This is a genomic window from Micromonospora sp. NBC_01412, from assembly GCF_045040215.1.
GTDB lineage: Bacteria > Actinomycetota > Actinomycetes > Mycobacteriales > Micromonosporaceae > Micromonospora > Micromonospora rubida.
This window is the reverse complement of record NZ_CP109528.1, coordinates 3,425,039-3,482,709: the sequence shown is the minus strand read 5'-3', so window position 1 is coordinate 3,482,709 and position 57,671 is coordinate 3,425,039. Positions and strand designations below refer to the sequence as shown.

The 57,671-nt window shown below is 71.8% G+C and carries 48 protein-coding genes (1 of these 48 cut by a window edge); 21 read left to right on the top strand and 27 right to left on the bottom strand.

Annotation, left to right across the window (positions count from 1 at the left end):
- A protein-coding gene (locus OG617_RS16025) for a YciI family protein (RefSeq protein ID WP_405102603.1) crosses the window boundary here: on the bottom strand, positions 1–270 show its 5' portion. 102 nt of this gene lie to the left of the window's left edge; the window shows 270 of its 372 coding nt (coding positions 1–270); the start codon lies at positions 268–270; its stop codon lies off the left edge, out of view.
- Positions 271–457: 187 nt separating this feature from the next.
- Here OG617_RS16025 and OG617_RS16020 point away from each other — a divergent pair, with 187 nt between their 5' ends.
- The 3 genes from OG617_RS16020 to OG617_RS16010 all read left to right on the top strand — a co-directional run bounded on the left by OG617_RS16020 (position 458) and on the right by OG617_RS16010 (position 2,940).
- Positions 458–826, top strand: coding sequence for a PadR family transcriptional regulator (locus OG617_RS16020; protein WP_405102601.1), 369 nt, complete (start codon positions 458–460; stop codon positions 824–826).
- Positions 823–1,824 carry a hypothetical protein gene (locus tag OG617_RS16015; RefSeq protein ID WP_405102599.1) on the top strand — a complete coding sequence of 334 codons (1,002 nt, stop codon included), beginning with the start codon at positions 823–825 and terminating at the stop codon, positions 1,822–1,824. Before OG617_RS16020 ends, OG617_RS16015 begins: the two co-directional genes overlap by 4 nt.
- Before the next feature lie 363 nt (positions 1,825–2,187).
- On the top strand, positions 2,188–2,940 hold the full coding sequence (locus OG617_RS16010) for an SDR family NAD(P)-dependent oxidoreductase (protein ID WP_405103741.1): 753 nt from the start codon (positions 2,188–2,190) through the stop codon (positions 2,938–2,940).
- A gap of 541 nt (positions 2,941–3,481) precedes the next feature.
- Here OG617_RS16010 and OG617_RS16005 read toward each other — a convergent pair.
- Together OG617_RS16005 and OG617_RS16000 are read right to left on the bottom strand one after the other, a co-directional pair.
- Positions 3,482–3,820 carry a hypothetical protein gene (locus tag OG617_RS16005; RefSeq protein WP_405102597.1) on the bottom strand — a complete coding sequence of 113 codons (339 nt, stop codon included), beginning with the start codon at positions 3,818–3,820 and terminating at the stop codon, positions 3,482–3,484.
- 222 nt (positions 3,821–4,042) lie between these two features.
- Positions 4,043–4,264 (bottom strand): hypothetical protein, encoded by a 222-nt coding sequence (locus tag OG617_RS16000; RefSeq protein ID WP_405102595.1) that lies wholly within the window; start codon positions 4,262–4,264, stop codon positions 4,043–4,045.
- A 918-nt stretch (positions 4,265–5,182) separates the two neighbouring features.
- On the opposite strand from OG617_RS16000, the gene OG617_RS15995 reads away from it, so the two are divergent.
- Positions 5,183–5,806, top strand: coding sequence for an SLATT domain-containing protein (locus tag OG617_RS15995; RefSeq protein WP_405102593.1), 624 nt, complete (start codon positions 5,183–5,185; stop codon positions 5,804–5,806).
- Positions 5,807–5,828: 22 nt separating this feature from the next.
- Here the strand turns inward: OG617_RS15995 and OG617_RS15990 are convergent, their stop codons facing one another.
- Entirely contained in the window at positions 5,829–6,056 is a 228-nt protein-coding gene (locus OG617_RS15990; protein WP_405102591.1) for a hypothetical protein, read from the bottom strand.
- Positions 6,057–6,141: 85 nt separating this feature from the next.
- Between OG617_RS15990 and OG617_RS15985 the strand changes: the two genes are divergently transcribed.
- The 5 genes from OG617_RS15985 to OG617_RS15965 all read left to right on the top strand — a co-directional run bounded on the left by OG617_RS15985 (position 6,142) and on the right by OG617_RS15965 (position 11,596).
- Positions 6,142–7,392 carry a tyrosine-type recombinase/integrase gene (locus tag OG617_RS15985; RefSeq protein ID WP_405102589.1) on the top strand — a complete coding sequence of 417 codons (1,251 nt, stop codon included), beginning with the start codon at positions 6,142–6,144 and terminating at the stop codon, positions 7,390–7,392.
- Positions 7,393–7,593: 201 nt separating this feature from the next.
- Positions 7,594–8,397 (top strand): HAD family hydrolase, encoded by an 804-nt coding sequence (locus OG617_RS15980; protein ID WP_396676312.1) that lies wholly within the window; start codon positions 7,594–7,596, stop codon positions 8,395–8,397.
- A 399-nt stretch (positions 8,398–8,796) separates the two neighbouring features.
- Entirely contained in the window at positions 8,797–9,693 is an 897-nt protein-coding gene (locus OG617_RS15975) for a hypothetical protein (RefSeq protein WP_405102587.1), read from the top strand.
- Positions 9,690–11,069, top strand: coding sequence for a methyltransferase (locus tag OG617_RS15970; RefSeq protein ID WP_405102585.1), 1,380 nt, complete (start codon positions 9,690–9,692; stop codon positions 11,067–11,069). The genes OG617_RS15975 and OG617_RS15970 overlap by 4 nt, the downstream gene beginning before the upstream one ends.
- Positions 10,964–11,596, top strand: a complete 633-nt coding sequence (locus OG617_RS15965) for a TetR/AcrR family transcriptional regulator (RefSeq protein ID WP_405102583.1) — start codon at positions 10,964–10,966, stop codon at positions 11,594–11,596. The genes OG617_RS15970 and OG617_RS15965 overlap by 106 nt, the downstream gene beginning before the upstream one ends.
- Positions 11,597–11,635: 39 nt before the next feature.
- Here OG617_RS15965 and OG617_RS15960 read toward each other — a convergent pair whose 3' ends face one another.
- Complete coding sequence (locus OG617_RS15960; RefSeq protein WP_405102581.1) at positions 11,636–12,382, bottom strand: oxidoreductase; 747 nt, start codon at positions 12,380–12,382, stop codon at positions 11,636–11,638.
- Positions 12,383–12,617: 235 nt separating this feature from the next.
- On the opposite strand from OG617_RS15960, the gene acs reads away from it, so the two are divergent.
- The 5 genes from acs (at position 12,618) to OG617_RS15935 (ending at position 24,067) form a co-directional block, all read left to right on the top strand.
- Positions 12,618–14,582 carry an acetate--CoA ligase gene (gene acs / locus OG617_RS15955; protein ID WP_405102579.1) on the top strand — a complete coding sequence of 655 codons (1,965 nt, stop codon included), beginning with the start codon at positions 12,618–12,620 and terminating at the stop codon, positions 14,580–14,582.
- A gap of 266 nt (positions 14,583–14,848) precedes the next feature.
- On the top strand, positions 14,849–17,641 hold the full coding sequence (locus OG617_RS15950) for an immune inhibitor A domain-containing protein (RefSeq protein WP_405102577.1): 2,793 nt from the start codon (positions 14,849–14,851) through the stop codon (positions 17,639–17,641).
- 319 nt (positions 17,642–17,960) lie between these two features.
- Complete coding sequence (locus tag OG617_RS15945) at positions 17,961–20,264, top strand: immune inhibitor A domain-containing protein (RefSeq protein WP_405102575.1); 2,304 nt, start codon at positions 17,961–17,963, stop codon at positions 20,262–20,264.
- A 316-nt stretch (positions 20,265–20,580) separates the two neighbouring features.
- Positions 20,581–23,001 (top strand): immune inhibitor A domain-containing protein, encoded by a 2,421-nt coding sequence (locus OG617_RS15940; protein WP_405103739.1) that lies wholly within the window; start codon positions 20,581–20,583, stop codon positions 22,999–23,001.
- A 133-nt stretch (positions 23,002–23,134) separates the two neighbouring features.
- A complete protein-coding gene (locus tag OG617_RS15935) occupies positions 23,135–24,067 on the top strand; it encodes an alpha/beta fold hydrolase (RefSeq protein ID WP_396676320.1) in 933 nt (310 codons plus the stop codon).
- A gap of 64 nt (positions 24,068–24,131) precedes the next feature.
- Here OG617_RS15935 and OG617_RS15930 read toward each other — a convergent pair whose 3' ends face one another.
- Both OG617_RS15930 and OG617_RS15925 read right to left on the bottom strand, forming a co-directional pair.
- The gene (locus OG617_RS15930) at positions 24,132–24,497 is read right to left on the bottom strand and encodes a hypothetical protein (RefSeq protein WP_396676824.1); all 366 of its coding nucleotides are present in this window, start codon (positions 24,495–24,497) and stop codon (positions 24,132–24,134) included.
- Complete coding sequence (locus OG617_RS15925; protein WP_405102572.1) at positions 24,494–28,012, bottom strand: SseB family protein; 3,519 nt, start codon at positions 28,010–28,012, stop codon at positions 24,494–24,496. Before OG617_RS15925 ends, OG617_RS15930 begins: the two co-directional genes overlap by 4 nt.
- A 152-nt stretch (positions 28,013–28,164) precedes the next feature.
- On the opposite strand from OG617_RS15925, the gene mycP reads away from it, so the two are divergent.
- On the top strand, positions 28,165–29,493 hold the full coding sequence (gene mycP / locus OG617_RS15920) for a type VII secretion-associated serine protease mycosin (RefSeq protein ID WP_405102570.1): 1,329 nt from the start codon (positions 28,165–28,167) through the stop codon (positions 29,491–29,493).
- A gap of 65 nt (positions 29,494–29,558) precedes the next feature.
- Here the strand turns inward: mycP and OG617_RS15915 are convergent, their stop codons facing one another.
- Positions 29,559–29,852 carry a WXG100 family type VII secretion target gene (locus tag OG617_RS15915; RefSeq protein ID WP_405102568.1) on the bottom strand — a complete coding sequence of 98 codons (294 nt, stop codon included), beginning with the start codon at positions 29,850–29,852 and terminating at the stop codon, positions 29,559–29,561.
- Between the two features lie 26 nt (positions 29,853–29,878).
- Positions 29,879–30,196 (bottom strand): WXG100 family type VII secretion target, encoded by a 318-nt coding sequence (locus OG617_RS15910; RefSeq protein WP_396676825.1) that lies wholly within the window; start codon positions 30,194–30,196, stop codon positions 29,879–29,881.
- Between the two features lie 284 nt (positions 30,197–30,480).
- On the opposite strand from OG617_RS15910, the gene eccE reads away from it, so the two are divergent.
- The 4 genes from eccE (at position 30,481) to rarD (ending at position 34,273) form a co-directional block, all read left to right on the top strand.
- Positions 30,481–32,313 (top strand): type VII secretion protein EccE, encoded by a 1,833-nt coding sequence (gene eccE / locus OG617_RS15905; protein ID WP_405102566.1) that lies wholly within the window; start codon positions 30,481–30,483, stop codon positions 32,311–32,313.
- 75 nt (positions 32,314–32,388) lie between these two features.
- Positions 32,389–32,775: a phage holin family protein gene (locus OG617_RS15900; RefSeq protein WP_396676325.1), complete on the top strand. Its 387-nt coding sequence runs from the start codon at positions 32,389–32,391 to the stop codon at positions 32,773–32,775.
- A gap of 71 nt (positions 32,776–32,846) precedes the next feature.
- On the top strand, positions 32,847–33,335 hold the full coding sequence (locus OG617_RS15895; RefSeq protein WP_405102564.1) for a GNAT family N-acetyltransferase: 489 nt from the start codon (positions 32,847–32,849) through the stop codon (positions 33,333–33,335).
- Positions 33,332–34,273 (top strand): EamA family transporter RarD, encoded by a 942-nt coding sequence (gene rarD, locus OG617_RS15890; protein WP_405102562.1) that lies wholly within the window; start codon positions 33,332–33,334, stop codon positions 34,271–34,273. Before OG617_RS15895 ends, rarD begins: the two co-directional genes overlap by 4 nt.
- 70 nt (positions 34,274–34,343) lie before the next feature.
- Here rarD and OG617_RS15885 read toward each other — a convergent pair whose 3' ends face one another.
- A complete protein-coding gene (locus tag OG617_RS15885; RefSeq protein WP_405102560.1) occupies positions 34,344–35,039 on the bottom strand; it encodes an anti-sigma factor family protein in 696 nt (231 codons plus the stop codon).
- Positions 35,036–35,530 carry a sigma-70 family RNA polymerase sigma factor gene (locus OG617_RS15880; protein WP_405103736.1) on the bottom strand — a complete coding sequence of 165 codons (495 nt, stop codon included), beginning with the start codon at positions 35,528–35,530 and terminating at the stop codon, positions 35,036–35,038. Before OG617_RS15880 ends, OG617_RS15885 begins: the two co-directional genes overlap by 4 nt.
- A 278-nt stretch (positions 35,531–35,808) precedes the next feature.
- Here OG617_RS15880 and OG617_RS15875 point away from each other — a divergent pair, with 278 nt between their 5' ends.
- Positions 35,809–37,935 carry a PhoX family protein gene (locus OG617_RS15875; protein ID WP_405102558.1) on the top strand — a complete coding sequence of 709 codons (2,127 nt, stop codon included), beginning with the start codon at positions 35,809–35,811 and terminating at the stop codon, positions 37,933–37,935.
- 54 nt (positions 37,936–37,989) lie between these two features.
- Here the strand turns inward: OG617_RS15875 and OG617_RS15870 are convergent, their stop codons facing one another.
- Positions 37,990–38,772, bottom strand: coding sequence for an IclR family transcriptional regulator (locus OG617_RS15870; protein WP_405102556.1), 783 nt, complete (start codon positions 38,770–38,772; stop codon positions 37,990–37,992).
- A 154-nt stretch (positions 38,773–38,926) separates the two neighbouring features.
- On the opposite strand from OG617_RS15870, the gene OG617_RS15865 reads away from it, so the two are divergent.
- On the top strand, positions 38,927–40,108 hold the full coding sequence (locus OG617_RS15865; protein WP_405102554.1) for an MFS transporter: 1,182 nt from the start codon (positions 38,927–38,929) through the stop codon (positions 40,106–40,108).
- A 6-nt stretch (positions 40,109–40,114) separates the two neighbouring features.
- Here OG617_RS15865 and OG617_RS15860 read toward each other — a convergent pair whose 3' ends face one another.
- The 15 genes from OG617_RS15860 to OG617_RS15790 form a co-directional block, all read right to left on the bottom strand.
- On the bottom strand, positions 40,115–41,197 hold the full coding sequence (locus OG617_RS15860; protein WP_405102552.1) for a polyprenyl synthetase family protein: 1,083 nt from the start codon (positions 41,195–41,197) through the stop codon (positions 40,115–40,117).
- A 90-nt stretch (positions 41,198–41,287) separates the two neighbouring features.
- The gene (gene nuoN / locus OG617_RS15855) at positions 41,288–42,841 is read right to left on the bottom strand and encodes an NADH-quinone oxidoreductase subunit NuoN (RefSeq protein WP_405102550.1); all 1,554 of its coding nucleotides are present in this window, start codon (positions 42,839–42,841) and stop codon (positions 41,288–41,290) included.
- A gap of 121 nt (positions 42,842–42,962) precedes the next feature.
- A complete protein-coding gene (locus OG617_RS15850; protein WP_405102548.1) occupies positions 42,963–44,495 on the bottom strand; it encodes an NADH-quinone oxidoreductase subunit M in 1,533 nt (510 codons plus the stop codon).
- Between the two features lie 64 nt (positions 44,496–44,559).
- Positions 44,560–46,503 (bottom strand): NADH-quinone oxidoreductase subunit L, encoded by a 1,944-nt coding sequence (nuoL, locus tag OG617_RS15845; protein WP_405103734.1) that lies wholly within the window; start codon positions 46,501–46,503, stop codon positions 44,560–44,562.
- Between the two features lie 26 nt (positions 46,504–46,529).
- Entirely contained in the window at positions 46,530–46,829 is a 300-nt protein-coding gene (gene nuoK, locus OG617_RS15840) for an NADH-quinone oxidoreductase subunit NuoK (protein ID WP_117668432.1), read from the bottom strand.
- On the bottom strand, positions 46,826–47,596 hold the full coding sequence (locus OG617_RS15835) for an NADH-quinone oxidoreductase subunit J (protein ID WP_396676335.1): 771 nt from the start codon (positions 47,594–47,596) through the stop codon (positions 46,826–46,828). Before OG617_RS15835 ends, nuoK begins: the two co-directional genes overlap by 4 nt.
- A complete protein-coding gene (nuoI, locus tag OG617_RS15830; RefSeq protein WP_396676336.1) occupies positions 47,593–48,234 on the bottom strand; it encodes an NADH-quinone oxidoreductase subunit NuoI in 642 nt (213 codons plus the stop codon). Before nuoI ends, OG617_RS15835 begins: the two co-directional genes overlap by 4 nt.
- Position 48,235: 1 nt before the next feature.
- On the bottom strand, positions 48,236–49,588 hold the full coding sequence (gene nuoH / locus OG617_RS15825) for an NADH-quinone oxidoreductase subunit NuoH (protein WP_405102545.1): 1,353 nt from the start codon (positions 49,586–49,588) through the stop codon (positions 48,236–48,238).
- Entirely contained in the window at positions 49,585–52,095 is a 2,511-nt protein-coding gene (locus tag OG617_RS15820; protein WP_405102543.1) for an NADH-quinone oxidoreductase subunit G, read from the bottom strand. The genes nuoH and OG617_RS15820 overlap by 4 nt, the downstream gene beginning before the upstream one ends.
- Positions 52,095–53,411, bottom strand: coding sequence for an NADH-quinone oxidoreductase subunit NuoF (nuoF, locus tag OG617_RS15815; RefSeq protein WP_405102541.1), 1,317 nt, complete (start codon positions 53,409–53,411; stop codon positions 52,095–52,097). The genes OG617_RS15820 and nuoF overlap by 1 nt, the downstream gene beginning before the upstream one ends.
- Positions 53,408–54,538 carry an NADH-quinone oxidoreductase subunit NuoE gene (gene nuoE / locus OG617_RS15810; protein WP_405102539.1) on the bottom strand — a complete coding sequence of 377 codons (1,131 nt, stop codon included), beginning with the start codon at positions 54,536–54,538 and terminating at the stop codon, positions 53,408–53,410. The genes nuoF and nuoE overlap by 4 nt, the downstream gene beginning before the upstream one ends.
- Positions 54,535–55,860: an NADH-quinone oxidoreductase subunit D gene (locus OG617_RS15805; protein WP_396676341.1), complete on the bottom strand. Its 1,326-nt coding sequence runs from the start codon at positions 55,858–55,860 to the stop codon at positions 54,535–54,537. The genes nuoE and OG617_RS15805 overlap by 4 nt, the downstream gene beginning before the upstream one ends.
- Positions 55,857–56,594: an NADH-quinone oxidoreductase subunit C gene (locus OG617_RS15800; RefSeq protein ID WP_405102537.1), complete on the bottom strand. Its 738-nt coding sequence runs from the start codon at positions 56,592–56,594 to the stop codon at positions 55,857–55,859. The genes OG617_RS15805 and OG617_RS15800 overlap by 4 nt, the downstream gene beginning before the upstream one ends.
- The gene (locus OG617_RS15795) at positions 56,591–57,268 is read right to left on the bottom strand and encodes a NuoB/complex I 20 kDa subunit family protein (RefSeq protein WP_396676343.1); all 678 of its coding nucleotides are present in this window, start codon (positions 57,266–57,268) and stop codon (positions 56,591–56,593) included. Before OG617_RS15795 ends, OG617_RS15800 begins: the two co-directional genes overlap by 4 nt.
- Before the next feature lie 13 nt (positions 57,269–57,281).
- Positions 57,282–57,647: an NADH-quinone oxidoreductase subunit A gene (locus tag OG617_RS15790; protein ID WP_396676344.1), complete on the bottom strand. Its 366-nt coding sequence runs from the start codon at positions 57,645–57,647 to the stop codon at positions 57,282–57,284.
- Positions 57,648–57,671 lie beyond the last annotated feature (24 nt).

Here is a 57,671-nt window from a genome sequence, read left to right as displayed (position 1 = left end):
ATCCAGATCCTCGACGTCGATGACGAACACGCCCGCCAGGGCTTCCTTCGTGTCGGCGAACGGTCCGTCCTGCACCTGCAGGTTCCCGGCGCGCAGCGTGACGGTCGTGCTCGCCGTACTCGGCTGCAAGACATCCGCGGACCGCAGCACCCCGGCTACCTCCAGGTCCCTGGCGTACGCCTGGAACGCCTGTTGGGCCGTGGCGATTGTTTCCTCGGGGACCTCCCCCGCAGTCGGCTCCAGATTGTGCAACAGCAGGCAGTAACGCATCGCAATACCTTCTCTCCCACCAACCGGCCGCTCCTTGCGGCTCCTGCCAGTGATGACGAACGGCGGCCCCGCATAACGACACTGCCCGCACATGATGCCGGCGCCTCCGGCTCCCTCTGGTGGCTCCGGGAATGCCCGTATCGGCGATTTGCACCTGCTATACCTTTGCGCCCGATATATTGTCTAGGTGGACACACCGCTGCGAGAACCAACCTTCTGGATTCTCACCGCTCTCGCCGGCCCGCCACTGCACGGCTACGGCATCATCGGCGAGGTAGCCTCCCTGTCCGAGGGTCGGCTGTCGATGCGGCCCGGCACCCTCTACGGCGCGCTCGACCGGTTGGTGGACGCCGGCCTCATCGAGGTCGACCGGGAGGAAGTCGTCGACGGCCGCCTGCGCCGCTATTACCGCCTCTCGCCCAGCGGCAACGCGACCCTCGCGGGCGAAGCCGAGCGCCTGCGGCACAACGTGGAAGCAGCGACCGCCCGCCTGGGCAACCTGGCGCCCACCGCCGCCCGACCCATCGCCCCGCGTGCCCTGGGGGGACTGACATGAGGGACTTGGAGCGCCGCTACCGGCAACTGCTACGGGCCTATCCCGCCGGCTACCGCCAGGCACGGGGCGCTGAGATCGTCGGCACGTATCTCGACCTGGCCGGGCCCGACCGCCGCCGGCCGTCAATCCTCGACGCGGCGGACGTGCTGGCTGGGGGTGGCCGTGAGCGCCTCCGCGCTGCCGGCGCTGCCGACCTGCTCCCCGGCGTACGTCTCGCCGCCATCCTCAGCCACGTCACCGCGACCGCTCTCGCCGGCTTCTGGGCCGCCGCTGAGGTGGTCACCACTTCAGGTGCATGGGGCGCGCCGGCCTTCGGGCCTTTCGCCACCACCGGCGTCGTCGTGTGGGCCGGTTGGCTGCTGGCCGCCATCGTCCATGCCCTTGCCCCGGCCTCGTGGGGACGCATGGCCATCGGGCTGGCGCTGTTGCTCACTGTCGCCGTGATGCCCGTCGCCGCCCTGTTCGAGCTGCCCCGCCCGTTCCTGTTCGTTCTGCTACCCCAGGCAACGCTGGGCCTGTTGGCCCTGGCAGTTCCCTCCGAGGCGACGCGACCACTTCGCCTCATGCCGTTGGCGGTCGCACCGGCGGCAGCCCTCATCGCAGTCGGGGTCCTGTCAGGAAGGAGCGCCTGGTTCTACCGGTTCGGCAACGGGGGCGCATTCCTCCCGGAAGCCGGCGCGGTTCTCCTGCTGACCGCCATGCTCGCCGCGGCCGCACTGTCTCTGCGCGGTGATGCCCGAGGGCTGTGGGCTCTCCTCGTCCTGCTCACCCCGGTCGGGCTACTCGCCCTGTATCCGCTGACCGAGATCATCGTGCCCCTGGTCGGCGCCGGTCATGCCGACTTCCGCGTGATCACCGGGACCGCCGCCGCCATTTTCGTAGCGGGCGGGATGACCCTGGCTGCCGCGCTCGCCATCTCCCGCCGATCACATCCCAGTGCGACGCCCACCATCGCCGCGATCGGCCTGCACGACCGGTGCCCTACCTGCGGTAGATAGGAGTTTACCGTCGCCCGCCACGTGGTGTTGCCGCCCAGCAGTTGAGCAGGGCTACGAGGAGTGCCGGGGTTCGGGGGTACCGCTTCGGCGTAGACAAGGATGCCCGGAGTCGGGGCAACCTCCTCACCGTCCATGCACTCCTCGTAGAGCTGTTCGTAGACAGAGCCACCCTCCCCATCGTGCGCAGGCTGCACACCCCCCACACCGTCAGGTCGTAACTCATGGCCGGAGCCTGTCAGACCATCGGCAGGAGGCGCTGGAGACCACCTGAGCCTGGTCCTCTCCCCGATGCGGACCGGCCAGCAGGCGCGGGCCGTATGGAACGATCCGGCCATGAACCCCTTCGCTGCACCACTGGACGGCATGAGCACCTTGGTGATCGGAGGTGGAGGCGAAGGCATCGGGCGTGCGATCTCACGTGCCTTCGCTGCGGCCGGCGCAGCCGTCGCCGTCGCCGACGTCAATCCGGACCGGGCGCATGATGCAGTTCATGAGTTGACAGAGTCTGGCGCCCGCGCGGTTCCGCTCGTCGGTGACGTGCGCTCGCGCTCGGATCTGGACGGGTTCGTCACCCGCACCGTCGGCGAGTTCGGTCGGCTCGACACGCTGGTGACCGTCGTTGGAGGGCAGGTCGCGTTCGTACCCGCGGTGCGCCTGCACGAGATGGGCGACGACGACTGGGACCTGGCGTACGAGATGAACCTTCGTTATGTGGCGCGCGCGGCCCAGGCTGCCATCCGTGCCTTCCTGTCCCAGGGCAGCGGCGGGTCCATCGTCAGCGTCGGGTCCGTCGCGGGCGTCATGGCCGCCCCCATGCAGGCTGGCTACGGTGCTGCCAAGGCCGGGCTCGCCAGCCTCGCCAAGACCGTCGCTGCGGAGTACGCCGGTGACGGCATCCGCATGAACGTGGTGGCCTGCGGTGCCATCGCAACGGCGACGGCGAATTCCGCCCAGCGCGCCGCGAAGGTCCCTGAGATTCCGATGGGTCGAATCGGCATCCCTGATGATGCCGCTGCGGCAGCCGTTTACCTGGCCTCTCCGCTTGCCTCCTACGTGACCGGGCAGAGTCTTGTCGTCGATGGAGGAGTCACCGTGCGCGGCCCGTTCCCGACCTAGCCGTGGAGTCGCGGGCGCCGGCCACGGGAAGGCGTCGGCGGTGCCGGGCCGTAAGAAGATCGGAAAAGGGACGACCCCCGTCAGGGGGAAAGTGCCCACCCGTAGTGCTGAGTGTGATCAACTGCCGTACCGCGTGGTCCGACGCATCGGTCCTGCCGTCGAGCATGATCGAGTCGGGTCACGCGGTACGGCCTTCGCTGACGATCCGCTGACTATCGGCAGAGCGTTGCTACTGCCCCCGATCCCCTCGCTCGACCCCTGCCTTGCAAAGCTCAAGAATTATGTCGGCGAGCGTCGGCCTCTGCCGCTGACCTGCTCGTGTCGTCGGCTCTCGTCTGCTCATGACCGGGCCAGTCGGTCGGCTTGGCTGTACGGATGGCTGTACAGCCACCTCCTGATCCGCAGCCTCGCCGGACTACCCGGCTCGGCGCGAAGGAGTCTGCAACTACTGGTCGCAGCGCTCTACTCGTCCGCTGCGGCGTCGGTCTGTCCAGCGCCGCTGCTGTCATCCGTTGTTGTCACCACCGGTCGCGTCCCGCCGTCACGGCAGTTCTAGCTCCCAAGCCTCGAAGGGCGGCTCGACTGTGTACTCGCGGTCGCAGTAGCGGCGGATGTACTGCGCGGCGCGCCACTCGGCATCGCCTGCGTTTGTCACCCGGCCGCGCTCGTCGACGTCGAGCACGTTGGAGAAGACCGCCATGACCTGTTCGAGCGTCGAGGCGAACCGCATGAGGGCAGGCCGGTAGTCGATCCCGTCCAGGAGGTCCAGGCACAGCGTGCCGTTGGCGAGGTAGAACGCGAAGAACCGGTAGCACGACCTGACATCTTCCGGCAGCTGACCCACGCGCTGATAGTGCAGCACTGGAACCGTCTCTGCCATCACTGGCAGCTTGGAAATCGCACAAGATTGGTCCGTGGCACAGCGTGTCGCCAGGTCGGCACGGTCCCTGATGGCCTCAGTTGGCCTGCGTTGATCCCGGCTTGTGGCCCGTAGATGGCCTGGCCTACCCGTCCTCGAACGGCTCGTCATGCCACCGGAAGCCGGCCTCCTCGTCCTCGATCCTCAGCAGGAACTCGGCGACTTGACGGCCGTCAGGGTGGTTCATCGTGACGGCGGCTCGTATGGCGTCGGAGACCCGTTCCAGCCCTCGTCGTCCCCTGCGTTGATGGCGGCTTTGTGCGCGACGAAGAACGGCCGTAGCGGCCCGAACCCGGGTAGCGGGCGGAATCGGCCGTACGTCCAGGGGAAGTCGTGAGTCTGCTCGTCGATCTCGCCGACCAGCTCGGCCCGGTGATACAGCCGCCACACCCTGCCCGTGTCCACCGCGACAGCGTAGGGGTGCTGGGGCGGTCAGCTCCGGTGCGGTGTGGGTGACTCGGGAAGGCCGAGGGCAAGCCGGCGTAGCCGGTGCGGCAGCCGATCGCCAGAAGCTCGACGGCGGTCAGCCACCCTGGCGATCGTCACGGCCTGGTCCCGATCGTTGAATCTGCCTTTGAGGGCGCGGCAGCCCGTCGGCTGTCGGCGGCTTCCCGCCCCGGCGTTGCAGACAGCCGGGGCGGCTTGCCGCCGGACGGGCCCACCGCGCCCGCACCGCGCGCAGCGCGGTGCCTTGATCCTAAAGAGAGCGTCTCGGCAGTTGTTGTATTGAAGCGGGTGTTGAAGCGAAGCTGAAAGCCCTGGGCGTACCTAGCAGGCGGCACCCGCGATCGACGCTTGCCAGCACGCAGTCTTGGGCTGCCACGGTTGACAATGGTTGGTGGTATCTCGTGTGTCTCCTGCGCCCACGACCGCCAGAATGTCTACACCGGTCGTCACTCAGTTTGTCACTCAGCATCCATCGCCTCAGGGTCACGCAGGCTGAAGACGTTTCTCAGAGGTCAACGCCAGGCGCTGACCTGCCAACCGTTGGTGCAAAAATGCGGGGGCGACACACTGAAGGATATTTGCCATCAAAAGTCCGTGCGAGCATATGGCGAAAACCTACTACCTAGTGGGTCTCGCCTGGCCTCCCCCTTGGGTTTCGCGCGGAGTTTCTGTGACTAGGCAAGGAACGTCAGGGTAGCGCTTGGATGATAAGATGCCAGGCGACTCGGCCACTTGCTCAGGTCCATCGCTTGAGTGGCAGTAGTAATATGCCGTGTTGGTACGCCCATGCGGTTTGCTTCGGATTAACTGCCGAGGCAATGCTCGCATCCACAGCGCTGCGGGTGACCCTTATTTTAAGGTCAGGCAAGGAGACTAGTGGCCGAGTCACTACCTGACGCTCTCTCTCCAATGTTGGAGCGTCTAGAAAAAAGAAGTTACACGACCTATCTGTGCCGACTAAATGCCTCTCGTCGCCTCAGCCACGCAAACACTGCATGGAATCTCGCTCTAGTTTCTTTGTCGACATCGACGGCAATTGCCTCTGTCGGACTGCTAGCAAAGCGGGATATGTACGGTGTTGGCGGAGATGCCCTCATGGTTTCTTTATCCATACTTTCGCTGGTCGCTTCGCTTGTTGTTTCGGGTGCCGGCTATGGAACTAGGGCACGGGCAATGGAAGAAAACTACAAGAGGATTCAGCAAATCTCTGTTGCGGCTGAAAACCTCAAGGGATATGCAGGGCCGGATCGGCAAGATAAAGGTGAGAAGTTGCAGTGGGAGTATGAGGTTGCAGTCGCCTCAACGGAGAACCACACCAGTCGCGACTTTCATAAAGTGCAATCGTCAAGCCAGGATGGAACCAGAAGCAAGACGAAGCGACTTCATGATCTCGCGGTTTCTGCGGCGTATTCGTCGGTGACCTTGCTCCCATACGCCAGCTTAGTGGTACCTATTCTGATACTGATACCATTTAGCACCTGGTTCTTCAATGGTATCTAGGCCGGCTCTAGATGGGCTGGGTTCAGTCGAGCACCTTGAGCCGGCGTGCCAGTCCAACCAGTTCCGCCGAGGGCTTGCCGCGCTGCCGGCGGACCCAGGTCAGGGCGAGTTGGCGGCTGAGGAAGTGGTGTCGGACCTGTTCGGGTGCCATCTGTTCGGCGTCGAGTAGGACGGCCTGGGCGTCGTCGACCCGGTTCCATGAGCTGTAGGCGCGGGCGACTTCGAGGGCGTGCCGTACCCGGCGTTCCATCGGTAGGCCGGTGGTGTCGACGCGCGGGCCGAGGTCGATGGCGACTTGCAGGTCTCCCAGCTCGGCGGCGGTGACGACGCGGTGGATGGCGACGTTGGACGCCGGGCGGCTGCGGTTCGGGGAGTTCGTGACGCGCTGGCTGGCCGGGCGGTCGGTGGAGGCTCGGACGGCCGAGCGGACGGAGTCGATGCTGCAGGCGCAACAGCTGCCACAGTGGGCGGACTGGACGTTGACGCGGATCGACCACCTGGCGGTACAGGAGTGGGTGAGCAAGCTCGGCCGAACGTTGGCGCCCTCGACGACGGCGAAGCACCTCGGAATGCTGTCGATGATCATGCAGACGGCGATCCGGGCGCGGCTGATCAGAGTGAACCCGTGCGAGGGGGTGCGGGTGCCGCGCAACCGGACGGGTGAGGCTCGGCCAGCCACGATCAGCCGGGCAGCGTTCTTCGGCCGGCTGCTGCCCGCCGTCCCGGCTGAACACCGGGGGATCGTCTGCGCCGCCGCCGGGGCGGGGCTGCGCTGGGGTGAGTGCGCGGGCCTGCCGTGGGACGCGGTCGACCTCGGCCGGGGACTGCTGCACGTCGCCCAGGTGGCGGTGGAGACCCACGGCGGGATCGTGCTGCGGGCGTACCCGGAGAGTCGGGCCGGCGTGCGGGCGGTGCCGATGCCGCCGTTCCTCGTCGACGAGCTGCGCCACCGGCGCGGGGCCGGATCGCCGGACTGCCGGGCGCTGGTCTTCGCCGACCGAGACGGCGGGCCGCAGCGACGGTCGAACTTCCGGCGGCGGGTGTGGCTGCCGTCGCTGGTACGGGCTGGGCTGCTCGGCCGGGTCGCCGAGGTGGCGCCGGGCCGGTGGCTGGCGACGTGGCCGGACCGGGACGGTCGGGAGCGGCCAGCGGAGTTCACGATGGAGGCGGAGGCGGTGGCGCACGCGGCGGCCTCGGCGGTCGGCGGGCTGCGGTTCCACGACCTGCGGCACTCGTACATCACGTGGCTGGTCACGGACGGGGTGCCGGTCAACGTGGTGCGGCGGGTGGCGGGCCACGAGGAGGCGTCGACGACGCTCGACCGGTACACGCACACGCCCGAGGACTACGCCGACCGGGTCCGGCTGACGTTCGCTGACGATTCGCTGACTTTCCGCCCGTCGCCTCGCCCGGTGGACCCGGGGTACATGGCTTCACCTGGGCCGGAAGAAGATCGGGAAAGGGACGACCCCCGTCGGGGGGAGACGGGGGTCGTCGGGCGGTTCGGCTCCGGGGGGGTTGAGCCGAACCGACTCAGCGGTTACGGGGGGTGCAACCGCCGAGGGTCTGCTTCGCACGACACGTGAGTCCTCGTCGCAACCACAAGCATGCCTGAGCAGACCCGTATACGTCGAGTGGTGTTGACTCCACTCAGTGCGAAATTGTGTTCGGAGAGTGTGACCGCCGTCACTGACGGGCAGCGGTCGTAGGGGTCGCCCCCAGGTCGGACCGAAGTCCGTACCCCAGGGACCCGCCGACGATAGTCCATCGGGCTAGACTTTCGCGCCGTGGGCCGAAGTGCCGCTTTTTTCGATCTGGACAAGACCGTCATCGCCAAGTCGAGCGCCTTGGCGTTCGGTCGGCCGTTCTACCGGGATGGGTTGATCACCCGGCGGGACGTGGTCAAGTCGGCGTACGCGCAGCTGATGTTCCGGCTGGGCGGCACCGACGAGCAGACCATGGCCAAGACCCGGGACTACCTCGCCGCGCTCTGCAAGGGCTGGCAGGTGGAACAGGTCCGCCAGATCGTCGCGGAGACACTGCACGAGCTGATCAACCCCTACGTGTACGCCGAGGCGGCGGCCCTCATCGAGGAGCACCAGGCTGCCGGCCGGGACGTCGTGCTGGTCTCCGCCTCCGGCGAGGAGATGGTCCGGCCGATCGGCGAGTTGCTCGGGGTGACCGACGTGATCGCCACCCGGATGACCGTGGCGGACGGCCGCTACAGCGGTGAGGTGGAGTTCTACGCCGCCGGGCCGAGCAAGGTCGAGGCGGTCAGCGAGCTGGCCCGGCAGCGTGACTACGACCTCGCCGACTCGTACGCGTACTCCGACTCGATGAGCGACCGGCCGCTGCTGGAGTGCGTGGGCCACCCGAGCGTGGTCAATCCGGACCGGGCGCTGCGCAAGCTGGCCAGCGAGAACGCCTGGCCGGTGCTGGAGTTCCGGCACCCGATCCCGCTGGGCCGCCGGCTGCGGGAACGTCCCGCCGTCCCGGTCGCCGCGGCGGCCCTCGGCGTCGGCGTCGGGGTGGCCATCGGCATCGCCTGGTACGGCCGGCACCGCCGCACCCGCACCGCCCCGGTCGCCTGACCGACGCCCGGGGTCACCCCACCGGCCGGCGTCCGCCGCGCCCGATCATCTCTCCGAGCGCCCCCGCCGCCTGACTCCGGCAGGACGCGACGCCTCGCCCCGGACCGGCCCCACCAGGGGACGGCCCCGTCCCAGAGTGACTTCACCAGGGGCGGCCCCGTCCCGAGGCGGCCCCACCAAGGGGTAGCCCTGTCAAGGAACGGCCCAACCCGGAACGGCCCGAAAAGCCGGCACGGTCCGGCACGGGCCAGCCCGCCCGAGCGCGGCTGCGCGCCCCAGCGACACCCCAGCTCCCGGCGACCGCCCCTTCGGCCGCCATTGGACGAAACCCCTATTGAGCGATCGCTCAAGTCCGCCTATGCTCCACTTGAGCGGTCGCTCAAAACCGGGGAGGATGTCATGTCGGAGCAGGGCGAACGGCCACCGCGGCGGACCACCGCCAACTGGGTGCTGGCCGGGCTGATCGCGGCCTTCGGGCTGGTGGTCTACATCGTCACGGTCCGCGCGGGGCGGGCCGACAGCGCCCTGCTGTTCGTGGCCCTCCCGGTGATCCTCGCGGCGGCCCTGGCCCTCACCCCCGGCCGGACGGCGCACGGCCGGGTCTTCGTGGTCACCACGATCGCCCTGCTGCTGGCGGCGGTGGCGCTGCACGAGGGGGCGGTCTGCGTCATCCTGGCCGCCCCGCTGGTGTACGCGGTGGCGCACGGCACCACCGCGCTGATCCGCGCGCTGCGGGACGCCTCGCGGACGTACGCGGTCCTCGCCGTGCCGCTGCTGCTCCTGCCCGGCCTGGAGGGCAGCGGGATCGGGCCACGGCTGGCCCCGGAGCAGTCGGTCGAGGTGGTCCGGGTGGTGGCGCTGCCCGTCGACCAGGTCGCCGAGCGGCTCGCGGCCGGCCCCCGGCCCGTCCCGGTCCGGTCCATTCCGTTGCGGCTGCTGGGGGCGCCCACACCCACCGAGGTCAGCGGCGACGGCCTGGCCGTGGGCGACCGCTGGATGTTCGGCTACCACGGCAGCGCGCACGGGCCGGGCGGGCACCTGCTCGCCGAGGTCGAGACCGCCCAGCCGCAGCAGGTCACCTTCCGCTTCGTCGAGGACACCTCGATCACCGCCCGCTGGTTCACCTGGCGGCGTGCGGACCTGCGCTGGCGGGCCGTCGACGCCGGGCACACCGAGGTCCGGATCAGTGTGGACTACCGACGCGGCCTCGACCCGTCCTGGTACTTCGGCCCGGTGCAGCACGTCCTGCTCGGCGAGGGAGTCGGGCACCTGCTGGACATGACGATCCCGCGATGACGGTCGCCCGCCACCTGAGCCTGGCGGTGCCCCTGCTGGCCGTGCTCGCCGCCGCCGGGTTGGAGCGGGACCGGGACGCCCGGGCAGCGGCACTGCTGGCCTTCGTTGCCGGCGCCGTCGGCATCGCGGCGCTCGACGAGGCGGCCCGGCGCACCGGCTGGTACGCCTTCGCCCCGGTGCGGGGCGCGTACCGGGGGCTGCCGGTGGACCTGTGGATCGGTTGGGCCGCCCTGTGGGGCCCGTTGCCGGTGCTGCTGCGCAGGGTCCTCCCGCTGCCGCTGGCGCTGGGCCTGCTGCTCTGGTTCGACGCCGTGGCGATGCCCGCCCTGCACCCGCTGGTCCGCCTCGGTCCGCACTGGCTCGTCGGGGAGGCTGTCGGGCTGCTCGCCGTGGCCCTGCCCGCCCAACTGCTCGGCCGGTGGTGCGCGGACCGCCGGCACCTGGCCGCCCGGGCGCTGCTCCAGGTCGGCCTCTTCGCCGCCCTGCTGCTGTGGTTCGTGCCGACGTTGGCCTTCGAACTGGGCGACGGCTCCTGGGCCGGGCTCACCGGGCTGCCCGCGTCCCGGCTGTTGCTCGTCGGGCAGGTCGCCCTGCTGGTGGCGACGCCGGCGCTCGCCGCCGTGCGGGAGTTCGCGGTCCGGGGCGGCGGCACCCCGTACCCGTGGGATCCGCCCCGGCGGCTGGTCACCACCGGTCCGTACGCCTATCTCGCCAACCCGATGCAGCTCGGCGCGGTGGCCCTGGTGCTGCTGACCGCCGCAGTGACCGGGAGCCTGGCGCTGGCCGGCGCGGGCGCGGTGGCGGTCGCCTTCGCGGCGGCGGTGGCCGGGCCGCACGAGGAGCACGACCTCGCCGGCCGGTACCCGGAGGGCTCGCGGGCCTACCGGCGGCTGGTCCGGAACTGGTGGCCGCGCTGGCGGCCGTACACGTCGGGGCCGCCTGCGGTCCTCTGGCTCGACGACGGCTGTGGGCCGTGCGGGGCGGTGTGGCGCTTCGTCGCCCGCCGTCGCCCGGTGGGCCTCGTCCTCCGGCCCGCCTCGGCGCACGGCGGGGTGCTGCGGCGGGCGGAGTACGCGGGCGGGGACGGCCACCGGGAACGGGGGGTGGCCGCCGTCGCCCGCGCGCTCGAACACGTCCACCTCGGCTGGGCGCTGGTCGGCTGGACGCTGCGGCTACCCGGGGTCGCCTGGCTCGCGCAGTTGGTGACCGATGCGATGATCGCACCGCCGCGTCCGGCCAGCGACCGGCGAGCCGGCACACGAGGAGAGGGATGTCCGACACCAAGCAGCGCCTCCTGGACGGTGCCATCGCGGCGATCCGCCAGCACGGCATCGCCGGGGTCTCGGCCCGTACCATCGCCGCCGCCGCCGGGGTGAACCAGGCACTGGTGTTCTACCACTACGGCAGCGTGGACGAACTGCTCGCGGCGGCCTGCCGGGCCAGCACGGCCGAGCGGGTCGGGCACTGGTCGGCGCGGCTGGCCGAGGTTGGCTCGCTGCGTGAACTGCTCGCTGTCGGCCGTGCCCTGCACGAGCAGGAGCGGGAACTGGGCAACGTCTCCTTCCTCGCCCAGATGCTCGCCGGGGCGCAGGCCGACGAGCGGCTGGCCGCCCCGACGGCCGGCGCGCTCCAGCTCTGGGTGGACGAGATCGAGGGCGTCCTGGGTCGCCTGCTCGCCGGCTCCCCGTTCGCGGAGATCGCGGACGTGGCCGGCCTGGCCCGGGCCGTGTCGGCCGCGTTCATCGGGCTGGAGCTCTACGACGGGGTGGACCGGGCGGCGGCCGAGCAGGCGATGTCCGCGCTCGACCAGCTCGCGATGCTCATCGAGATCGTGGACGACCTGGGGCCGATCGCCCGGCGGGCCCTCCAGGCCAAGGTCAACCGGGCGGTCCGGCGCGACTGAGCCACGGCCCGGAAGACGGGACCCGACACAGCGGCGGGGTCAGGCGGCGGCGAGGATCTCGTCGCCGACGGCGGTGAGCTGGTCGGCGCCGACCTCGACCGCCGTCAGGTAGTGCCGCAGCCAGGAGCGCAGCCCGTCCGGGGTGCCGGTGGCGAAGGCGCCGGCCGCGCCGACGTACTCCGGCTCGCGCTCGCGGTGGCCGACGTCGGTGCCGACCAGCCCGCGCGGGTCCAAGCCGGTGGACATCAGCACGAGCCGGGCGGCGCCCCGGGCCACGACCCCGGACGGCCCGGCGAACGGGCGCAGGTTGAGCAGCTCGCCGTGCACCACGGCGGCGAGCACCAGCGGGGGCACGGCGGTGCCGCCGGCGACCAGCCCGGCCAGGGCGTCCAGCCGGGCGCCGACCACCGGGTCGGCCACCGGCCGCCCCAGCTCGTCGGTGGGTACGACGTCCCGGGCGGCGAGCACGTGCAGCCGGGCGAGGACCTGTCGGGGTGCCCTCGGCCAGTTCTCGGTCAGCCCGGGCAGCGCCCCGGCCACCCGCAGCGCGCCCTGGAGCACCGGGTCGGTGACCGTACCGGCGCGGACCGCCTCGCGGTCGTGGGCGGCCCCCTCCAGGGCGGCGCTGGCCACGGCGCAGCGGAGGCTCACCTCGGCCGCGGCCTGGCCGCCGTGCCGGCGCAGCGCGCGGTGCCGCAGCGCCTGGTCGACCCGGTCGCGGGCCCGCTCGACGGCGGGGGCGATGTCGGCGAGCGCGAGCAGCGGGGCGAGCGGGTCGGTGGTCACCCCGTCACGCTAGCGACCCGCCCGGGCGCCTCGCCCGCAGCCGCCCGACAACGCGACACCCGACACCCCGCCCCCACGCCCCGCGCCGCTGTCCGTCCCGCTCCTACAGTTCGGCGCGCGGCGGGGGCCGCTCGGCGCGGGTGTGCTCCGGGAGCTGTCGCGGGCGTCGACCTCCCCGGCTAACCTCTGCGGGGGTACCGGACGCGGGTCACGGATGCGACGAGGGAGTCACGGCATGAGCGAGGCACTGGCCAATCTGCTGAATGAGACCCGGCAGTTCCCGCCCCCGGCTGAACTCGCCGCGAACGCCAACGTCACCGCCGACGCGTACGCCGAGGCCGCCGGGGACCGGCTCGCCTTCTGGGCGGAGCAGGCCGGGCGGCTGGCCTGGGCGAAGCAGTGGGACCAGGTGCTCGACTGGTCGAACCCGCCGTTCGCGAAGTGGTTCGTCGGCGGCCGGCTCAACGTGGCGTACAACTGCCTGGACCGGCACGTGGAGGCGGGCCGGGGCGACCGGGTGGCCATCCACTGGGAGGGCGAGCCGGGCGACACCCGCACCATCACGTACGCCGACCTGCACCGGATGACCTGCCAGGCGGCGAACGCGCTGACCGAGCTGGGCGTGGCCGCCGGTGACCGGGTGGCGATCTACCTGCCGATGGTCCCGGAGGCGGCGGTGGCGATGCTGGCCTGTGCCCGGATCGGCGCCACCCACAGCGTGGTCTTCGGTGGCTTCTCCGCAGACGCGCTGACCAACCGGATCCAGGACGCCACCGCCAAGGTGGTGATCACCGCCGACGGCGGCTACCGCCGGGGCAAGCCGTCGGCGCTGAAGCCGACGGTGGACGAGGCAGTGGCGAACTGCCCGTCGGTGGAGCACGTGCTGGTGGTCCGCCGCACCGGCGAGGAGGTCGCCTGGACGGCCAAGGACCTGTGGTGGCACCAGACGGTGGAGCAGGCGTCGACCGAGCACGCCGCGGAGCCGTTCGACGCCGAGCACCCGCTGTTCATCCTCTACACCAGCGGCACCACGGCCCGGCCCAAGGGCATCCTGCACACCACGGGCGGGTACCTGACCCAGGTGTCGTACACGGCGCACGCGGTGTTCGACCTGAAGCCGGAGACGGACGTCTACTGGTGCACCGCCGACATCGGCTGGGTGACCGGCCACTCCTACATCGTGTACGGCCCGCTGGCCAACGGCGCCACCCAGGTCATGTACGAGGGCACCCCGGACACCCCGCACAAGGGCCGGTTCTGGGAGATCGTCGACAAGTACCAGGTCAGCATCCTCTACACCGCCCCGACGCTGATCCGGACGATGATGAAGTGGGGCGATGACATCCCCGCCGGCTTCGACCTGTCGTCGCTGCGGCTGCTGGGCAGCGTCGGCGAGCCGATCAACCCCGAGGCGTGGATGTGGTACCGGCAGCACGTCGGCGGGGGCGAGCTGCCGGTCGTGGACACCTGGTGGCAGACCGAGACCGGCGCGATCATGATCTCGCCGCTGCCCGGTGTCACCGAGACCAAGCCGGGCTCGGCGATGACCCCGCTGCCCGGCATCGTGGCCGACGTGGTGGACGACCAGGGCCAGTCGGTGCCGAACGGCGGTGGCGGGTACCTGGTGCTGCGCGAGCCGTGGCCGTCGATGCTGCGCACCATCTGGGGCGACGACAACCGGTTCATCGAGACGTACTGGTCCCGGTTCGAGGGCATGTACTTCGCCGGGGACGGGGCGAAGAAGGACGACGACGGGCACATCTGGCTGCTGGGCCGGGTGGACGACGTGATGCTGGTGTCGGGCCACAACATCTCCACCACCGAGGTCGAGTCGGCGCTGGTGTCGCACCCGTCGGTGGCGGAGGCGGCCGTGGTGGGCGCGACCGACCCGACCACCGGCCAGGCGATCGTGGCGTTCGCCATCCCGCGCGGCACCACCGACACCACCGGCGAGGCGGGCGAGAAGCTCATCACCGAGCTGCGCAACCACGTGGCGAAGACCCTCGGCCCGATCGCGAAGCCGCGGCAGATCCTGCTGGTGGCGGAGCTGCCGAAGACCCGCTCCGGCAAGATCATGCGCCGGCTGCTGCGGGACGTGGCGGAGAACCGGTCGCTGGGCGACGTGACCACCCTCCAGGACTCCTCGGTGATGGAGCTGATCTCCTCGGGGATGGGCGGCGGGAAGTCCGACGAGGACTGACGGCAGGCGTACCCCTCGGTGGGTGGCGGTCCGCGCGGGCCGTCACCCACCGCTGTCTTTTCGGGGTACGTCGACAGCACGTCACCCGACCGTCCCGCTCAGTCGGTCGGCGGAGGGCGCACCGGCCTGAACGGACACAGGGATCGGCACCCCCCTGTCGGAAGACTCCGTTCTCCTCTAGGTTCAGCCGCACCGGTCGATTTGATGCATGTCACTGTGCGTCGAACTGGCCGGCGTCCTTCCCCACGCCCCGAGAACGGAGCGGCATGCACACTAATCCGCGCACCGGGTCACGCCGACGACTACTCGTCGCGCTGCCCGTCATCGCCCTCGCGGCCACGGCACTGACCGTGACCGGAACCGCGTCGGCCGAGACGTCCCGCCCTGCCCCAGCCACGATCGGGGCGGACGAGTACTACATCAACTACGCCGAGCCCGAGGTGCAGCCGGCCACCGGCGGCAAGGAGGTCAAGGGCGCCGACGGGATCTACACCCCAGCGGCGGACGAGTCCCGGGCGTACGACCGCAAGTTCGCCGCCGGCAACCCGACGACCGCGAAGCAGCTGGCGAAGCTGGAGGCCCAGTCGGTCCGGACCGGCAAGAGCCCCCGGAAGATCAAGCAGGCCCCGAGCACCCAGACCGCCAAGCTGCTCACCCTGCTGGTCGAGTTCAACGACCAGGCCAACGACGACTTCACCGGCGTGATGGTCCCGAAGACGGTGTTCGAGGACCGGTCCTGCGTCCCCGGCACCGTGCAGAACGGGCCGAAGCACAACAACATCGCGAACCCGGCGTCCCTGCCGCACGAGGACAACAACTCGATGTGGGTGCCGGACTTCTCCCCGGCCCACTACGACAAGATGCTCTACACGAAGAGGGGCATCACCGAGCGGGTCCGCCCGGACCTGACCGGGCCGGACGGCAGGCCGGGCGTCAACATCGCCGGCCGGACCATGCACAACATGTACCTGGAGATGTCCAAGGGCGCGTACACGGTGGACGGGCAGGCCAGCCCGTGGATCACCGTGCCGCACTCGGAGGGCTGGTACGCCGCCTCGCGCTGCTTCCAGGACGAGAACGGCAACTGGGTCGCCGGCCGCGAGCAGGCGATGAACGGCCACCCGGACAACCCGGCCGGGGCTGGTCGGCTCGCCACGGACGCCATCGACGCCCTCGCCGCGATGGACCCGAGCTTCCCCTGGGCCGACTACGACATCGAGGACCAGGCCGACCGGGACGGCGACGGCAACCTGCTCGAGCCGGACGGCGTGATCGACCACCTGGTGCTGGTGCACGCCGGCCAGGGCAAGTCCCGTGGCGGCGGCGCCGAGGGCACCTACGCGGTGTGGGCGCACTCCTCCACCGTTCCCGGCGGCTACACGATCCCCGGCACGAACCTCAAGGCCGCGAACTACATCGTGCAGCCGGAGGACGCCGGGGTCGGCGTCTTCTCCCACGAGTTCGGCCACGACCTGGGCCTGCCGGACCTGTACGACACCTCCGGCAACGCCGACTCCGACGTGGACTTCTGGGACCTGATGGCCTCCGGGTCGCACAGCGGCGAGATCTTCCAGGCGCTGCCCACCCACATGGGCATCTGGGACAAGTGGGTGCTCGGCTGGGCCGAGCCGGAGACCATCACCCCCGGCTCCGCGCCGCGCGTCGTCCGGGTCGGGCAGACCTCGCGTACCCCGGTCGGCACGGCGGACGGCATCAAGGTCGACCTGCCGGACAAGGTGATCACCCTCGCCACGCCGCACAGCGGCACGAAGATGTGGCACAGCGGGGCCGACCAGAACTGGGCCGACGTCAAGCTGTCCCGCGCCGTGAGCGTGCCCTCGGCTGCCGACTCGAAGTTCTGGATGTGGAACAACTACATCATCGAGGAGGACTGGGACTACGGCTTCGTCGAGCTGTCCGCCGACGGCGGGGCGACCTGGTCGGAGCAGAAGGTCTACGACGCCACCGGCGCGCTGGTCACCACCGATGACAACTACGCCGACCCGAACGGCCGGATGGCCGACTTCGGCGGCAAGCGGTACGGCCTGACCGGCCCCACCGGCGGCTGGCGGCACGACTACGTCGACCTGTCGGCGTACGCGGGCCAGACCGTGCAGCTCCGGCTGCGCCAGGCCACCGACGAGGCGTTCGTGGAGCGGGGCTGGTTCGCCGACGACTTCTCGGTCACCGGCGGCGGGGCCACCACCTGGAGCGACGACGTCGAGGGCGGCGCGAACGGCTGGACCGCCACCGGCGGCACGTTCACCGACACCACCGGCGCGGGCTGGAACGTCAACACGGGCACCGAGGTTCGGGCGCACTACTACCTGGCCGAGTGGCGCAACTTCGACGGCTTCGACAAGGGCCTGAAGTACACGTACGACACGGTGTACTCGCACGAGGCGTGGAAGGTCGACCGGATCTCCTACAACGCCCCGGGCATGCTGGTCTGGTACCGGGACACCGCGCTCGGCGACGTCAACCACGTGACCGGGCAGATGACCGCCCTGCCGAGCTACGGCGCGAAGGGTGGCCTGCTGATCGTCGACTCGCACTTCGACCCGTACCGGCGGCAGGGCACGGCGGCCGAGAAGGACCCGTCGGTGCTGGACAACCTGCCCAGCCGGCCCCAGTCGTCGAACGCGGCGTTCGGCCTGAAGAAGACGAAGCCGTTCACCGAGTGCCTTGAGGCGGCGGGCGAGCCGTACAGCGAGTACTGCACGAACTTCACCGCGCAGCCGGCCGTGCCGGGCTTCACCGACGCCAAGACCTGGTACCCGGGCATCGAGATGCGCGACGGGTCGCCGTACGCCCGGGACAACGACGCCTCCGTGGTGCTGCCGTCGCGGGGCAACGCGCCGTACACCACCCGGGTGGTCAACCCGGACGGTACGCCGGCCCCGTCGTTCTACGGCGTCGTGCTGGGCGGTGGGGCGATCGTGCTGGGCAACGGCAACCCCGCCAGCCAGAACGTGCACTACGGCGTCACGCTCACCGTCAAGAAGGCGACGTCGGACAACACTGTCGCCTCGGTGCGGGTGACCTCGGCGCGGCCCTGACCCCTCAGGCGCGTCGCAACATCGGGCGGGGCCCGTCCGGAGCACACCGCTCCGGGCGGGCCCCGCCTGCGTCGTCCGGCGGGGCCCCGGCGCCCTTGACACGACAGGTGATCGTGGCCAAAAAGCAATGTGAGATGACGTCGCATCGCGTCGCCCATTGGCCCCGATTTACCGGCCTTTGCCGGGCGCCCTGACCGGCTTCCCGCTCCCACGGGCCAGTGACAACGACCGACTCCTCTGCCAGGGTGGCAGACGCACCCATGACAGCGTCGACTTCGGTCGGGCCTGTCATGTAACAGTCCACAAAGGAGGAGGATCTTTGAGGAGACGAGTCACGGCGGGCCTGGCTTCGGCCGCGGCCGCACTGCTGGCGGCCGGCGTCGTCACGGCCCCGGCGTCCGCCGCCCCGGCGGCGGAGCCGACCCCGGGCGCCGAGAAGGCGGAGCGCCGCAGCGACAGCCTTCCCGACGCCAAGGCGGACCAGCACCAGGAGGTCCGTAAGCAGGCGATCGCCGACCTGATGCAGGGCAAGGTCAAGCTCCAGACGCGCAACGGTTCCAAGGTCATCCAGGTCAAGAACGACAAGTTCGTCGAGTACCAGCAGGCCCCGAAGACCGATCCGATCTTCACGATGCTGGTCCAGTTCGGCAACCAGACCGACCCGCGCACCGGCGGGACCGCCGGCCCGCAGGTGAACCAGATCGCCGCGCCGGACCGCAACTGGGACGGCGGCGCCACCGACGACAACAGCACCCTGTGGCGGTCCGACTTCAACCGGGCCCACTACATGGACATGTTCTACGGCGAGGGCGAGTCGTTCCGGGACTTCTACCTCAAGCAGTCCGGGGGCCGGTACACGGTCAACGGCGACGTGAGTGACTGGGTCACCGTCCCCTACAACGAGGCCCGGTACGGCAGCAACGCCATCTCCGAGGCCGACGGCTACTGGAACTTCGTCAAGGACAGCACGGTGTCCTGGTACGACTCCCAGGTCGCGGCGGGCAAGACCCCGCAGCAGATCAAGGACTACCTCAAGCAGTTCGACATCTGGGACCGGTACGACTTCGACGGCGACGGCGACTTCAACGAGCCCGACGGCTACGTCGACCACTTCCAGGCGGTGCACGCGGGCGAGGGCGAGGAGGCCGGCGGCGGCGCCGAGGGCGAGGACGCCATCTGGTCGCACCGGTGGGCCGCGTTCCCGAACCTGGCCGGCAGCGCCGGCCCGGCGGGCAACCTGTCCGGCGGCGTGCAGATCGGCGACACCGGGATGTGGATCCGTGACTACACCACGGAGCCGGAGAACGGCGGCCTCGGCGTCTTCGCGCACGAGTACGGCCACGACCTCGGCCTGCCGGACCTGTACGACACCAACGGCGGCGACAACGGGGTGGGCTTCTGGAGCCTGATGGCCTCGGGCTCGTGGCTGAGCCGCGGCACCGACGACATCGGCTCGACCCCGGGCTACATGGACCCGTGGTCGAAGCTCTTCCTCGGCTGGCTGAACCACTCGACGGTCGAGTACGGCAAGGGCAACACCATCCTGCCGCTCGGCCCGGCCGGTGACAGCGACGGGCCGAAGGCCCAGGCCATCGTGGTGAACCTGCCCCCGCAGACCCAGACCACCTCGTACAACACCCCGTTCGCGGGTGCCAACGAGTGGTGGGGCGGCAGCGCCGACGACCTGAACACCACGCTGACCCGTCAGCTGGACCTGACCGGTACGACGTCCGCGTCGATCACCGCGAAGGCCTGGTACGACATCGAAGAGGACTACGACTACCTGTACGCCGAGGTGTCCACCAACGGTGGCGCCACCTGGGCGCCGCTGAGCAACTCGCTCATCGACGCCGGCGAGACCGGGGTCGACGGCTCCAGCAGCGACGCGTGGGTCGACCTGACCTACGACCTGTCCGCGTACGCCGGGCAGACCGTGCAGTTCCGCTACCGCTACCAGACCGACGGCGGCGTGCACCTGGCCGGCGCGTTCCTGGACAACATCTCGCTGGTCAAGGGCGGCACCGCCGCCTGGACCGACAGCGCGGAGACGCTGGACCCGGCGTGGACCACCAGGGGCTTCACCCGGATGGGTGGCTCGGTCACCGACTCGTACCCCCGCTTCTACATCGCGGAGAACCGGACGTACCTCGGGTACGACGACACGCTGCGCACCGGCGGGTACAACTACGGTTTCGCCAGCACCCGCCCGAACTGGGTGGAGCGGTTCTCGAACCAGCCCGGCCTGCTGGTCTGGTACGTGAACTACGCGTACGGCGACAACAACACCTCGCAGCACCCGGGCTACGGCTTCAACCTGCCGGTTGACGTCCGCCCGGGCCAGATCAAGGTGGGCGACCGCGCCATCACCAACCGGCGCAGCGGCTACGACGCCACGTTCAGCTGGTTCGTCAAGCCGGCGCAGACCTTCCACCTCAACGGGGTGGCGGTCACCGTGCCGGCGCTCAACCCGAACCCGGTGTTCAGCGACAGCGACGTCGACCGTTACTGGACGGCCGGCAACCCGCAGAACTCGGTGAAGGTGGCCGGCACCGGCACCAAGATCACGATCGTGACGCAGGGCAAGAAGGCAACCGACAACATGGTCCTGCTTGTCAGCAACTGATCCATAGATCGATGAAGGGGCCGGTGGCGGCGACGCCACCGGCCCCTTCCGTCTGCGTCGATGTTTGCTGATCGAAATCTGTCACTGCAATTCCTGACCCGGCGTCCGCACTGCTCAGCCGTTCGGGGAACGGCAGACGTGTGACGGTGGAACGCATTCCCGACGAAAGTTTGCAACAAATCGACGTACGCGTCTTCCCACCCGTCCCGAGAGACTCTATGTTCACCATTGGTCCCACTAGTGGGACCTCTCACCGGCCCGTACCCCCGTTGGGCCGGTTCCCTCACACCGGAGGTACCACGTGCGGAAAGTCGCAGTGGGTCTGCTCGGGCTTTCGTTGACGGCGACGGGACTGGTGGTCGGCACGTCCGCCAGCGCCGCGCCGACTCCGAAGCTCCCGGCGACCGCCCCGTCGGCCGTCGAGGCCCCGGCGGATCACGATCTGCCGGACAAGCTCGAGGACAAGCGCCGCGCGCTTCGCCAGGAGGGACTCAGCGAGGTCCTCTCCGGCCGGGCCAAGGCGCAGAAGATCAACGGCAGCACCGTCGTCAAGGTCGGCGAGACCGCCGGCGGCGCGGCGGCGGCCGCCGGCGCCCGGAACGCCAAGGCGGGCCAGCAGGACCAGTACGTCGAGCTGGCCCGGGAGCGGACCGACAAGATCTTCGTGATCCTGGCCGAGTTCGGCGACGACCGGGACCCGGCGTACCCGGACAAGGACACGAACCCGACCATCGCGGGTCCGACCACCTTCGACGGGCCTGTGCACAACCAGATCCCCCAGCCCAACCGCGCGGTGGACAACTCGACCGTGTGGCAGGCGGACTACAGCGCCGACTACTTCCGCAAGCTGTACTTCGGCACCGGGCAGGGCGACGAGTCGGTCAAGCAGTACTACGAGGCCCAGTCGTCCGGGCGCTACACCGTCGAAGGCCAGGTCAGCGACTGGGTGAAGGTCAAGTACAACGCCGCCCGCTACGGCCGTTCGAACGACCCGAAGGCCGACGACGACCCGACGGGCGACCCGGCGGTCTGCGAAGACAACAACTGCCAGAACACCTGGGACCTGGTCCGCGACGCCGCCAACCAGTGGGTCGCCGACCAGAAGGCCAAGGGCCGCACCGACGCCCAGATCAAGGCCGACATGCAGTCCTACGACCAGTGGGACCGGTTCGACTACGACGGCGACGGCGACTTCAACGAGCCGGACGGCTACATCGACCACTTCCAGATCGTCCACTCCGGCGGGGACCAGGCCGACGCCGACCCGCACCAGGGTGAGGACGCGATCTGGAGCCACCGCTGGTCGGCGTACAACACCTCGCGCACCGGCCCGGTGAACTTCCCGATCGGCGGCACCCAGATCGGCAACACCGGCATCTGGATCCGCGACTACACGGTCCAGCCGGAGAACGGCGGCCGGAGCGTCTTCTACCACGAGTACGCGCACGACCTGGGCCTGCCGGACGACTACAACAACCTCAACGGCGGCGACAACAACAACGAGCACTGGACCCTGATGGCCCAGAGCCGGCTGAACGCCAAGGAGGACGCCGGCATCGGCGACCGCGGCGGCGACCTCGGCGCCTGGAACAAGCTCCAGCTCGGCTGGCTCGACTACGAGGTGGTCAAGGCCGGCCAGAAGAAGACCCTGGAGCTCGGCCCGCAGGAGTACAACTCCGCCAAGCCGCAGGCCGCCGTGGTGGTGCTCCCGCAGCGGGAGTACACCTTCGACTACGGCCAGCCGTTCGAGGGTGCCAAGCAGTTCTTCTCCGGCAACGACGACGACCTGGACAACACGCTGACCAGGACGATCGACCTCACCGGGAAGACCTCGGCGGCGCTGTCGCTCAAGGGCCGGTTCAACATCGAGTCGGGCTACGACTACCTCTTCTTCGAGGCGTCGACCGACGGCGGGGCCACCTGGAACGCGTTGCCCGGCACCGTGGACGGCAGGCCGATCCCGCCGGTGTCGAACACCGACCCGACGCCGGGCCTCAGCGGCAGCAGCGCGGGCCGGTGGACCGACATCAACATCCCGCTGAACTCGCTGGCCGGCCAGGTCGCGCAGTTCCGCTTCCACTACCTCACCGACGGGGGCCTGTCCGCGGGCGGCTTCTTCGGTGACAACATCACGGTGACCGCCGACGGTCAGACCCTGTCCACCGACGGCGCCGAGACCGGCACCGGCGACTGGGCGGCCAAGGGCTGGAGCATCGTCGCGGGGAGCTACACCCGGCTCTTCGACAACTACTACATCGCCGGCAACCGGACGTATGTCTCGTACGACAAGTACCTGAAGACCGGCCCGTACTACTTCGGCTACGGCACCACCCGCCCGGACTACGTGGACCACTACGCGTACCAGGAGGGCCTGCTGATCTCGTACTGGAACCTCCGGTTCGCGGACAACGACACGTTCGAGCACCCGGGTGAGGGTCGGAACATGATCATCGACTCGCGCCCGCAGCCGCTCTACAACCTGACCGGCAACCCGTGGCGGGCCCGCGTCCAGGTCTACGACGCGCCGTTCAGCCTGAAGAAGGCGGACTCGTTCACGCTGCACATCAACGGCCAGGCCCAGTACGTCCGGGGCCAGGCCGCGCAGCCGCTGTTCGACGACACCAAGCAGTACTGGTACCCGGAGCTGCCGAACCACGGCGTCAAGGTCCCGACCACCGGCACCAAGATCAAGGTGCTGGAGCAGAAGGGCACCTCGATCAAGGTCCGCTTCTCCTGATCCACTGATCGACCGCACCACCGCGATGCCCGGGCAGCTCACCTGCCCGGGCATCGCCCTTTCCAACCAGGGAACCAGCCGACCAGCCGGAACGCCGGAACGGACAGGCGCGGCGGGGTCATAGGCTGTGGGCATGACCGAGCAGCGTGGCGGGGCCCTCGACGAGACCTGTGTCCTCACCGAGGGGCCGTGGACGCACCGGTTCGTCGGCGCGAACGGCAGCCGCTTCCACGTGGTCGAGGCCGGCACCGGCCCGATGGTGCTCTTCCTGCACGGCTTCCCCGAGCACTGGTGGGCATGGCACGACATCCTGCCGGCGGTCGCCGACGCGGGGTTCCGGGCGGTCGCGGTCGACCTGCGCGGCTACGGGGCCAGCGACAAGCCCCCACGCGGGTACGACGGCTACACCCTCGCCGCCGACGTCGCCGGCCTGATCCGGGGCCTCGGCGAACGTTCCGCCACCGTGGTGGGCACCGGGGCCGGCGGCATGATCGCCTGGACCGTCGCGTCGTTCCACCCGTCGCTGGTCCGCCGGCTCGTGGTGCTCGGCGCCCCGCACCCGCTCCGGCTGCGGGCAGCGATCTTCGCCGACCCGCGCGGGCAGTTCACCGCCGCCACACCGACCCTGAAGTTCCAGCTGCCCCGGTACGAGCACGTGCTCACCCGGGACGGCGCGGCGGCCGTCGAGGAGATGCTGCGCCGCTGGGGCGGGCCGCGCTGGGTGGACGGGCCCGACTTCGAGGCGTACGCCGAGCGCTGCCGGGAGGCGATGCGGATCCCGCAGGCCGCGTTCTGCGCGCTGGAGGGCTACCGGTGGGCGTTCCGGTCGGTGCTGCGGCTGCACGGCTACCGGTTCGTCCGGCTGATGCAGAAGCCCCTGATCACCCCGACGCTCCAACTGCACGGCGCACTGGACGTCGCCTCCCTGCCGCGTACCGCCCAGGGCTCCGGCCGGTACGTGGTGGCCCCCTACGAGTGGCGGCTGCTGGACGACGTGGGGCACTTCCCGCACGTCGAGGCCCGGGACGTGGTGCTCGGCGAGATCCTGCGCTGGACCAAGTCCTGACCGGCGGAGGTCAGTCAGCGGCCGACTCGGACCGCCTGGTGACCCCGCTTCCACCCCCGCACTGTCAGAGGCGCTGCTCGCGCAGGTCGACAACCTCGCGGGCCGGGGCCCAGCCCTGGTACACCCCGAAGTCGAAGACCTCCAGCCCCATCGCCCGGGCGACCGGCCAGCGCCCGCCGGTGTACTCCACCCGCAGCCAGCCGTCGTGCTCCGCCAGCACGATGAACGGCTGCCCCTGCCAGGTGCAGGTGGTCCGGACGTACGCCAGCTCGTCGATCTCGGTCGCCGGGAGCACCCGGACGTACCGGCCGGGGCGGATCTCCTCGAACCCGTCGCCGGGCTCCGGCTGGTACAGCCGGACGTCGTCATCGTCCGGGCTGGCCTGGTACTCACGCCCGCGCCAGCGGGCCACATAGCCGTCGCGCATCAGGACTCACCGACCTGTCTCCAGAGCAGGGCGTCGGTGTCCAGGATCGCGACCACCCGCTCGGTGCCGTCCGCGCCGATCCGCCACAGCTCCGCGCCGTGCGGCAGCCGGGCGCTGTCCACCTTGAACTCCGCCACCACGTCGCTGCTGTCCCCCGGGGCGAAGCCGTTGCCCCGGAACGGTGGGCGCTCCATGACCCAGCCCTCCATGGCCCGCATGGCGCCCTCGTTCTGCCCGCCGTAGGGGATCCGGTAGAGGCTCGGCCGGTGCGCCGGCCAGCGCAGCACGTAGATCTGCGCGGCGTCCCGGGAGAACGGCGAGTCCGGGTACCCGAGACCCAGCGCGTCGTGCAACTGGGCGGGGCTGTTCAGGTGGGCCAACTCGTTGGCCCGGTGCACGAAGCCGGAGACCCGGTCGTAGCCGCGCTCCAGGTAGTAGGTGAGCTGGCTCGGGGCGATCGCCTTCTGCATCACCACGGGCCGGTTCGGGTCCACGGGCGGCGGGACGTGCCGGACGGCGCCCGTGGCCGCCTCGACGGCCGGCTCCGGCTCGCTCCCGGCGTCGTCGCCGAGCCCCACCTCGGCGGCCCAGTTGGCCAGCGCCACGATCTGCTCGCCGGGCAGCTTCGCGCCAACCGACGTGTTCGGGTTCACCGCGAACGACCAGGTGTCGTCGGGCCAGCAACGGATCAGCTGGACGAACTTGACCCGTACGGTCTCCACCGGCTCGTCGACGTGGTCGGCCAGCCGCTCCGGGGAGGTGTGGACCACGACGTACGTCTCGCCGTCCAGCCGCTCGGTCCGCCAGACGAAGCCCGGGTCCCCCGGCCTGCTGTCGGGCGCCGAGTCGGGCGCCACCGGCAGCAACACCCGGGCCAGCAGCAGCGTGGAGAGGAAGCTGTCGGTGCTGCCGGTGCCGGCGGCAGCGAGCAGGTCCTCCTCCACCTCGTTCGCCGGCTGGAAGTCGGCCGCGAGGGCTGCCGACGCCGTCTGTTCCGGTTCCCGGGTCGCCACCGGCTCCCCGGCCCTCGCCGGGCCCGGCTCCCCGCTGACCCCCAGGCCCGGCTCCCCGGTGGCCGACGGGCCCGGCAGGGGCCCTGTCGGAACGGCATCGACGGCCGGCCCGGGGTCGACGTGGCCGGGCGGAACAGGGCGGAACAGGGACTCGGCCGACGGGTCCGACGCGGGTGGCGTCGACGGGGTGAACAGCACGGCCGTCGGGCCCGGGTCGTCCGGGGCGGGCGGTCCGGAAACCACGCCGGCCCCCGCCGGGACACCGAGCGGCGACACCGCTTCGCCCTGCCCCTGGCCGAGGTCGCCCTGGCCGTGGCCCGGGGGGCCCTGGTCGTGGCCCGGGAAGCTCTGGCCGTGGTCTGGGGGGCCCTGGTCGTGGTCGGGGAGGGACGGCGGTGCGGGCCAACCAAGATCGGAGACCGGGTCGATCCGGTCGAGTTCGGGCACCGGATCGAGCCCGCCGAGGTCGGGCATCGACGTCGGGGCCGGGGCCACCGGCGGGGTGCCGCCGAAGAGAGACGGGCCGGGGGCCACGCCCGGCGCGGCGGCCGGCCCGGTCGCCGGCAGGTCCCGCGCCTCGATGATGGTGCCCTCGATGACGATGGGCGAGAAGGAACGGCGGGACGCGGGCGGCCCGGAGGCCGGGTCGACGGCCGACGTCGGCAGTTCCTCCGCCGTCTCCCCGACCGGTGCGGCGCCGGGCTGCTCCGCAAGGGACCGGGTGGGCTCCTCGCCGTCCGCCCCGGGGCGGGGGCGCGGGAACGCCTGGGCGGCGCCGGCCCCGGGTCGACGAGGTGGCAGCCCGCCGTCCGGCCCGGCACCATCGGCCCCGAGGGGACGGGTCGGCTCGTCCCCACCGGTCGGGCCGAGGGGACGGGTCGGCTCGTCCGTCACCATGCCACCGGGCACGCCGAAGGGACGGGTCGGCTCGTCGCCCGGCGCGACGGGCCGGAACGCCTGGGTCGGCTCCGCCTGCGGCGACGCCCGGGGCTGCTCCGGCGATGCCCCGCCGCCGGGGCGCAGGGCCCGGGTGGGGTCCTCGGCACCGGCAAAGCCGGGACCCGATGAGGTCGCCTCCCCGGGCCGGAGCGCCCGGGTGACCTCCCCGGGCCCGACGGCGCCGGTACGCAGGGCCTGCGTCCGCTCTCCGGGCCCGACGTCCCCGGGACGGAACGCCCGGGTGACCTCCTCGGAGCCGCCACCGTCGGGGCGGAACGCCCGGGTGACCTCCTCGGAGCTGCCACCGTCGGGGCGGAACGCCCGAGTTGCCTCCTCAGGGCTGACGCCACCGGGGCGGAACGGCTCGGGCTGCGACGCGGCCGGAGCCGCACCGGCGGGCGGGAACGCCACCGTCGACGGCTCCGCGGGTGTGGCGAGGTGGAAGGCATGCGGCGGCTGCTCGGTGGCCGGGTCCGAGGCCGGACGCCGCCGCGGGAAGGGCTGACCACCCCCGGCGAACCGGGACGGCGGGGCGGCCCGCTCAGCGGGACGACGGGGCTCCCCGATCGGCCGGGCGGCTCGGCTCCGGCCGGACGCCGGCTCGAAGAAGGAGGCGGGCGGTGCGGGTGGCACCGGAGGCTCGGGAGGCCGGCCGTTTCCGCCCTCGCCCGCTGCCACCTCCCCGGTGGGGGGCGGCGCATCGGGCGTCCGCCGCCGGGAGACGTTCAGCCACGCCGATCCGGAGGGCGCCGCTTCGGTGTGTGTCGCCCCGGCACCGTCCGGCCCGCCTGCCGCGGCGGGAGCCGGTCGGCCGGCCACGTCCCCGGCCCGGTACGGCGAGCCGGCTGCGGGCTCTCCCGCGCCGCCGGGCGACCGGTACGACGGCCCGGGCGGGACCGACGCGGGCAGCATCGACACGGGCAGTACCGGCGCCGGCGGGGCGGTGGCCAGCGGCGTGGTGGCCAGCGGCGTGGTGATCAGCGGGGCGGTGGGCGCCTCGGCGGCGGCGGACGGCTCGGTCGTGGGGCGGCCCGGCGGCGGTCCCGCGACCGACGGCTCCGGCAGGCTCGGCGACGGCGACGCCGGGGCGTCCCGGCCGGGGACCACTGCGGTCGCCCTGGTCCTGGCGACGTTCTCCGCGCGTTCCAGGCGGGCCCGGGCGCCCATGGTGCGGCCGGGTAGCCGCACGTCGCCTCGGGACAGCTGGGAGACGAACCAGGCGGGAAGGTACCCCTCGATGGGCAGGCCCGGGTTGACGGCCAGCCACCACTCGTGGTTGGGCCAGTCGACGGCGAGGTCGGCGTACCCGCTGCGGCGGCTGGCCGCCGGGTTCCCGCCCAGGCAGGCCTGCAACGCGGCGGACGAGGTAAACGCCAGCACGTGCGTGCGCCCGCCCGTGGTCCAGGTCCCCCAGCCCATCGGGGCCTGCCCGGCCAGCGCCTGCGTGGAGACCGGCAGCAGCAGCTCGGTGCGGGCCAGCACGCGGAAGTAGAGCTCTTGGTCGTTGGCGCGGAGCGCATCCCGCATCGCCGCTTCGGCCTCGGTAGCCGGCTCCCAGTCGGTCACGGCCACCTCTCCTCCCGTGAACAGGCCATAGGCATCGCGTACAACCTACAAGGTGGTAACAAGATCACAATGGCTGGCCGGCGACGCCCCGCCGGGCGATCCGGATGGGACTAACATCCTGTTCCGGAGCCGACACGATACGGAGGCGATCGATGCCCCGGCCCGCCGCGCGCCCGGTCCTCGCCGCCGCAGCCGCGGCCCTGCTGATCATGCTGCCCGCCACCCCGACGCGCGCGGCCGACCCGCGGCCCGTGACGGACCGGCCGGGCACGGTCCACCCGGTGGGCGAGGGAGGCGGGCCGCGCGCGGCCGAGCCGGCGGGCACGGCGAACAGGCTCGACCTGGCGGGCTCCCGAGGCGTGGCGGCACCGGGGTGCGCCACCCCGCTCGCGCCCGTCCGGCCCGTCGCGGCCACCCCCTGGCCCCAGCGCCGGTACGCCCCCGAGCGGCTCACCGCCCTGGCCACCGGATCCGGGATCACCGTCGCGGTGATCGACTCCGGGGTGGACCGGGGGCACCCGCAACTGGCCGGCCGGGTCCTGGACGGCGCCGACTTCCTCGATCCGGGGGGCGACGGCGGCCGGGACTGCGCCGGGCACGGCACCGGCGTGGCGAGCGTCATCGCCGCCGTGCCGCGTGCCGGCGTCGCGTTCCAGGGGCTCGCCCCTCGCGCCCGGATCCTGCCGGTGCGGGTCAGCGAGCAGCAGGTCGTCGAGGGACACGAAGCGGGGCGGACGGTCGGCGCGACCGACTTCGCCCGGGCGATCCGCTGGGCGGTCGACCACGACGCCGACGTGCTCAATCTCTCCCTCGTGCTGTACGTCGACCACCCCGCCGTCCGGGCGGCGGTCCGCTACGCGGTGGACCGGGACGTGGTCGTGGTGGCCGCCGCCGGCAACCTGCACGACGGCGGGGATCCCCGCCCGTACCCGGCCGCGTACGACGGGGTGCTCGGCGTAGGCGCGATCGGCCCCGACGGCCGGCGGGCCGACTTCTCGCAGGCCGGCCCATACGTCGACCTGGTCGCCCCCGGCGGCGAGGTGCTGACCGCCGCGCCCGGGCAGGGCCACCACCGGGTCGAGGGCACCAGCTACGCCGCCCCGTTCGTGGCGGCCACCGCGGCGCTCGTCCGGGAGTACCGGCCGGAACTGACCGCCGCCCAGGTGTCGCAGCGGATCGTCGCGACGGCCGATCCGGCCCCGGGTGACGGCTCGGGCGACGGGTACGGCGCGGGGGTGCTCAACCCTTACCGGGCGGTGACCGAGACCGGCCCGGGCCCGGCGGGCCGGAAGCGTGGCGTTGGGGCGCTGCCGGCGGACCGGACCGAACCCGCCCTGCTCGCCCAGCAGGCCCGACGCGCGGCGGCCCGGGACCGGGCGCTGGCCGTCGCCGCCGTCACCGGCGCCGCCGTGGCGGGCGTGGTGCTGTTGGCCGTGGTGCTCCCCCGGGCCGCGCGCCGGCGGTGGCGGCCGGCACCCTGACCCCCACAGGACAGCCGGACGGAGCCGGCGGCGCCCGACTTCCGTCGGACGCCGCCGGGGACGGCTCACTGGAACAGGGTGACGTTCCGCTTCTCGGTATCGAGGTAGTCGGACGCGGAGTCGTCGACGGCGAGCTTGATGTCGCGCAGCATCGCCTGGAGGTCCTGCGAGGCGGACCGCCACCGGGCCTGGCGCTGCTCGTACGCCTGCCGGGCCTCGCCGTCCCAGCCCGCCACCAGCGGCGCGGCGTCCCGTTCGAGCTGCCCGAGTTGGTCGTCCAGCGTGTTCAGCGCCCGTTGGATGTCCGCGCCGGCCTGGTGCAGGGCGGCGAAGTTGACGACCAGCACACCGTGGTCCATCGGATGATCCCCTTTCCGGGAAGGTGCTACAGCGGCAACTGGATGCCGCGGTTGGTGCCGGCGACCCGGCCGGCGGCCTCGTTGTCAGAGGCGTCGTACTGCTGGCCGGCGGTGCGGACGGCGGACGCGGTCTCCCGCAGCGCCCGCTGCAACGCCGTCTGGTCCTGCGACCACTGCTGCTTCACCTGCTCGAACGAGCGCCCACCGGCACCCCGCCAGGCCTGCTGCAGCACCTCCAGCTCGGCAAGCAGGCCGGTCAGCATGGCCTGCAGGGACTGGTCCACCTGCTCGAACTTCGCGGCGGTCTGCTGCATCACCGCGGCTTCTGCCTGGGTCTGGGACACCCCGGACGTCACCTCGTCTCCTCGATTGGGTGGCTGGCCGTCGGCCGCGCCCGCGGCGGACGCGCCGCTCGCCTCGCCGGCGGGCAGCACCGGTGGGTGAGGGCTCAGCGAACTCGTCGCTGACGGTAGCCGTACCGTAGCGGTTCTGCCACCCCGCCCCGTTCCCCTGTGGACAACCGCGGGCCCCCTGCGCCGAGGCGGAGTCATACGATGACGCTGCGGCACCGGCCGCACCGACGCCGTGACTCCGCCCGGCATCGCCGGGTGAGCGCTGGGGAGGCGCGGTGACGGCCAGCACGACCACGGCCCCGGCCCAGCCGGCGCACCGGCAGCCGCTGCCGCCACAGTGGATACCCGCCGCCGCCCCGCGACCGTCGGCCGCGCAACGGGTCGGTCAGGTGGTCGCCTCGCAGGTGGCGGTGGCGCTGGTCGCCGCCGCGACCGGCCGGGGCGCGGCGGCGACCGGGGCCGCCGTGCTGCTGGCCGTGGCGTTGCTGGCGGGCTCTTGGGTGCGGATCCGGGGCCGCTGGCTGTTCACCTGGTTCGGCATCGCCGTCGGCCTCCTCTGCCGGCGACGCGTCCCGGTGCCCACCGCCGGCCCGGACTGCCTGCTGGAGCTGCTCTCCCCCGGCGCGGCGGTGCGCGCGGCGGAGCTGGCCGGCGGCCCGGCCGCGCTGGTCGACGACGCGGGCGGGCTGACCGCCGTGTTGGAGATCGGCGACCCGGGTGACCTGCTCGGCGGCGGCCCCCGTGGCCTCCCCGCGCTGTCGACGCTGCTGCCGTCGGTCTCGCCGGAGCTGCCCCCGATCCGGCTCCAGCTGCTGTTCAGCGGCTCGCCCGCGCCGGCCGCCACGGCCGGCGGCAGCACGGTGGCGACGTCGTACCGGCAGCTCACCGAGGGACGGCTGGCCGGGCGGGACCGGGCGCTGCTCGCGGTCCGGGCGCTGCGCGTCGTCGGGTGGACCGACGAGGACCTCCGGGTCGCCCTCTCCGGCGTGGTCCGGCGGATCGTCCGCCGGATCGGGCCGGTGACCGCCCGCCCGCTCGGCGCGCGCGCCGCGCTGCGCGTCCTCGCGGATCTGACCCACCTCGACGACGGCGACCCCGTGCTGGAGTCCTGGCCGACGGTGCGCACGGGGGAGCTGTGGCAGACCACGTTCCGGGTGCGCCGCGGGCCGGACGTGCGCACCGACAGCGGGCGGCGGCTGGTGCCCCGGCTGCTCGTCCTGCCGGCGGCGGCCACCACGGTCTCGCTCTGCGTCGGCCCCCGCACCGGCGTCGACGGCACGGGCCCGCCGGCCGAGCTGACCGTACGGCTGACCGCCTGGACGCCCGGTGAGCTGTCGGTGGCGGCGCAGGCCCTGCGAGGGCTGGTGGACTCGGCCGGTGGTGAGGTGGAACGGCTCGACGGCCAGCAGCTCCCGGCGCTGGCCGGCACGTTGCCGCTCGCGTCGGCGGCCCCGGGCGTGTCGGTCGACGCCGCCACCCTGGACGCGCTGGAGCTGCCGGTCGGCGAGGCCGGGCTGATGGTGGGCGCCAACCGGCGCGGCGAGGCCGTGACGATCCGCCTGTTCCGGCCGGAGGGCACCCGGTTGATGCTGGTCGGCGGGGTCCGGGCCGCCCAGCTGGTGGCCCTGCGGGCGATGGCGTTGGGCGCCCGGGTGGCGGTGCGGACGACCCGGCCGCAGGCGTGGGAGCGGTTCGCCCGGGGCGTCGGCGCGCCCGGCGGGCCGATCCCGGTGCTGCCGCCCGGCCGGCCGGTGGGCGGCGGCCCCGCCTCTCCGCTGCGGCCGTTGCTGCTCGTGGTGGACGCCGGGCCGGTGCCCTCGGCCGCCGGGCCGGGGCCGGCCTGGCAGTCCACCCTGGTGGTCCGGGACGACCTCACCCCGGCCGACGCCGACCCGTTGAGCCGGGCGGACCTGGTCGTGCTGCAACCGCTGGGCCCCGCCGAGGCCGCGCTCGCCGGGGCCGCGCTCGGCCTCGGTGGGTCGGCGGACTGGCTGACCCGGATCCGGGAGGACATGGTGGCGGTGGTGAACCGGCGGTCGCTGCGCTGGGCGCTGCTCTCGCCCACCCCGATCGAGTCGCAACTGATCGGCCGGCCGGGACGGGGCTGAACCACACCTGGTCCACAGCCCACTTGGCCGGTCGCGGGTTCCGCCGGTGGCGGGTCCATGGCACCATCCGTGAACATGGGTTTCCTGAAGGGTCTACTGATCCGGCTGGGCAGCACGGCACTGGCCTTCTGGCTAGCCACCCTGCTCATCCCGGGCATCACGCTCGACACGGGCTCGGCCACCGAGGCGGTCGTCACGCTGGTCCTCGTCGCCGTGATCTTCGGCGTCGTGAACGCCGTGCTCCAGCCGGTCATCAAGACCGTCGGCTGCGGCTTCTACCTGCTGACCCTGGGCCTGATCGCACTGGTGGTGAACGGCCTGCTCTTCCTGCTGTCGAGCTGGATCGCGGGCGAGGCCGGGCTGCCGTTCCACGTGGACGGCTTCTGGCCGGCGGCGGTGCTCGGCGCACTCCTCGTCGGCGTCGTCACTTGGCTCCTGGGCGCCGTGCTCGACCGCGACTGAGCGTTCCAGGTGGGGCCAGTTGGCGGGAATTGGCTGGCGAGGGGCCGCAACCGCGGGGTTAGCGTCGGGGTGTGATCACTTTGACCCGCGACGACGGCCATCTGCTCAGCACCGACCCCGCCCGGCTCGACCTCGACCTGGTGCACCACTGGCTCGCCACCGACGCGTACTGGGCGCTCGGGCGGGACCGGGAGACCGTGGGGCGGGCGTTCGCCGGCTCGCTGCCGTTCGGCGTGTACCGCCCCGGGGACGGTCGGCAGGTCGCCGTGGCCCGGGTGGTCACCGACGGGGCGACCTTCGCCTGGCTCTGCGACGTCTACGTGGACCGGGTTGCCCGGGGGCACGGGCTGGGCACCTGGCTGGCCGGCGCGGTCCGCGACCACCTGGCCGAGCTCGGCGTACGACGGATCGTGCTGGCCACCGCCGACGCGCACGAGGTGTACGCGAAGGTCGGCTTCGCCCTGGTCGACCCGGGCCGGTGGATGGAGTACGACCAGCGGGTGAGCCAGCTCACCGGAAAGGAACCAGGGACCGCTTCACCCCTTACGGTGGAAGCGTGACCCCGCTCCGCCTCGGATACCTCTACGGCCTCGGCGCGTACCTGCTCTGGGGCTTCTTCCCGCTCTACTTCAAGCTGCTCCAGCCGGCCGGGCCGCTGGAGATCCTGGCGCACCGGATCGTCTGGTCGATGGTGTTCGTGACGCTGCTGCTCGCCGCGCTGCGCAACATCGGCTTCCTGCGCGCGCTGGCCCGCCGCCCCCGGGCCCTGGCCGGGATCGCCGCCGCCGCAGTGCTGATCGCGATCAACTGGGGCACCTACATCTACGGGGTGAACTCCGAGCGGGTGGTGGAGACCGCCCTCGGCTACTTCATCAACCCGCTGGTGTCGGTGCTGCTCGGGGTGACCGTGCTGCGGGAGCGGCTGCGCCCCGCCCAGTGGCTGGCGCTGGGCATCGGCGCGGCGGCGGTGGGCGTGCTCACCGTCGACTACGGCCGGCTGCCCTGGCTGGCGCTCACCCTGGCGGTCAGCTTCGCCGGGTACGGGCTGGTCAAGAAGCAACTCGGGCTGCCGGCGGCGGAGGGCCTCTTCGTGGAGTCCGCGGTGCTGGCCCTGCCCGCCCTCGGCTACCTCGGCTGGCTCGCCACCGCCGGCGGCCTCAAGTTCGGCCACGTCTCCGCCGGGCACACCGCGCTGCTGGTGCTGGCCGGGGCGGCGACCGCGATCCCGCTGCTGTTCTTCGCCGGGGCGGCCAACCGGCTGCCGCTGACCGCGCTGGGCATGCTCCAGTACGTCGCGCCGATCCTCCAGCTCGGCTGCGGCGTGCTGATCTTCCACGAGCCCATGCCCCCGGCCCGCCTCGCCGGCTTCGCCCTGGTCTGGTTGGCCCTGGTGGTCTTCACCACGGACGCCCTCCGCCACGCCCGGGCCGCCCACCGCGCCCGCCGCGCCGCGACCCCCGCCGATCTTGCACTCGCGGCCCCCGGTTCGCCGCTTTAGTCGGATTCGCCGGGGCCGCAACCGCAAGATCGCTGCGGGGTGGGGGGTTAGCGGGGCGGGGGCGGGTGGGTTAGCGGGGGTTGTAGGTGAGGATTGGGGTGCCGTCGGCGCGGAGCAGTTCCAGGCGGACCAGTTCGCCGCCGGTGAAGTGGGTGGCGCCGGTGAACCGCAGCTCGTCGCCGGGGGCGGCCAGCCAGGAGCCGATCTGCTCCGTCGCGCCGTCCGGGCCGTGCGCCACCAGCCGGAAGGTGTACGCCTCGCGGTGGCCGTCCCGCCGGTCGTACCCGCAGCGCATGGTGACCTCGGTGCCCCACGGGGTGCCGGTCAGCCCGACCTCGGCGTGCACCGGCACCGCGCCGGTGACCGGCCGCATGGCTGCCATCGGCACCTGCGGGGTCGGCGTCGGGGTGACCTCGACGGCCGGCCGGAGGGTGCCCGCGCCGAGCCCGGCGAGCAGCGCCAACACGACGGCGGCCAGCGCGGTCACGACGTACCGGCGGACGGCGGCCCGGCGCTCGCGGCGGCGGTCCCGCGCGGCGGCGAGCAGCGTGTCCACCCGGGAGGTCTCGGCCGCCGGCTCCAGCAACCGCGCCAGCCCCACCTGATCGAGCCGGCCGAGCAGCCCGGGCAGCACGGCGATCTCGGCCACCGCCTCCCGGCAGGAGTCGCAGCCGGCCAGGTGCCGCTCGTAGGCGGCCCGCTCGGCGGGGCCGAGCGCGCCCAGCACGTACGCGCCGTCGTCGTGGGCGAACTCGCAGCGGGTCATCGGGTCACCCCCATCTCGGCCAGTGCCAGCCGTAGTGAGCGCAGTGCGTAGTGGGTGCGGGACTTGACCGTCCCGGGTGGCACGCCCAGCCGCGCCGCCGCCTCGGCCACCGAGCGCCCCTGGTAGAAGCACTCGATCAGCACCTCCCGGTGGGTCGGGCTGAGCCGGTTCAGCGCCTCGGCGACCGTCCACGCCTCCACCGCCCGCTCCGCCTCGTCGACCGCCTCCGAGGGCTCCGGCAGCTCGTCGGTGTAGACCTCGCCGACCCGGGTGGAGCGCCGCCGCCAGGCGTCGATGGCCAGGTTCCGGGCGGTGGTGAACAGCCAGGCCCGCACCGAGCCGCGCGTCGGGTCGAGCGCTTCCGGGTGCCGCCAGGCCCGCAGCAGCGTCTCCTGCACCAGGTCCTCGGCCCGGCTCCGATCGCCGTTGACCAGCCGCAGGGCGTGCGCGTGGAGCGCGTCGGCGTGCTCGTCGTGCAGGGCGCGCAGCAGTCGGGCGTCGTGGTCGCTGATGGCGGCCTCCTCGTGCGTCGGGGAGTCCAGCGGGTCGCGCCGTCGGGTGGCCCGGCGGTGCCTTCGCCCGAAAGCACGTCCGGCGGCCCGGATCGGTTCATCCGCAGGTCGACGGGGCGCACTCGGCGCAGGTGTTCACGTCCGGTTCACGTTCGGGCCGGCCCGCGCTCACCGCACCCTCCTAGCGTCCGCCGGGTACGCACGTCGGACGGCTGGTCCCGGCGTGTCCCGAACTTCTCCCCAGGAGGCACCTCCCGATGAGCAACCGTCCCCGGCTGCTTCCCCTGCTGGGCGCCACCCGCCACGGCAGCCGTGACGCCATGACCTGCCTGTACCGGTGCGGCAACGCCTGTGACCACCCGGTGCCCAATTCCTCCGGCAACCCGTACCTCGGCGACCTGGTCGACGCCGAGGTGTCCCGGCGCGGCGTGGTCCGGGCCGGCGCGGTGGGTGCGCTCGTCCTCGGCTTCGGCGGCGCCGCCGCCGGTGCGCTGGCCGGGGCGGGCGCCGCGTCCGCCGCGCCGGCCACCCAGGTCGTGCCGGAGGCCACCGGGTTCGGCCGCCCGCCGGGCGGCGTGGGCAGCGGCGCGCTGACCTTCAAGCCGATCCCGCCGAACAAGCTCGACACGCTGGTGGTCCCCAACGGGTACGACCACGCCGTGGTGATCCGCTGGGGCGACCCGGTGGTGCCAGGCGCGCCGGAGTTCGACCCGCACAGGCAGACCGCTGCCAAGCAGGCGAAGCAGTTCGGCTACAACAACGACTTCGTCGGCGTGCTGCCGCTGGACAGGCAGGGCCGGCGGGCGCTGCTCGTGGTCAACCACGAGTACACCAACGAGGACCTGATGTTCCCCGGCTTCACCGGCCTGGACGCGCTCACCGTCGAGCAGGTGAGGGTCGCCATGGCGGCGCACGGGATGAGCGTGGTCGAGTTGGAGCGGGTCGACGGCACCGGGCATTGGCGGCCGGTCGGGGGCAGCCGGCGGCCGTACAACCGGCGGGTCACCGCGCTGGCCACCAGGTTCGAGCTGACCGGGCCGGCCGCCGGCTCGGCGTGGCTGAGGACCGCCGCCGACCCGAAGGGCCGCACCGTCGTCGGCACGCTGAACAACTGCGCGGGCGGCGTCACCCCGTGGGGCACCGTGCTCTCCGGCGAGGAGAACTTCAACCAGTACTTCGTCGGCGGCAACGGCGCGCCGGAGGAGCTGAAGCCGAGGCTGGCCCGGTACGGCCTCAACACCACCGACCGGTACCCGAGCGACAACCGCAGGTGGGACCGCGCCGACGAACGCTTCGACCTGGCGAAGCACCCCAACGAGGCACACCGGTTCGGGTGGGTCGTCGAGATCGACCCGTTCGACCCGGAGAGCCGGCCACGCAAGCACACCGCGCTGGGCCGGTTCAAGCACGAGGGCGCGAACGTCATCGTGGCGCGCAACGGCCACGTGGTCGCGTACATGGGTGACGACGAGCGGTTCGACTACCTGTACAAGTTCGTCTCGGACAAGAAGTTCATGGCCGGCGACTCGCGGGTCGCCCACAGGCACAACCTGACCCTGCTGGAGTCCGGCACCCTGTACGTGGCCCAGCTCGAAGGCAGCTCGGCCGCCGAGATCGACGGATCGGGCGCGCTGCCCGCCGACGGGGCGTTCAACGGCCGGGGCCGCTGGATCAAGCTGGTCAGCGGCACCCGGTCGTACGTCGACGGGATGAGCGCCGCGGACGTGCTCACCTTCACCCGACTGGCCGGGGACAAGGTCGGGGCGACCAAGATGGACCGGCCGGAGGACGTCGAGCCGAGCCTGCTCACCGGCAAGGTGTACGTGGCGCTGACCAACAACACCGACCGCGGCAAGGCGGGCAAGGCACCGGCCGACGAGGCCAACCCGCGCAACCTCAACAAGCACGGCCAGGTGCTGGAGCTGGTCGAGGACGGCAACAACAACGCGGCGGAGACGTTCGCCTGGTCACTGCCGATCGTCTGCGGCGACCCGACCGACCCGTCCACCCACTTCGCCGGGTACGACAAGGCGAAGGTCTCCCCGATCTCCTGCCCGGACAACGTCGCCTTCGACGCCACCGGCAACCTCTGGATCTCCACCGACGGCAACGCGCTGGGCAGCAACGACGGCCTGTTCGCCACCGCCGTCGAAGGCCCGGAGCGGGGGCACCTCAAGCAGTTCCTGACCGTGCCGCTCGGCGCGGAGGCCTGCGGGCCGTTCATCACCGGCGACAACCGGTCGGTGTTCGTGGCGGTGCAGCACCCGGGCGAGATCACCGGAGCCTCGGTGGAGAACCCGGCTTCCACCTGGCCGGACGGCGACTACGCCAAGCCCGGCGTGGTGGTCACCTGGCGCCTGGACGGCGGCCCGATCGGCAGCTGACCGCGACGGCGCGTACCGCGGCCCCCTCCTCGCCAGGGAGGGGGCCCTGTCGTCTCAGCCCTCGGCGACGGCGGCGTCGGCGACGGCGCGGGCGACGGTGAGCAGCTTGGCCCGGACCACCCGGGCGGAGGTCATCATCTCGCTGGCCGGCAGCGCGCAGGCCAGCACCATCCGTCGTTCCAGGTCCTTGTCCGGGGTGACCAGCACCGCGGCGCACGCCACGCCCTGCCGGAACTGGCTCAGTTCGAGCTGCATCCCGCGCCGGTCGCCGGCCGCCAGGTCCGCCTCGAACGCCTCAGGGCTGGTCAGAGTGGCGTTGGTGAACGGGCGCATGCCGTACTCCCGCAGGTAGCGGAAGCGCTGCTCGGCGGTGAGGGTGGCCAGCAGGGCCTTGCCGAGCGCGGTGGCGTGCGCCCCCTCGTCGAAGCCCGGGACCAGGTCCTCGAGATACGGCGAGCGGTGCCCCTCGGCGACGGCGGTGATCGCCACCTGGCCGCCGACGAACCGGCCCAGGTAGTGGCTGTAGCCGGTGTCCAGGGCGGCCCGCCGCAGGCACTCGCCGACCGGCGCCGGCCCCCGGAACGCGGTGACCAGCTCGCGGTACCGGTCGGCGATCTCCAGCCCGACGATGTACGTGCCATCCTCCCGGCGGATCACGTAGCCTTCGTACGCCAGGGTGCGGACCAGGTGGTAGGTGGTGGCCACGGTCAGCTCGCAGCGCCGCGCGATCTGCTTGACGGTCAACCCCTTCGGGGCACGGCCGACCGATTCGAGCACGCGTAGGGCGCGGGACACACTCCGGATGAGATCCGAAGGTTCCGCCAAGGGGTCGCGCACAACCACCTCCGCCGCCGGGGAGTTACACCATATGAAATCCAGGCGTCCGGCGAAATGCCTGTTCGGATCGACGATGCCAGATCATCCTAAACGGTCAGTGCGCCGAGCGACACGGTGAGTTGTTCGAGGTGGGCTCGCGTAGGTTTGCGGGACCATGACCCGTACCGCCCCGCACCCCGCGTCCCCGGGCGCAGCCCGCCATCCCCTCCGGGCCGGCACGGGGGCGGTCGCCACCACCGTCGCCTGCGTACTGCCGGTCTTCCTGGTCGGTGGCCTCGCCGTGCAGATGGGTGCGGACCTGGGCTTCTCCCCGGCCGGGCTGGGCCTGGTCGTGTCCGTGTACTTCGGCGTCAGCGCGCTCGCCTCGATGCCCTCGGGGGCCCTCGTGGAGCGGCTCGGCCCGGCCGTGGTGGCCCGCGCCGGCATCCTGCTCTCCGCCGGGTCCATGCTGGCCGTGGCGGCGTTGGCCCGGTCGTACCCGGTGCTGGTCGGGCTGCTGGCGCTCGGCGCCGCCGCCAACGCCCTGGGGCAGCTCGCCAGCAACGCGGCGCTGGTCCGGCACGTCCCGCCGCGCCGGCAGGGGCTGTCGTTCGGGGTGAAGCAGGCGGCCGTCCCGCTCTCCACCCTGCTGGCCGGCCTGGCGGTGCCGACCGTCGCCGTGGCCGCCGGCTGGCGGTGGGCCTTCGTGGCGGGCACGGTCGCCGCGCTGGCCGCCCTGCCGCTCGTACCGGCGCGGGAGGCCCGCCCGGGACGGCCGACCGGCGACCGGCGGGCAGGTGGGGCGACGGGGGCCCTGGTGCTGGTCGGGGTGGCCGCGACGCTGGCGGCGGCCGCCGCGAACGCGCTGGGCACCTTCCTGGTCGACTCGGCCGCCGGCCGGGGGCTCTCGCCGAGCCTGGCCGGGCTGACCCTGACCCTCGGCAGCGTGGTGTGCGTGGCCGCCCGGATCGGCTCCGGCTGGCTGGCCGACCGCCGGGACGGCGGCCACGTCGCGGTCATCGCCGGCATGCTCGTCGTCGGCGCCCTGGGGCTGGTGCTGCTGGCGCTGACCGGGCCGGTGCCGCTCGTGGCGGGCGTGGTGCTCGGCTTCGGCCTGGGCTGGGCGTGGCCCGGGCTGATGACCTTCGCGGTGGCCCGGCTGCACCCGCAGGCCCCGGCCGCCGCCACCTCGATCACCCAGACCGGGGTGTACGCCGGCGGTTGCCTCGGCCCGCTGGCCCTCGGCGCGACCGCCACCGTTTTCGGCTACCCGACGATGTGGCTTGCGGCGGCGACGGCCATGCTCGGGTCGGCCGCCCTGATGCTCACAGCGGCCCGCCTGCTGCGCGCCCGCTGACGGGGGTCAGCTCGTGCGGTCGGCGATGTAGTCGCAGAGGGATTCGAGGGCCCGGCGGGTCGCCCCGTCCGGCAACGGGGCGAGCTGCCCACGCGCGTCCTCGGCGTAGCTGCGGACCGTCTCCCGGGCCCGCTTCAGGGCGGGGGACTCGCGGAGCAGACCGAGGGCCTCGGCGTGCAGGTCGTCGTCGACGAGCGGGCCGGTGGCCAGGATCTCCCGCAGCCGCACCGAGGCGGCGTCGGAGTCGTCCGAGGCGAGCGCGTAGAGCACCGGCAGCGTCGGCACCCCCTCGCGCAGGTCCGTGCCGGGGGTCTTGCCCGACTGCACCGACTCGCTGGCGATGTCCAGCAGGTCGTCGGAGAGCTGGAAGGCCACGCCGATGGTCTCGCCGTATTTGGCCAGGGCCTCGGTGTGCTCGACAGATGCATCGCCGAACATGCCGCCGAACCGGGCCGAGGTGGCGATCAGCGAGCCGGTCTTCCCCGCGATCACGTACAGGTAGTGATCGACCGGGTCCTGCCCGTCCCGGGGGCCGACCGTCTCGGCGATCTGGCCGTGCACCAGCCGGGCGAACGTGCGCGCCTGTAGGCGCACCGCCTCGGTGCCCAGGTCGGCGGCGAGGTCCGCGGCGCGGGCGAACAGGTAGTCGCCGACCAGGATCGCCACCGAGTTCGTCCAGCGCGAGTTGGCGCTCGGTGCCCCCCGGCGCACGGCGGCCTCGTCCATCACGTCGTCGTGGTAGAGCGTCGCCAGGTGGGTGAGCTCCATCACCACGGCGGCGTGGACGACCCGCGGGCTCGTCGGGTCGCCGAACTGGGCACCCAGGGCAACCAGCAGCGGGCGGAACCGCTTCCCACCGGCGTCCACCAGGTGCCGGGCGGCCTCGGTCACCAACGGGTCGGCGCTCGCCACCGCGACCCGCAGCTCCGTCTCGACGGACTCCAGCAGGCCCAGCACGGACGCCTCGACGCGGGGATCGGCCAGTTGCAGGCCGAGCGCGCCGAACTGACCGGTGCTCTCCCGACTCCGCCGAGCGGAGCCGGTGCCACCTGAACGCTCGCCAGCCGGAATCACCACGCTATCCACCATGCCACACCCATTCGACCTGCTCCGGACGGGGGATACGGCGACGGGGCCGGCACGTGATCGTGTGCCGGCCCCGTCGCCGGGAAAGGTCGGTCATCGTACGAATTCGGCGGCACCATGGGCGAGATCGAGCAGCGGGCCCGGGACGACGCCCAGCACCAGAGTGGCCAGCACGCCGATCATGAGGGCCGCCGAGGTGAGCCCGCCCGGCGTGGTGACCGTCGGGGTGGACTCGCCCGGCTCGGACAGCCACATCATCACCACGACCCGCAGGTACGGGAACGCCAGCACCATGCTGGTCAGCACGCCGGCCACCACCAGCCACACGTGGCCGGCGTCCAGCGCCGGGGCGAAGATGGCGAACTTGCTCATGAACCCGCTGGTCAGCGGGATACCCGCGAAGGCCAGCAGGAGGAAGGTGAAGATCGCCGCGAAGAACGGCGAACGCCGGCCCAGCCCGGCCCAGCGGGACAGGTGGGTGGCCTCCCCGTCGGCGTCCCGGACCAGGGTCACCACCGCGAACGCGGCGAGCACCGAGAACCCGTACGCGACCAGGTAGAACATCGTGCCGGAGAGCCCGTCCTTGCTCGGCGCGAGCACCCCGACGAGCAGGTACCCGGCGTTCGCGATCGACGAGTACGCCAGCAGCCGCTTGATGTCGGTCTGGGTCACCGCCAGCACCGCGCCGACCAGCATGGTCAGCACCGCGATCGCGCCGAGGACCGGGGTGAAGTCCCACGCCGCCCCGGAGAACGCCACGTGGAACACCCGCAGCAGGGCGCCGAACGCGGCGACCTTGGTGCAGGCCGCCATGAAGCCGGTGACCGGCGTCGGGGCGCCCTGGTACACGTCCGGGGTCCAGACGTGGAACGGGGCGGCGGCGGCCTTGAACAGCAGCCCGATGGCGAGCAGAGCCATGCCGGCGAAGAGCAGCACCTCGCTGGCCGGGGACTCGGCCACCGCGGCGTGGATGGTGGCGAAGTCGACGCCCGCCGGCCGGCCCGGGATGCCCGAGGTGAACCCGTACACCAGGGCCACGCCGAAGAGGAAGAACGCCGAGGCGTACGCGCCGAGCAGGAAGTACTTCATGGCCGCCTCCTGGCTCAGCAGCCGCCGGCGGCGGGCCAGCGCGCAGAGCAGGTAGAGCGGCAGCGAGAAGACCTCGAGGGCGATGAACATGGTCAGCAGGTCGTTCGCCGCCACGAAGATCAGCATGCCGCCGATCGCGAAGCTGGTCAGCGGGTAGACCTCGGTCGCCCCGTTGCTGCCCTCGGCCTGCCGCCGGTCGTCGGCCGACTCGGCGGTGACCGCGGCCTGGGCGACGAACGCCCCGCCCCGCTCCACCGAACGCTCACCGATCAGCAGCAGCGCCATCGCGGCGAGGACCAGGATCGCGCCCTGGAGGAACAGCGTCGGCCCGTCCACGGCGATCGCCCCGCCTGCGGTGAGCAGCCGGTCGTCGGAGTTCAGGATCACCATCACCAGTGCGGCGAGCACCGCCAGCAGCCCCAGGGAGAGCTGCACGACGTGCCGCAGCCGGCGGGGCACGAATGCCTCGACCAGCACGCCCAGCAGGGCGGCGCTGAGCATGATCAGGATCGGAGCGAGCGCCGCGTAGTCGATCGACGGCAACTTCAGCTCGGTCATTGCACGTGCCGCCTTTCGTTCGCGACTGCGCGAATCTCTGCCCGCGACTGCGGGGCTCGCTCTGCTCGCTCCTCGCGCGGGCGGCTGGGGCTCACTCGCTCCGCCCGTTCACTCCTCGCGCTCACCGGTGAGCCTCCTGGACGCTGCCGACCTCAGGGGCGGGATCGGTCCTGCCGACGTCCTCCATGGTGGCCCGGACGGCGGGGTTGATGACATCGGTGACCGGCTTGGGGTAGAAGCCGAGCAGCACGATCAGCGCGATCAGCGGCGCGACCACGAACTTCTCGCGCAGGCTGAGGTCGCGGCGCATCGGCTCGATCTCGACCAGGGCCGGGTTGAGCGTGCCCTGGGTGGTGCGCTGCACCATCCACAGCACGTACGCGGCGGCCAGGATGATGCCGAGCGTGGAGATCACCGCCACCGGCTTGTTCACCGTGAAGGTGCCGATCAGCACCAGGAACTCGGAGACGAACGGCGCGGTGCCGGGCAGCGCCAGCGAGGCCAGACCGGCGAAGAAGAGCACCCCGGCCAGCAGCGGCACCAGCTTGCCCGCGCCGCCGAAGTCGCTGATCAGGGCCGATCCGCGCCGGGCCACCAGCATCCCCACCACCAGGAAGAGCAGGCCGGTGGCGAGGCCGTGGTTGAGCATGTAGAGCACCGCGCCGGTGCCGGCCTGGGTGGTGAAGGCGAAGATGCCGACCCCGATGAACCCGAAGTGCGCGATCGAGGTGTACGACACCAGCCGCTTCAGGTCGTTCTGGCCGACCGCGAGCAGCGCCGCGTAGATGATGCCGATCACCCCGAGCGCCAGCGCCCAGGGGGCGAACCACTTCGAAGCCTCCGGGAACAGCGGCAGGCAGTACCGCAGGATGCCGAACGTGCCGACCTTGTCCAGCACGCCGACCAGGAGCGCGGCGGCCCCGGCCGGGGCCGCGCCACCGGCGTCCGGCAGCCAGGTGTGGAACGGGAAGAACGGTGCCTTGATCGCGAAGGCGAGGAAGAACCCGAGGAACAACCAGCGCCCCGTGCCGGTGGAGATGTCCACCTGGGTCAGCGCCTGCCAGTCGAAGGTCTTTCCGCCGACGACCCAGAGGCCGATCACCGCGGCCAGCATGAACAGGCCGCCGACCAGCGAGTAGAGGAAGAACTTCACGGCCGCGTACTGCCGCTGGTGGCCGCCGTAGCTGCCGATGAGGAAGTACATCGGCACGAGCATGACCTCGAAGAACACGTAGAACAGGAAGACGTCGGCGGCGGCGAAGACGCCGATCATCGTGCTCTCGAGGATGAGCAGCAGGGCGAAGTAGACCGGCACCGAGCGCTTCGACGACTCGGCGTCGTGCCAGGACGCCAGGATCACCAGCGGCACCAGCACCGCGATCAGCATCAGCATCACCAGCGCGATGCCGTCGGCTGCGAAGGTGAACCGGGCATCCCACTGCGGGATCCAGGTGTACGACTCGCGGAACTGGAGCCGGTCACCGCCGGTCTTGAAGCTGACCCACATGACCACCGACAGCACCAGCACCAGCAGCGACCACCCGAAGGCCACCTGCTTGGCCAGGTCCGGCCGGCGGCGCGGCAGGACGGCCACGACCAGCGCGCCGACCAGCGGCGCCACGGTCAGCACCGAGAGGAACGGGAAGTTGGACATTATGCGGCCTTACCTCCGTCGTCACTGCGTGGTCCGCCGGCGGGGGCGGCCGTAGAGAGGTCGATCACGCCAGCCACCCCGCCTGCACGGCCAGGAACGCCGCCACCACCAGCAGCGCACCGGCCAGGATGGACGTCGCGTACGACCGGACGAAGCCGGTCTGCAGCCGCCGGAGCCGGCCCGAGCCCCCGCCCACTGCGGCGGCCAGGCCGTTGACCAGCCCGTCGACGCCCCGGTTGTCGAGGAAGACCAGCGCCCTGGTCAGGAAGATCCCCGGCTTCTCGAAGACCGCCTCGTTGACGGCATCCGTGTAGAGGTTGCGCCGGGCGGCGGTGACCAGCACACCCGCCGGCTGCGGCTCGGTGGCCGTGCCGTTGCGGAACAGGGACCAGGCCAGCCCGGCCCCGCCCACGGTGACCAGCAGCGAGAGGATCGTGATCACCGTGTGTGACAGCACCGGGTGGTGCCCCTCGCCCTCGCTGCCGAGCACCGGCGTCAGCCAGGAGGCGAGACCGTCGTCCCACGCCATCAGGCCACCGGCGAGCACCGAGCCGATCGCGAGCAGGATCAGCGGGATCGTCATGAGCTTGGGCGACTCGTGCGGGTGCTCGATGTCCTCGGTCCACCGCTTCGGGCCGTGGAAGGTGAGGACGAACAGCCGGGTCATGTAGAACGCGGTGAGCCCGGCGCCGAGCAGCGCCGCCCCGCCGAAGAGCCAGGCCGTCCAGTCGTCCCGCGTGAAGGCGGCGACGATGATCGGCTCCTTGGAGAAGTAGCCGGACAGCGGGGGGATGCCGATGATGGCCAGCCAGCCCATCATGAACGTGAGCCAGGTGATCCTCATGTGCTTGGCCAGCCCGCCGAAGCGGCGGATGTCCACCTGGTCGTTCATGCCGTGCATGACGGAACCGGCGCCGAGGAACATGTTGGCCTTGAAGAAGCCGTGCGCCAGCAGGTGGATGATCGCCAGCGCGTACGCCCCGCCGCCGAGGCCGACGCCGAGGAACATGTAGCCGATCTGGCTCACCGTCGACCAGGCCAGCACCCGCTTGATGTCGTCCTTGGCCGCGCCGATGATGCAGCCCATCAGCAGGGTGAGCGCGCCGACGCTGACCACCACGAGCTGGAGCGTCGAGTTCGCGGAGAAGATCGGGTTGGACCGGGCGATCAGGTAGACGCCCGCCGTGACCATGGTGGCGGCGTGGATGAGCGCCGAAACCGGCGTCGGGCCCTCCATCGCGTCCGGCAGCCACGCCTGGAGCGGGAACTGGCCGGACTTGCCGGCCGCCCCGAGCAGCAGCAGCAGGCCGAGCACCAGCACCGTGGTCGCGCTCAGCGAGCCGACCCCGGTGAACACCTCGTCGTACTGGGTGGTGCCGAGGGTGGCGAACATGATGAAGATGCCGATGGCCAGGCCGGCGTCGCCGACCCGGTTCATCAGGAACGCCTTCTTGCCGGCGGTGGCCGCGCTCGGCCGCCCGTACCAGAAGGAGATCAGCAGGTACGACGCCAGACCGACGCCCTCCCAGCCGAAGTACAGCATCACGTAGTTGTTGCCGAGCACCAGCAGGAGCATCGCGGCGACGAACAGGTTGAAGTAGGCGAAGAACCGCCGCCGGCCCTCGTCGTGCGCCATGTACTCGACCGCGTACAGGTGGATCAGGAAGCCCACCCCGGTGATGAGCATGACGAAGACCGCAGCCAGCGGGTCGAACAGCAGACCGAAGTCCACCTTGAAGTCACCGACGGCGATGAAGTCCCACAGGCTCAGCTCGACCGACTTGTTCTCCAAGCCGCGCAGCTGGAAGAAGTAGGTCAGGCCGAGCACGAAGGAGGTGCCGACGGAGGCCACCCCGAGCCAGTGCCCCCAGCGGTCGGCCCGCCGGCCCAGCAGCAGCAGGATCACCGCACTGGCCAGCGGGATCGCCACCAGCAGCCAGACGCTGCCGAGCAGCCCACTCGCCGAAGCGTAGGCGACGGCACCTGCCGGCTCGGCCGGGGCGTTCATCAGAATCTCTCCCACTGCTGGCCCCTCTAGTACTTGAGCAGGTTGGCGTCGTCGACGCTCGCGGAGCGCCGGGTCCGGAAGATGGACATGATGATCGCGAGGCCGACCACGACCTCGGCCGCGGCCACCACCATGACGAAGAACGACATGATCTGGCCGTTCAGGTCACCGTTGATCCGGCTGAAGGTGACGAGGGTCAGGTTGGCCGCGTTCAGCATCAGCTCGACGCACATGAACAGCACGATCGCGTTGCGCCGGATGAGCACCCCCGCCGCACCGATGGTGAACAGCACCGCGGCGAGCACCAGGTAGTAGTCCGGGGTCATTTGTCCGTCCCCTTCAGCGAGGTGTCCTCGGCGGTCAGCTCCCGCACCGGCAGGATCGCCGAGATGCCACGCTCGGTCAGCCGGCCGTCGGGCAGCCGGGCCGGGGTGGCCACCGAGGAGGAGGTGGCGAAGACGCCCGGGCCGGGCTTCGGGCCGGGGTAGTTACCCGGGGCGAAGCGGGCCTTCATCGTGGCGACCTGGTCCATCTTGTCCTCCTTGCGCCGCTCGACGTGCGCCAGCACCATCGCCCCGACCGCTGCGGTGATCAGCAGCGCCGAGGTCAGCTCGAAGGCGAAGACGTACTTCGTGAACAGCAGGCGGGCGATGCCCTGCACGTTCCCCTCGGCGTTGGCCTGCTCCAGGCCCACCGCCTGGACGCCGTCCAGCGCCCGGTAGAGGCCGCCGCCGACCAGGCCGGCGAAGCCGAGGCCGAGCAGCACCGCGGCGACCCGCTGGCCGCGCAGCGTCTCGATCAGCGAGTCCGAGGCGTCCCGGCCCACCAGCATCAGCACGAACAGGAAGAGCATCATGATCGCGCCGGTGTAGACGATGATCTGCACCATGCCGATGAACGGCCCGGCCTGCAGGACGTAGAACACGCCCAGGCAGAGCATGGTCAGCACCAGCCAGAGCGCCGAGTGCACGGCGCTGCGCGCCGCGACCATGCCGATCGCGCCGATCAGCGCCAGCGGGGCGAGGATGTAGAAGGTGACCTCCTCGCCGCCGGACACCCCGCCCGCCGCGGCGAGCACCGTCTGCGTGGTCATGCCTTGTCCCCCTTGCCCGCCGCCGCCCGCTGGGCGTGCTGCTCGGCGCCGGGGAAGGTCACCCCGGGGTGCTCCTCCACCTGGTACCGGCCCGGGCTGTTGGTCGCGTGCTCGGCACCGGCCGACGTACCCGGATTGGTCAGCGCGCCGACGTAGTAGTCCTTCTCGCTGTCCCCGAGCCGCATCGGGTGCGGGGGCTGCTCCATGCCCGGCAGCAGCGGCGCGAGCAGCTGCTCCTTCGTGAAGATCAGGTCCTGCCGGTTGTCCCGGGCCAGCTCGTACTCGTTGCTCATGGTGAGCGACCGGGTCGGGCAGGCCTCGATGCACAGCCCGCAGAAGATGCAGCGGGCGTAGTTGATCTGGTAGACCGACGCGTTCCGCTCACCCGGCGAGAGGCGGTTCTCCTCGGTGTTGTCCCCGCCCTCGACGTAGATCGCGTCGGCCGGGCAGGCCCAGGCGCACAGCTCGCAGCCGATGCACTTCTCCAGGCCGTCCGGGTGCCGGTTCAGGACGTGCCGCCCGTGGTAGCGCGGCGCCGGGACCGGCGGCTTGAACGGGTAGTCGGTCGTTACGACCTTCTTGAACATGTGCGAGAAGGTGACTCCGAAACCCTTGAACGTTCCGGTGATCGCGCCCACGTCACACCTCCCTGGAGTCCGAGCCGGCGGTGACGTTGGCCGGCTCCCGCTCGGCGACCACGCGCTTGGTGCGCGGGCTCGGTGGTACTTGCAGGTCCATCGGTGGCAGCGGGAAGCTGCCGTGTGGACGGCTGTTGGCCTGTTCCTGGAGCGACGACTTCGGCTTCGGCTTGCGGCTCGGCCAGAGCAGCGTCGCCAGCAGCAGCACGCCCGCGCCGATCGCGGTGGCGAGCAGCCGGTCCCTGGTCTGCCAGCCCTCGATCGACCGCAGGCCGGCCAGGACCAGGATCCAGACCAGGTTGATCGGCAGCAGCACCTTCCAGCCGAGACGCATGAACTGGTCGTACCGGAGCCGGGGCAGGGTGCCGCGGAGCCAGACGAACACGAAGACCAGGGCGATCACCTTGCCGAAGAACCACAGCATCGGCCACCAACCGGAGTTGGCGCCCTCCCACAGGGTGATCGGCCACGGGGCCCGCCAGCCGCCCAGGAACAGCGTCGTGGTGACCGCGGACATGGTCACCATCGCGACGTACTCGCTGAGCATGAAGAGCGCGAACTTCAGCGAGCTGTATTCCGTCATGTAGCCGGCGACCAGCTCCGACTCGGCCTCGGGGAGGTCGAACGGCGCCCGGTTGGTCTCGCCGACGGTCGAGATGAAGAAGATGATGAAGCTCGGCAGCAGCAGGATCGCGTACCAGCCGGGGGCCGGGACCTCGGTGCCGAAAATGGTCAGCCGGGTGGCGTCCCCCTGGGCGGCGACGATCCCGCTGGTGGACATCGTGCCGGCGGTCATGAACACCGCAACGATGCTCAGCCCCATCGCGACCTCGTAGGAGATCATCTGGGCGGTGGAGCGCAGGCCGCCGAGCAGCGGGTACGTCGAGCCGGAGGCCCACCCGCCGAGCACGATGCCGTAGATGCCCATCGACGAGCACGCCAGCAGCACCAGCACCGCCACCGGCACGTCGGTGACCTGGAGCGGCGTGTGGTGGCCGAAGATGCTCACCATCGGGCCGAACGGCACCACCGACAGGGCGGTGACCGCGCAGATCACCGAGATGGTCGGCGCGAAGAAGAAGACGACCTTGTCCGCCGCCTTCGGGAGGATGTCCTCCTTGAAGGCCATCTTCATGCCGTCGGCCAGGGTCTGGAGCAGGCCGAACGGGCCGGCCTGGTTGGGGCCGGGCCGCACCGCCATGCGGCCGACGACCCGCCGTTCGAACCAGACGCCGAGCAGCGTGGCCAGCACGGCGACGACGAAGGCGAAGGCGACCTTGATCAGGACCAGCCACCACGGGTCCTTGCCGAAGTCGGCCAGCGTCGGGTCCTGTGCCAGGTAGACCGCGTTCACTGGGAAACACCCCCGGTGTTGAGGAGCGGACCCGGGCGGCCGGCCGCGTCCGCGGCGACCGCCGCGGTGGCCCGCTCCGTGGCGGCGACCGCCGCGGAGATCCGTACCACCGTGCCGGACGTCGCGCCGAGGCCGCGCCGCACGGTGGAGCCGGGTGAGTTGGTCGGCAGCCAGACGACGCCGTCGGGCATCTCGGTGATCGCCGCCGGCAGGGTGATCGCCCCGCGGTCGGTGCCCACCGTCACCGGGTCACCGTCGGCGACGCCGAGCGCCTCCGCGGTGCCCTTGCCCACCCGCGCCACCGGCGGGCGGGCGGTGCCGCCCAGGTGCTCGTCACCGTCGGTGAGGCTGCCCAGGTCGATGAGCTGGTGCCAGGTGGACAGGACGGCCTCACCGGCGCCGGGCTGCGGCACCGGGGCCGGCTCCACCGACGGCGGGGACGGCCGATCGGCCCGGGTCGGCGTCAGGCTGCCCAGCTCCCGGCGGACGCTGAGCACGTCGCCCGTGCCGAGCTGCACGTCGAGCAGCGCGGCGAGCGCGTCCAGCACCCGGCCGTCGGTCATCGCGGCGGTGTGCAGCACCGCATCGAAGGGCCGCAGCCGGCCCTCCCAGTCCAGGAAGCTGCCGGCCTTCTCGACCACCGGGGCCACCGGGAGGACCACGTCGGCCCGGCGGGCCACCGCGCTGTTGCGCAGCTCCAGGCTGACCAGGAACGGCACCGCGTCGAGGGCCTGCTCGGCCAACCGCGGGTCGGCCAGGTCGGCCGGGTCGACACCGGCCACCACCAGCGCGCCGAGCTGGCCGTGCGCGGCGGCGGAGAGGATGCCGTCGGTGTCCCGGCCGGCCTGGCTCGGGATCACCCCGGCCGCGATGTCCCACGCCTCGCCCAGCTCGGCCCGGGCCGCCGGCTCGGTGACCGGACGGCCACCGGGGAGCAGGTTGGGCAGGCAGCCGGCGTCGACGGCCCCGCGGTCGCCCGCGCGCCGTGGCACCCAGGCCAGCTTCGCGCCGGTACGCCGGGCGACGTCCGCCGCCGCCGACAGGCCGCCGGGCACCTCGCCCAGCCGCTCGCCGACGATCAGGATCGCGCCCGGGGTGCTCAGCGCCTCGGCCACCGTCGCGTGCTCGGCGAGCACGCTCGCCTCCTCGCCCGGCACCACCCGGGCCAGCTTGGCCCCGAGCTTCTCCAGGCCGCGGGTGGCGAACGGCGCGAGCGCGTACACCTTGAGCTTCTTCTTCAGGTACGCCTTGCGCAGCCGCAGGAAGAGGATCGGGCACTCCTCCTCCGGCTCCAGCCCGACCAGCACCACCGCCGGGGCGTTCTCCACGTCGGCGTAGGTCACGTCGGTGCGCCCGGCGACCGTGCTGGCCAGGAAATCGGACTCCTCGCGGGAGACCGGCCGGGCCCGGAAGTCGATGTCGTTGGTGTTCAGTGCGACCCGGGCGAACTTCGCGTACGCGTACGCGTCCTCGACGGTCAGTCGGCCGCCGGTCAGCACCGCCGTGCCCCGCCCGCCGTCCCGGGCGGCCCGCAGCCCCTCGGCGGCGACGGTCAGCGCCTCGCTCCACGACGCCTCACGCAGCTCACCGGTCTCGGAGTCGCGGACCAGCGGGGTGGTGAGCCGGTCGAAGGCGCGGGCGTACTGGAAGCCCCAGCGCCCCTTGTCGCAGTTCCACTCCTCGTTGACCTGCGGGTCGTCGCCGGCCAGCCGGCGGGTCACCTTGCCGCGCCGCCAGTCGGTGCGCTGGGCGCAGCCGGCCGAGCAGTGCTCGCACACGCTCGGGCTGGAGACCAGGTCGAACGGGCGGGCCCGGAAGCGGTACTGCGCACCGGTCAGCGCACCCACCGGGCAGATCTGCACGGTGTTGCCGGAGAAGTACGAGTTGAACGGGACGTCGCCCGCGTCGCCCTCCTCGCCGTACGCCTCGTCCCGGTAGATGTTGATCTCCTCGGCGGACGACCGGCCCATCAGGTCGATGAACTTGTCGCCGGCGATCTCGTCGGAGAACCGGGTGCACCGCTGGCAGAGCACGCAGCGCTCGCGGTCGAGCAGCACCTGGGTGCTGATCGCCATCGGCTTCTCGTACTCCCGCTTGTGCTCGTGGAACCGGGAGTCCGTGCGGCCGGTGGACATCGCCTGGTTCTGCAGCGGGCACTCGCCGCCCTTGTCGCACATCGGGCAGTCGAGCGGGTGGTTGAGCAGCAACAGCTCCATGACCCCCTCCTGCGCCTTCTTGGCGACACCGGAGGTGAGCTGGGTGCGGACCACCATGCCCTCGGCGACGGTCTGGGTGCAGGAGGCCACCGGCTTGCGCTGGCCCTCCACCTCGACCAGGCACTGCCGGCACGCGCCGGCCGGGGCCAGCAGCGGGTGGTCGCAGAAGCGCGGGATCTCGGTGCCCAACTGCTCGGCGACCCGGATCAGCAGCGCGCCCTGGGGCGCGGTGACCTCGACGCCGTCGATCGTGAGGGTGACGGTCTCGGTCTTCTTGGCTACGTCGGTCATTAGTGCGCTCCCACCAGCTGCTTGTCCGACAGCTTCGGCGCGGTACGTCCCTCGATGTAGTCGAGGTAGTCCTGCTTGAAGTACTTCAGCGACGAGGTCACCGAGCTGGTCGCACCGTCGCCAAGGCCGCAGAACGAGCGGCCGAGGATGTTGTCGCAGGTGTCGAGCAGGGTGTCCAGGTCCTCGTGGGTGCCCTGGCCGGCGAGGATCCGCCGATAGACCCGGACCATCCAGTAGTTGCCCTCGCGGCACGGGGTGCACTTGCCGCACGACTCGTGGTGGTAGAACTCCAGCCACCGGTACGTCGCGTACACCGGGCAGTCCTGGTCGGAGAAGATCTGGGTGGCCGTGGTGCCCAGGATCGAGCCGGCCGCCGCCACCCCCTCGAAGTCCAGCGGCACGTCCAGGTGCTCGGCGGTGAGCAGCGGGGTGGACGAGCCGCCCGGGGTCCAGAACCGCAGGTTGTGCCCCGGCTGCATCCCGCCGGCCAGCTCCAGGAGCTCGCGCAGCGTGACGCCCATCGTGCACTCGTACTGGCCCGGGTCGGCGATCCGGCCGGAGAGCGAGTAGATCATCGGCCCGGCGGACTTCTCCGTGCCCATGGTCTTCCACCAGTCGGCCCCGCCGAGCACGATGTACGGCACGCTGGCGATGGTGCCGACGTTGTTGACCACCGTGGGGCTGGCGTACAGGCCGTGGGTCGCCGGGAACGGCGGGCGCAGGCGGGGCTGGCCCCGGAAGCCCTCCAGCGAGTCCAGCAGCGCCGTCTCCTCGCCGCAGATGTACGCCCCGGCGCCCGAGTGCACCACCAGCTCCAGGTCGAACCCGGAGCCGAGGATGTTCCTACCGAGGTAGCCCTTGGCGTACGCCTCTTGCACGGCGTTGCGCAGCCGGCGGGCGGCGTGCACCGCCTCGCCGCGGATGTAGATGTAGGCCCGGCTCGCCCGGATCGCGTACGACCCGATGATCACGCCCTCGACCAGCGAGTGCGGGTCGTGGGTCATCAGCGGCAGGTCCTTGCAGGTGCCCGGCTCGCCCTCGTCGGCGTTCACCACCAGGTAGTGCGGCTTGCCGTCGCCCTGCGGGATGAACCCCCACTTCAGGCCGGTCGGGAAGCCCGCGCCGCCGCGACCGCGCAGCCCGGAGTCCTTGACGAGCTGGATCAGGTCGTCCGGGTGGGCCTTGAGCGCCTTACGCAGGGCGGCGTAGCCGTCCAGCCTCTCGTACGTGCCGATCCGCCAGGCGTCCGGCGACAGCCAGCGCTTGGTGAGCACGGGGGTGAGCTTGGCCAGGGTCTCCGGCCGAGGAGTGGTCACTTCTTGGTTCCCCCTTCGCTCGCGACTGCGCGGTTCTCAGCCCGCGCCTGCGGGGCTCGCTCCTCGCTCGGGCGGTTGGGGCTCGCAAGCTCACTCCTCGCACCCGCGGACGCCGCCGCTTCCTTGAGCGAGCGCTCCTGCGCGCCGGCCTCGTCGCCGGCGGGCTTGCCGTCACCGGCCGGCGCGTTCGCGGCGACGCCGGCGGCCTCGGCCTCCCGCGCGTCGCGGGGCGCCGGGGGCGTCGGGTCTGCCGGAACCTTGGTGCCGGGGGCGTCCGGCACGGCGGTCCGGGCGTCCGGCTGCCGGGTCTCCGCGGCCCGCACCTCGGGCGACTTGGCGTCCGGCGCCTTCACGTCGGGAGCGGTGCTGCCGTTCGCCGTGGTGGCGAGGGCCAGCTTCGCCTGCTCCGCGGCCTTCGCCCTCGCGGCGGCGGCGTCCGCCTCCGCCTTGCTGCGGATCGGCGTGTTCGGGTCGTAGCCCGGCACCGAGATGCCGTGCTGCTCGGCCAGCCGCAGGCCACGCAGGGTGGGCTCGCCCGGGCCACCGTCGGCGACCGCGCCCTCGCGCTCGTCGGCGAAGCCGGCGAGCTGCACCGCCATCTCCTTCAGCGTGCAGAGCCGCGCGCCCCGGGTCGGCATCGGCCGGCCGCCGGAGCGCAGCTCCTCGACCACCCCAAGGGCGGCCTGCGGGTCGACGCCGTCGAAGAAGTCGTAGTTGACGGTCATCACCGGGCCGTAGTCGCAGGCCGCCAGGCACTCGGCGTGCTCCAGGGTGACCTTGCCGTCGGCGGTGGTCTCGTCGTGGCCGACGCCGAGGTGCTCGGCGAGGGTGTCGTAGACCTCCTGCCCGCCGAGCACGTTGCACATCGTGTTGGTGCAGACGCTGACCAGGTAGTCGCCGGTCGGCCTGCGCTTGTACATCGTGTAGAAGGTGGCCACCGCGCCGACCTGGGCCTTGTTCAGGCCGAGCACGTCGGCGCAGAACTCGACGCCGGACGGGGAGACGTACCCCTCCTCCGACTGCACCAGGTGCAGCAGCGGCAGCAGCGCCGAGCGGGACCGGTCGGCCGGGTACCGGGCGATGATCTCCCGCGCCCGCTCCCGCGTCTGGTCAGTGAAAGTCGTCATCGGTCACATCCACCCATCACGGGGTCCAGCGAGGCGCCGCCGGCGATCACGTCGGCGATCAGGCCGCCCTCGGACATCGCCGGGAGGGCCTGGAGGTTGACGAAGCTCGGCTCCCGGTAGTGCACCCGGTACGGGCGGGTGCCACCGTCGGAGACGGCGTGCACGCCCAGCTCGCCGCGGGGCGACTCGATGCCGATGTACACCTGGCCCGGCGGGACCCGGAAGCCCTCGGTGACGAGCTTGAAGTGGTGGATCAGCGACTCCATCGACTGACCCATGATCTTGGCGACGTGCTCCAGCGAGTTGCCCATGCCGTCGACGCCGATGGCGAGCTGGGCCGGCCAGGCGATCTTGCGGTCGGCGACCATCACCGGGCCCGGCTTCAACCGGCCCAGCGCCTGCTCGACGAGCTTGAGCGACTCCCGGATCTCGGCGAGCCGGACCAGGTAGCGGCCCCAGACGTCGCCGTCCGTGTGGGTCGGCACGTCGAACTCGTACGTCTCGTAGCCGCAGTACGGCATGGTCTTGCGCAGGTCCCAGGCGAGGCCGGCGGAGCGGAGCACCGGGCCGGTGACGCCCAGCGCGAGGCAGCCGGTCGCGTCGAGCACTGCGACGTTCGTGGTGCGCTCGATCCAGATCGGCTGGCCGGAGAGGAGGTCCTCGTACTCCTTGAGCCTCTTCGGCATCATCTTGAGGAACCTGTGGATCTTGACGATCGCCTCGTCCGGCACGTCCTGTGCCACGCCGCCCGGCCGGACGTACGCGTGGTTCATCCGCAGGCCGGTGATGCTCTCGAAGATGTCGAGGATGTACTCCCGCTCGCGGAAGCCGTACAGCATCATGTTGATCGCGCCCAGCTCCATGGCCGTGGTGGCCACCCAGACCAGGTGCGAGGCGATCCGGTTCAGCTCCATCATCAGGACCCGGATCGTGGTGGCCCGCTCGGTGATGTCGTCGGTGATGCCGAGCAGCTTCTCCACCGCGAGGCTGTACGCCGTCTCGTTGAACAGCGGCGCGAGGTAGTCCATCCGGGTCACGAAGGTCGTGCCCTGCACCCAGTTGCGGTATTCCAGGTTCTTCTCGATGCCGGTGTGCAGGTACCCGATGACCGACCGCGCCTCGCGGACGGTCTCGCCCTCCAGCTCCAGGATCAGCCGGAGCACGCCGTGGGTGGACGGGTGCTGCGGACCCATGTTCACGACGATCCGCTCGTCGTTGATCGGGTCCGTGCCGGAGACGATCTGGTCCCAGTCCCCACCGGTGACGGTGAAGACCCGACCCTCGGTGGTCTCGCGCTCGGTCGCGTAGTTCGACGTCGTCACTGGTACGACCTCCGTCGGTCCGGCGGCGGAATCTCCGCGCCCTTGTACTCGACGGGGACGCCGCCGAGCGGATAGTCCTTACGCTGGGGGTGCCCCTCCCAGTCGTCCGGCATGAGGATCCGGGTCAGGTTGGGGTGGCCGTCGAAGACGATCCCGAACATGTCGTACGCCTCCCGCTCCTGCCAGTCGGCGGTCGGGTAGACGCTGGTGACGCTCGGCAGGTGCGGGTCCTCGGCGGACACCGCAGCCTCCAGCCGCACCCGGCGGCGGTACGTCATCGAGGTGAGCTGGTAGACCACGTGCAGCCGACGCTCGTCGGCGCCCAGGTAGTCCACCCCGGACACCGAGGAGCACAGCTCGAAGCGCAGCGCGAGGTCGTCCCGCAGCACCTGGCAGACCTCGGCGATCCGCTCCGGGCGGATGTGCAGGGTCAGCTCGCCCCGGTCGACCACGACCTTCTCGATCGCGTCGCCGAACGCCGGGTAGGCCTCCTCCAGCGCGTCGCGGACCTCGTCGAAGTAGCCCCCGTACGGCCGGGGGGTCTCCTCGACGGGCTGGCGCGGGCGGACCAGGCCCCCGAAGCCGGAGACGTCGCCCGTGCCGTGGATGCCGAACATGCCCTGCCCGGCCGGGCTGGCCGGCGGGTGCTCGGCGGGCGCGCCGCTGCTGGCCCCGGCCGGCGTCACCGGCACCGGCAGGCCACCGGCGTTCGGCTTGTCGGAAGCTACGCTCACTTGATACCCCCGTGCGGGTGGAGGTGGTTCTGGGCCTTCATCCAGTTCTCGATCCGCAGCTGCTCCTCGCGCCCCTCGCGAACCGCCTTGGTCCACTCGGCGCGGCGGGCCTTGTCACTGCGGTACGACGACGGCATCGAGCCGTACGGGACGACCGGCACGTCGCCGCGCGCCAAGCGGGCCTCGTGCATCTTGCGCCCGTTCGGGCCCAGCGGCTCGTGCATGACCTTCTCGCGGAGCTTGAGGATCGCGTCGATGAGCATCTCCGGCCGGGGCGGGCAGCCCGGGAGGTACATGTCGACGGGCACGATGTGGTCGACGCCCTGCACGATGGCGTAGTTGTTGAACATGCCGCCGCTGCTGGCGCAGACGCCCATCGAGAGCACCCAGCGGGGCTCGGCCATCTGGTCGTAGATCTGGCGCAGGACCGGGGCCATCTTCTGGCTCACCCGGCCGGCCACGATCATCAGGTCCGCCTGCCGGGGCGAGGCCCGGAAGACCTCCATGCCCCAGCGGCCCAGGTCGTAGTGCGGGCCACCGGCGGCCATCATCTCGATGGCGCAGCAGGCCAGGCCGAAGGTGGCGCCCCAGAAGGACGTCTTCCGCGACCAGTTGACCAGCGTCTCCACGGAGGTGAGCAGGACGCCGGCGGGAAGCTTCTCCTCGATACCCATCTGCGTGTCTCCCTCAGTCCCAGTCCAGGCCGCCGCGCCGCCACACGTAGGCGTATGCGACGAAGACCGCGACGATGAACAGGACCATCTCCACGAAGCCGAAGATCGGCAGGGCGTCGAACGAGACCGCCCAGGGGTAGAGGAAGATGATCTCGATGTCGAAGACGATGAAGAGCATCGCCGTCAGGTAGAACTTGATCGGGAACCGGCCGCCCCCGACGGGCTGCGGGCTGGGTTCGATGCCGCACTCGTACGCCTCGAGTTTGGCCTTGTTGTACCGGCGCGGGCCGGTGATGCGGGCGGCGGCCACGGAGAACAGCGCGAACGCCGCGGCGAGGGCGAACAGCCCGATGATGGGTGCGTAAGGCGAGAGCGTCATTGTGGTCTCCTGCTCGTCCTTCCC

Bases quoted from the DNA above. Each gene is read 5' to 3' on its own strand.
- OG617_RS16015 (WP_405102599.1), top strand. From the start codon at position 823: ATGAGGGACTTGGAGCGCCGCTACCGGCAACTGCTACGGGCCTATCCC.
- OG617_RS16010 (WP_405103741.1), top strand. From the start codon at position 2,188: ATGAGCACCTTGGTGATCGGAGGTGGAGGCGAAGGCATCGGGCGTGCG.
- OG617_RS16005 (WP_405102597.1), bottom strand. From the start codon at position 3,820: ATGGCAGAGACGGTTCCAGTGCTGCACTATCAGCGCGTGGGTCAGCTG.
- OG617_RS15990 (WP_405102591.1), bottom strand. From the start codon at position 6,056: ATGGAACGCCGGGTACGGCACGCCCTCGAAGTCGCCCGCGCCTACAGC.
- OG617_RS15985 (WP_405102589.1), top strand. From the start codon at position 6,142: ATGGCGACGTTGGACGCCGGGCGGCTGCGGTTCGGGGAGTTCGTGACG.
- OG617_RS15975 (WP_405102587.1), top strand. From the start codon at position 8,797: ATGTCGGAGCAGGGCGAACGGCCACCGCGGCGGACCACCGCCAACTGG.
- OG617_RS15970 (WP_405102585.1), top strand. From the start codon at position 9,690: ATGACGGTCGCCCGCCACCTGAGCCTGGCGGTGCCCCTGCTGGCCGTG.
- OG617_RS15965 (WP_405102583.1), top strand. From the start codon at position 10,964: ATGTCCGACACCAAGCAGCGCCTCCTGGACGGTGCCATCGCGGCGATC.
- acs (WP_405102579.1), top strand. From the start codon at position 12,618: ATGAGCGAGGCACTGGCCAATCTGCTGAATGAGACCCGGCAGTTCCCG.
- OG617_RS15950 (WP_405102577.1), top strand. From the start codon at position 14,849: ATGCACACTAATCCGCGCACCGGGTCACGCCGACGACTACTCGTCGCG.
- OG617_RS15935 (WP_396676320.1), top strand. From the start codon at position 23,135: ATGACCGAGCAGCGTGGCGGGGCCCTCGACGAGACCTGTGTCCTCACC.
- mycP (WP_405102570.1), top strand. From the start codon at position 28,165: ATGCCCCGGCCCGCCGCGCGCCCGGTCCTCGCCGCCGCAGCCGCGGCC.
- OG617_RS15915 (WP_405102568.1), bottom strand. From the start codon at position 29,852: ATGGACCACGGTGTGCTGGTCGTCAACTTCGCCGCCCTGCACCAGGCC.
- OG617_RS15900 (WP_396676325.1), top strand. From the start codon at position 32,389: ATGGGTTTCCTGAAGGGTCTACTGATCCGGCTGGGCAGCACGGCACTG.
- OG617_RS15885 (WP_405102560.1), bottom strand. From the start codon at position 35,039: ATGACCCGCTGCGAGTTCGCCCACGACGACGGCGCGTACGTGCTGGGC.
- OG617_RS15875 (WP_405102558.1), top strand. From the start codon at position 35,809: ATGAGCAACCGTCCCCGGCTGCTTCCCCTGCTGGGCGCCACCCGCCAC.
- OG617_RS15865 (WP_405102554.1), top strand. From the start codon at position 38,927: ATGACCCGTACCGCCCCGCACCCCGCGTCCCCGGGCGCAGCCCGCCAT.
- OG617_RS15860 (WP_405102552.1), bottom strand. From the start codon at position 41,197: ATGGTGGATAGCGTGGTGATTCCGGCTGGCGAGCGTTCAGGTGGCACC.
- nuoN (WP_405102550.1), bottom strand. From the start codon at position 42,841: ATGACCGAGCTGAAGTTGCCGTCGATCGACTACGCGGCGCTCGCTCCG.
- OG617_RS15850 (WP_405102548.1), bottom strand. From the start codon at position 44,495: ATGTCCAACTTCCCGTTCCTCTCGGTGCTGACCGTGGCGCCGCTGGTC.
- nuoL (WP_405103734.1), bottom strand. From the start codon at position 46,503: ATGAACGCCCCGGCCGAGCCGGCAGGTGCCGTCGCCTACGCTTCGGCG.
- nuoK (WP_117668432.1), bottom strand. From the start codon at position 46,829: ATGACCCCGGACTACTACCTGGTGCTCGCCGCGGTGCTGTTCACCATC.
- OG617_RS15835 (WP_396676335.1), bottom strand. From the start codon at position 47,596: ATGACCACGCAGACGGTGCTCGCCGCGGCGGGCGGGGTGTCCGGCGGC.
- OG617_RS15820 (WP_405102543.1), bottom strand. From the start codon at position 52,095: ATGACCGACGTAGCCAAGAAGACCGAGACCGTCACCCTCACGATCGAC.
- nuoE (WP_405102539.1), bottom strand. From the start codon at position 54,538: ATGACGACTTTCACTGACCAGACGCGGGAGCGGGCGCGGGAGATCATC.
- OG617_RS15795 (WP_396676343.1), bottom strand. From the start codon at position 57,268: ATGGGTATCGAGGAGAAGCTTCCCGCCGGCGTCCTGCTCACCTCCGTG.
- OG617_RS15790 (WP_396676344.1), bottom strand. From the start codon at position 57,647: ATGACGCTCTCGCCTTACGCACCCATCATCGGGCTGTTCGCCCTCGCC.